This is a genomic window from Ruegeria sp. AB9, assembly GCF_056542585.1.
In genome coordinates this window covers 223,170-266,968 of record NZ_JBQGAA010000004.1, presented here as the reverse complement: position 1 = coordinate 266,968, position 43,799 = coordinate 223,170, and the positions used below count along the sequence as shown (strand labels likewise).

The following is a 43,799-nucleotide window of genomic DNA, read 5'->3' as shown; positions in this document are numbered from 1 at the left end:
CACCAAAAGTGTCGCGGGGTGGAGCAGTCCGGTAGCTCGTCAGGCTCATAACCTGAAGGTCAGAGGTTCAAATCCTCTCCCCGCAACCAAAAATACCTACATAATTACAACGCACTAACGCACCAATGGACGTTTCTTGTGTTCAGGACTGTCGCGCCCGGTGCTACAGCGGTGCTACGCTACACAGCAAAGAACAGCGCCTTACGTCCAGCGAAGCTGACACATCCCCAAGTCCGATTCTCTCTAATTTGAAACGCGACGTGGCTTCACCGTCAGTGCTGTCAGCACCGTCAGCCAAAACGGAAGCGAGCAGTTGGATCTTCTTGAACTGATCCATCCCGTGTGTGTTGGCGTCAAAGCCCGGATGGCACCATAAAAACAGGGACTACGCTAGAACGTGGCCCCTGTCGTCGCTAACGTCTGGTAGTGTTAACCTGTAACGCCGACTTGTGGGCAGTTCTTCGCCTGCATAGCTTTCGTGATGGCTTCGTAGTTCCCCTTGGCCGCCGCCAATTGGTTGGCATGATCTTGGGTGGCAGCCATTGCTAACGCGGCAGGCCAAAACAGAACCAGTGTCACGCCCGTAATGACCGCGTCATCCGTAGCTGATTTCTTCTGGTCTGCGGTCAGTTTGTTTACGTTGCTTGCGATCTGGTTGCGCTCCGCGTGCAATTGTTGGCACGAACGACCATCGAAGATCGCCGGGCTAACATACGTGGCACCGACCTTATCTGGGGACTGCGCGCAAGCAGCGACAAAAGGCAACAAGGAAGCGGCATAAAAAAACTTGCGCATGAAATACTCCTTAAATACATGCGATTACGGTGCGGATTGAACACTGGAATGAGGCTTCACTATGGCAACCTCATTCCTTGTTTATAAAAATGTCGGATTCGCCAGCGGGCGGTATGCACCCTCTTCACATCCTCAATTCAATCACCCGCATTCCTGCTTTTCCTTCCCGACTGAACACGATGTTCACACCCTGACGCCGCAACACCGGCTGAACCCTGCGCAGCGCTGCACCAAACCGCGCCTCGGATCGGGGAAAGCTCTGGCTGTCCTCTGTCAGCGCAGGAAAGCGGTCCCGCAAGGTTTGCTTAAGCTCGGTTGCCGTCCCGTTCCACTGCTGCCGCCCATTCATCAGTGACAGAATTGCCAGTGCGACCGGGTTGGCCTCGACAGCGGCTTGATCGCTTCGGGCACGATTTGCCGCGTAGGAGTCCAGAAATGCGCCCTGAGTCCACCCAAGCGAGTCTTCGGCTGCAACGACCCATTTTGCGAAGTCGGCCATCCTAGGGGCCTCTGAGAGGCTCACAGAGTCAATCCGCCCCAATGCGCAGGAGACCGCATCCAACAGCGCACCCAAGATGAAGGGTTTGGCCTTGGCAAAGTCGCGATTGAACGCGCCCAAGGTTTTGCGCTTGCCGGGTGGAATGACCGGCAGGTGAATGCCTATGGACCGATCCGCCAGATCAGGCCGCGCCGCCAGATCGGGAATACCGTTCAGCAGGCAGGGCCGCGTCGCGTTGAACAGTACCTCGTCGCTATCGGTGTGCAGCTTTCGGGTGCCAAAGCCGCCACCCGTAGCTATCCGGCAGAAGGCGTCCGCCATCATTGGGCGGATGGTCGAGAGATTGTCAAAGCTCAGAACATGATTGTGCATCGCGGCAATGACCAAATCCTGCTCGGAATTGGGTGTGCTTCGGGTGCTTGGACTGGATGGGTCAATTAGATCACGTAGGGTTTGCGCAGTGGTGCTTTTGGCGCTGCCCTGTTCGCCCGACAGGATCAGGATAGGGTAGGGGCCCTTGGGGTGGAAACATCCCAGAACCCATGCCACCAGCATGCGGAAATCATCTTCGCTTTCCACATTCAGAAAATCGCGCAGCAACTCGATGCCATTCTCATGCCGTTCCGGCACTGGCAGCGCCTGCATGGCTGGCGAGCGCCGAAACCGCGCGGGCGGGTGGCTGACCACCTGCCAGCCCTCGGACGTGATCGCTACAGCCTGCCAGTCCTTGTCACCAAGGTCGAGATAGACCGTGCGCCCGATGGAGGCGATGCGGCTGGACACGGGGTAGGTCTCGCCTTCGAACCGCGCCACCCCTTCCAGCATCCGGCGTTTGTCATCCAGCGCGGCATTGGAGGGCGCTTTGCCTTCGGCCTTGTAATGGGCATAGGCCAGATAGTTGCGGAAGGTCGATGATCCGACAGGCCAATGCTCAAAGTGACCCTTGGCCCGTAACGTTACATAGGGCTCACCCTGCGGCGTGTTCCAAAGCTCAAGCCCATCCACCAGTGCCGCACTGCTATCGTTACGTATAGGTGCAGGTTCATCCCTATGTATAGGTAACGTACACGGGTCGGGGTTTTCCTTATGATACATAGGGGGATGCGGGTCATTGGCGGCAGGCTGAACCTTACTTGTAAGGTAGGCGGCAGTTGCATCCGGCAAATCACACGCAACGCTGTTTATCAGGGCGTCAATCTCGCCTAGCCCCCAACCTGCGGCAATGGCGTCGGCCACGTCCCAGCCCCTATGTATTGGTTTAGGGATCCGACTCGATGAATCATGCGCTTGAATCAGTGCGTCACTGATCGGCAGGATCAGAGGTGTCGCCCTATGTAATGTAACGAGCTCTTCGGCCAACTTAGCGGCATAGCTCTGTCCCGGCTCATCATGATCAGGCCAAATAATGACAGTACGGCCTGCCAGCGGTGACAGGTCAGTTTTTGCCAGCGCCTTGCTGCCTCCAAAACTGGTAGAGGCCAGATACCCCAAGCCCGTCAGAACATCGGCACACTTCTCCCCTTCAACCCAGATCACCGGCTGATCCGGGTTCGCCTGGGCGATCCGGTCTAGATGATAGACCGGGCGCAACTGGGGTGCTTTCCATGCGTCCTTGGTCACGTCGTAGGGCAGAAAGAACTTGCCCCTGCCGTTGCCCTCATAGCGATTGGCGACGAGCACAGGCGCACCCGTTCTGCTGCGATAAACATGCTGGGTATCAGCGACACCGGCTGTCGGGTGGCGAAGGTCGGGCAGCGCGCTCATGCCTGCACCCCCAGACGTTGCGCCAGTGCACGCGCGGCCTGTCCTTGCTGGACCCCGTTTAGATAGGCAAAAAGGCTGATGGCATCGCCGCCTTTGTCATCCGTGGCGAAGTCGGCCCACAGGCCGCTGTCGAGATTGATCCGAAACGATCCGCGCGACCGATCTGCGCGGGTTGGGTTCAGCGCCACCCATTCGCTCCCGATGATCCGGCCATCCGGCAACCATTCGGCCAGTAGAGTTTGCAGATTGATCCGGGCCAGTTCAGCAATGGCCGCGAATTCGATAGGCTTCCAATTACCAGTCATTTGCAACCACCTCCTGAAGACGCGCGATCTCGAACGCTTCTACATCTCCCATGCGATAGCGGACCAAGCGGCCAACTTTGACATAAGCCAGCGGATAGCGCTTGGTGCAGCGCCATGTGGCAAGGGTGGTTGTGGACACGCCGAGGCGTTCCGCGACTTGCTCGGGTTTAAGCAGGGTATCTGCCTGTTTTGCGATCATGATAACCTCCATCAATTTAGATCGATGAAGAGAAACCTAGAGAGCGATTGGACACGCCTGAACGCGTGAAGCAGGAAACAAAAAACACTTCCTACATAGGAAAACATGCCGGTTAACTGCCACATAATGTGGCGAAAAAATGTCTATATCACCCGCATTACCGTGACCACACGCGCACGCGTCAGGTCCGGATCAAGTTTTTGGCCGATCAAATGAATCGCATCTACAGCGGTTGCTTTGTTTTGCTTTGTGGCCGGATCGTAGCGGCCCGCATTAAAGGGGCGCATGGCGTTGCGCTCCCAATAGGGGCGAAAGGCGCGGGCTAACGCCGCAATCGGCTGGCTTTCGGTTTTCTTTGGCCTGCGAGACCAACGATCCAGATCGGCCTCATGATAGCTGCTTGGGGTGTCATGCTCGCCCAGAGTAACCGTTTCTGCGGTGGCCTTATGCAACAGTTCGAGAAACGCCGCGATATGGCCGATAGGATCGCCGGGACCAAATGCACCTTCGATCAGGTTTGCAATTCCGGCAGCACTTGGATCAGCCGATTGGGCCCATGTTTCCAGCGCGTCGGCCAGTTTCCCGGAACAGTCCGGCGAGCCTTGAAGCCGGGCGAGTTCAACAGAGACCGCATCCAGTTTATCCGACAATGCGGACAGGCGACGATATTCCTTTGCACCCGGCTTGCGTCGGCGCATGTTGCGGCGTTCGCGGATGTAGGCCCGCGCCGCTGCCTCTACCCCTGTCCGCAGGTCTTCAATGTCGGGATTGGGGGCGGCCATCAGCATCTCAAGTTCATACATGAACCGGGTATCATAGAGGCGGTGAAGTTCCGTCAAGAAACCGTGGCCCGCCATGAGGCGCAGCCAAGGCACGTTCGGCGTCGCATCGGTGTCGGTGGGAGTGTTGTCAGCCTGTTCCATGACGCAGCTTGTTCAGGAAAAGCCAGCAAAAAGCCAGAGGCTGACAGTGCAGACGGTGAAACTCGGTTTGGTTCATGCGATCCGGATTACGGGCATAGGGGGAATCGAGTGATCTGCCCTGCCTTGGTTGGTTCTAGCGGGAACGCCACCAAGCGGCCATTCGCTGCAGGTGCAAAGTCAACTGCGTAAGCTCAGGCTGTCAATGAAGCCCGAAGTCAATGAGTTCACTTAGCGAGCACCAACGCAGACATTCAGAAATGCCAACAGGTCCTTATTGTTGAACTTTAGTGACGCGAACTTCTATTCATGGCTTCAGATGTTTTTCGTTCGTTGTCACCCCTCAAATGCATATCGCAGAATTCAATTGTGACACCTGCGGCTGGCTGCAGAACCATGTCGAAGGGTTTAATCATATCCAACAGTTTGCCACCTCGATCCCGATAAACCTTGGTCTCAAAGTAAGGCGAAACGTTCTCACGGTAGATCGCAACCATTTCGCAATACCGCGAAAGAAGTAACAGATACTCCTGCAAACATTCCTTCAGTTTCGACGCGTTCGCTTCCTCGCTTTCTGGCCCGCCTAACAGAACGAGCCTAAGCGAAATAAGGCGCTCGTTTAACTTCAGTTGAGGTCTATCAAGGTGCTCATCAATTTCCCGAAGCCATCCATCCAAAGCCCTCAATTGCCTGTCTTGCGACCTTTGTTCACGTTCGTTTTTAAGTGCTTCAGCCTGTAGCCTCAGACCATGTGCCACGGCTCCAAGCGCTACAAAGCTCAAAAGAGGAGCAGAAACTCCTCCAAAATACGTCCAGAACTTGACCCATTCACCCGGTTTTTCGGGGTACCCAACACTCAAAAGATAGGCGGCGGCTGCGATGACTATCATCATCAAACCAGCAAAGAGGTAAGCTAAAATCCTCATCTGAATCCTTTTCAATTCTTATCTTGTTAAGGTTCTTCTGGGTCGGTACCTACAAATTCGCTAGATATTCTCGACGCCTCCCCATAGTGAAATTATTAAGTCTTAACTTTTCCGACGCGAGTACGCTGGTCTTTGTCATGTGGAAGAACCACATCAATTGAAAAGGTGAGGCGAGATACACTTTCGTTTTTCGTCTCAGCCTTGCCCCCTAGTGAGGCGTCTACCACCCAGATTTTAGCCTTCGCCTCTCCGCCGCCAGACCTCTCATTGGTAGCCGAAACCGCAATATCGAACTCAAGTTTGGTACGGGGGGCAACAAATACCGTTTTTCGTTTCCCGCCGACTGTTTCCTTGGTGTGAGTTCCAGGGTTTACCAACCCGCCGGAATCCTTGATTTCCCCATCCGCCTCAGCAACGGCCGATGAGATGTCGGAAATTGCCCCAACAATAAATTCTTTTAAATCCATAGCTTCAATATGCCCCCTATTGCCGATTGTTGAATTCCCACTAAAAACCAGCTTTTCGAAAGCTGGCACTGGAGGGACTAAGTAACGCCGGGCATCCCATTCTATTAAGAACATGCCTCATAGTGTTTTGCGGAATTGGGTTTCTTGGGCCCATCGTGATCGAAGAAATGGCAAGTAAATCTATGTCCAACTCTACTTTTGGAGAAATTATCCCATTGCTTTCTCTCAGACTCACCTCTCCCAAGTCTTCGGGTCGGCTAACTAAAAATAGCCGATACTCGTTCTCTTCTTCAAAGGCCGGGTTCTTCGCCAAATACATACTTTGGACCGCTTCTTGTGTTTTCTCCGGCCTGACCCGGCCCGAGAAACCAGCACCCGCTTTCGTTTCCTCGTATTCGGAGATGTAGTCATCAAAAGCCTGAGACATTTTCTCTTTGCAATCAGAACTCAGTGTACTGTTGTAGGACATCTTTTCGAACCGAAGGCTCGGGAGTTTTTTGTTTTCCCGCAGTACAAGATCTCGAATTGAAGACTCGAAAAAACTTACGCAAAATCCGGCACCTTCGTCCGCGTAGCCTCGCCACTGGCTAAGTAGGTCTTCTTTGCCGGAGAAACACATTCCTAGAGCGAAATGGTCAAGTAAGGACATTCTCGCTACGAAACGAGCTGCTCGTTTTTTGACGCTGTCTCGCTCCAAGACACCAAAATCGATGCTCTCGACAAACCGTTCCAATGCCCACTTTCCCTCTAGCGAGTCGTTTGAGAGACTAAGATCCGTCAGCCACAATTTTTTGTTTTCAAGAATGTTCTTCAGTACGTTCGCCGAACAATAGTAGTGAATTTCTGCGGCTTTTGATCGTTGATCGTTTGTCATAGACGCCCACCTGCAGTAGCCGGCCCGCTCGATCTGTGACCGCGCAGCCCATTTTTCCAAATGCCGGTAACGTCCTCTAGAATATCTTGCACAGTCAAGGGCATAGCCTGCGGCATTTACGGCAGCCCCGAGGTCCTTGCCCTCGAACTGACACACCCTGACCCAACGATCATAGGTGCGCTCGCCGTTCAGATCGCAGTGAACGTTCTTACCGTCGGGATAAGCCACCATCCAGTACTTTGCCGCTTGCCCTGACTCGGTGTTCAACTCGGGCACAACGACGCCATTCAAGCGTACAGCCGTGCCGTCGAGAATAATGGTGTTGGCGCCTCTGAGGTAGGTTTTCTATGGTTTTCAAGTTTCCTACACTTTCTGTTTTTTCCAGTAGAAAACTTTAAGGAATGATTGTGTCAGAGGAGCTTCTACCCGAAGTCGTTTGAATGTCCGCTTTTTGGTAAATGACAAGCAAGAATAGACCCCATGTTCCACACAGGTTTGTATCTTAATTGCCTGATTTGAGGAAAATGACCAACGGCAGGTAAGGGCTCTTTCCGCCCTAAGTTGCTTTCGAAAACATCAACTCGGTCGCTTTGTCTACGCTCTCCCGGACCGGATCAAGGTTCAGTCGTGCATAGATTGCGGTAGATTGCTGCGACCGATGCCCAAGTGACTTCCCAATGATGTAACCATTGGCCCCGGTTGCCGCCTGATAGCTGCCCAAGGTGCGGCGCAAGTCATGAATGCGCAGGTTGTCGATTCCAGCTTCTTCTAGAATCCGGCTCCACGCCTTCTTGGGGTCCGCAAGATGGCCGCTCTTGCCCGAACCTTCGAACACATAGGGGCTGTCCGACTTTAGTTTTCGTTCGATTAGCAGTTCAATTGCCTGCTGGGGAAGGTGAACAATCAGCGGGTCAGCGTTCTTGGTTTCCTCAATCCGCCATGTCGCCGATTGAAAATTGATATCCTTCCACATCATCGCCAGAGTGTTTGACTTTCGCGCACCTGTGAGAAGGGAAATCATGAAGAAATCCCGCGCGGCTTCGTTGGGTTCATTTGCCAGCGCCTCGAAGAACCGGGGCAGTTCGTCAGGCTGCAAGAATCTGTCGCGGCTTTGTTCCCGAAACTTTTTGATGCCGACAGCGGGGTTCACACCCTTCCACCCCCATTCAATGGCCTTGTTGAATATGGAGCGAATACGTTCAAGCAAACGATTGGCCTGATACAAGCCGTTGTCCTTGCCGATCTTTGCATGAAGCCTTTCTACCTCAGACCGATCAATGCTGGATATCTTTCGGCGGAACCAATGCGACAGATATTTGTTTACTTCCCGCTCGTCGTATTTCCACGACTTCTTATGCAACTTGGAATACTTGTCCATGTATTCGGCAAAAAGCGCCCCAAAAGTCATTTCATCCCGTATGGCCTTTTTCTCTTTCTGAGGGTTCGCCCCAGACGCGATGCCGCCTTTGGCCTTTGCTGCCGCCTTGCGGGCCTGTTCCACGGTCATGTCAGGAAATTTGCCAAGCAACAGGCGTTCGGGTCGCCCTTCGATCCGTTTGTATAGATAAAAGCTCTTTGATCCTGCTGCCGTCACCGCCAGTATCAACCCCGCTTCCCGTTCGTCATAGTAATAGTCCCGCGATCCTATCTTGGCGGCGGGGGCTTTCGAAAGGGCTGCTTTGGTGAAGTTCAAACGGTGACTGGCCACGGTATATCCTTTAGGTGTTTTGGTGCTACCGAAAGTTGATGGTGCTACATTGGTGCTACACCGGAGAGCAATTTTGGACAATGTGGAGAATGCTTACAACAAGCCAAGTCATAGGTAACATATTGATAAATAATACAAGAAATAACTTTAGCAAATAACAGCAAACATACGACAATGAGGCTCATAACCTGAAGGTCAGAGGTTCAAATCCTCTCCCCGCAACCAAACTCCAACACAAAAACAACACGTTACGCGCCGACTCACGGCGGTGTTGCTATTTACGACACCCCCACCGGAAGCACTCTGGAAACAAGCGGATGAGGTGACCGCCATAACGATGTCACCATTCTCTTTTCTTATATTGTTGGTTTCACCGAGATGTCGACCAAGCTGTCTCCGGCGGATGGTCGTGGACGCAAAGTGAGCCATTGTTTGTTTGCATTGCCAAGTGCTACCTCCACTGCCCGGAGGAGAGGGGTTCGGCCTGGGACAACAGAAATTCACCGTTTGAAGATAATGGTCTCTCAATCGGCGCGGTGATGCAGAACAGGGATTCGATGCGTTGTGGTGTTTCGAACCTGACGGTTGGGTTGTTTGGCTCTGGGAAATGCCTTAGAAAAAATGTCCAAATCTTGCCAAAAATCCACGTAATTCGGTGTGTTTTACCGTGATTTCAACGGGTTCAGCAATTTTGTCGGAGTGAGGCACAAAATGGAAATTTCGCCTTGTATTCCCGTCGCTTGCAAGGATATACCCGTCGGCGGAGACGTGGCCGAGTGGTCGAAGGCGCTCCCCTGCTAAGGGAGTAGGCCCGGAAGGGTCTCGAGGGTTCGAATCCCTTCGTCTCCGCCATCTATCTTCTTCGATGTTTCTGTCCGATACCACACGGACCCAAATCGGGTTTCCTTTGATGGCTTGTCCGAATTCGGGATCGCTTTTCTCCAAGAGATCCGAACGCTACACCCGCGCCTTGTGTCTCACGCATATGGGTACCCTTCATCTTTAGGGCAGCCTCGATATACTGCAGAACAAGAGTAATACCTATCTGAAAAACCGGTCACGATCCGGTAACGCCCTCATGCGAATCGTTGTTCTGTCGAATAGGAGAACAACATGCCGCAACATACTGTTCCGTCTGATCCGTGGCAGGACCTTGAGAAACGCTTTCATGGCGTCGTCCGGGATCGGCACCGTTCTAACGCGCAGATTGGCACCCAAGAGAGGATCGTCAAGGACCACAATGGTGAATCAGACTTGTTTGCCGGAACTTGGCCCACGAATTTTTCGAAGGGGTTGCGGCATGACGAAAACGGTATTGTTAATGCGCAGGTTTACACTGAATTTCTGGAAGAGGTGGCTGACCCAACCTGCACCGACAATTATGGAAACAGGCTGGCTCTGTTTGATACACCAGCCTATTCCGGGCCCTTCCGCACCACGCCGTCAGAGGGTGGTGAATTTAGATGGCGTGCGTGGGAAGGGCCAATCCTGGGTCACCGGTTGGGTCTGAATAGTTCGGATGCAGGTGGATTAGGTATCGCTCCGGCACCCAGACTTGGGTCAGATGAACTGGCGGCGGAGATGGCCGAAGTCTATGCAATGGCCTACTTACGAGATGTGTCGTTTGAAACCATTCGAGACGGTGCAGAAGAATCTGACAAAGTTGTTGGTGCCCTCGGCCAGTTGGAATGGTTTCGCGGCGACGGTTGTCCAAAGGATGCCAATGGCACCGAGATCGGAAAAGTACCTTCGGCACGTCGGGTTCGGGACGGCGAGGGTCTGTCTCCTCAGACTTTGTTTCGCGGCTCCAGCCAAGGCTGTGCGCAGGGGCCTTACCTGTCGCAGTTCCTTGTACAGGGACATGACCCGCTGACGTCAGACGGTGCGCACGAGCAAAGACGGCGTTTGGCACAGACAACACCAACCGTGGTAATGCCGTTCGATGCGCTGCGGCTGGACCAGAGGATCGCGCCTCAGGCTGTTGGTGTGGATTATCTGCGGGACTGGGCTGAGTGGCTGGATGTTCAAAACGGCGCCGACACAACCGGTGAACAGGCCTTTGAGACGTGTGGTCCGAAATTCATTGAAACGCCACGCGATCTGGCGACCTATGTCCATTTCGACACGATTTATCAGGCTTTTTTCAACGCCTGCCTGTTGATGCTCGCTCGAGGTATTGAAACAGATGAGGGCCTGCCTGAAGCCAGGCGTACCTGTGCGTACGATGCGGGGGCCTCTTGGGGTGGTTCTCATGTGCTGTCAATGCTGGCGGAAACCGCGACCCGGGCATTGCGGGCTGTGAAACATCAGACTTTTCAGGTGCACAACCGGGCCCGCCCTGAAAAGCTGGGCAGTATTGCAACTCTGGTGGCGAATGGTCATGGCGCGGTGCTTGGGGCAGCTGAACCGTTTGCAGCCGCCCATCTTGAGAAATTGGAAAGCGCTGATTGCGAAGGCTTCAGTCTGTTGAATGCCATTGCTGCCGCGCCGTCCATTAGACGGTTCGCGCACAGCACAGTTTCCCATAAAGGACTGCCTCAGAACGACCGCAACTTGCTGTTGCCAATTGCGTATCCCGAGGGCTCGCCGATGCACCCGTCTTACGGGGCGGGGCACGGGGCTGTTGCCGGGGCGTGCGCCACCCTGCTCAAGGCGTTTTTCAGGACCCATGCCCGGGACGGTTCCCGGGTGTCTTTGGCGGATGCGGGTATGCCGCGCGTTTTTGTACCGGCTTCGGGTGGCAAAACACTGATTGATTCCGTGCGGCCAGATGACAGCGCGGCAAAGCTGACGCTGAACGGCGAATTGAACAAGTTGGCTGCGAATATCGCAATCGGACGCAATCTGGCAGGGGTTCATTTCTACAGCGACTATTTCGACAGTGTCCGGATGGGTGAACGCGTCGCAGTCGGCATGCTGGCCGAGCATATGGCGAAATTCCCGGACTCTGCGAAAGTGTCGCTCGAAACGTTTGATGGAGATCGCCTCAGCGTTGTTGGTAATCGCTCTTCCGGAAGTGAAATCCACATTGTGAACAGTACACCTGAACTGTGGTGGACCCGCCATTTGCCTGAACAGGCGGGCTGGAAAGGATGACGGTGTCGGTCACTGTGGAAGGTCGTCCTTCATGATGTTGTCATGTTCGTCACCAAAGCCGATGCCTCAATTGGAAACAAAGCCACGTTGGCATCAATCTCCGACTATCCATCCTTGTGTTTCTGAAGCCCAACGGTGTTCGCTGATGTCTGTTTTCCAATCGCCGGGACTTGCCGATCAAGGCGCGAACAAGGCTGCCCTTTCAGCGTGGAACTCGAACATTCATGACATCTTTGACAGGCATGGTGTCAGCCCGTTTCTGGTCATGGATCCGCGTGACATAGAGTCGGGGAAGCCTTCGAATGGGTTCAGATGGCTCGCCAATCCGCGTGAGCCGCAGGATTGTCTGGGAGAAGAGCTGGCGGCCCGCCTGTCTGACCATGGCTGGTCCAGTAGGGTTGAACTGCATAACGAATACCTGGAATACGCGCTGGTGACGCGGCCCGATGCCAGCGGCAGAATGCGTCCGAAGCGTTTTGTGGCCACAACCGAGTTGATGGAATGGTGGCGAACCATGGCGATGTTCGACCTCGACCACTTCCTGTCGGTGGTCGCATCCGTTTCCGGGTGTGTGTATTCCTGCGAGGACCTGTTCGAGGTTTCGCGATCGGGGTGGAAATCGATGGATGTTTCCGAGCGCGCGGCCCGTTTCCACAAAAGGCTGGTTGGTGAGGATTACGCAAATCCGCCGGAACACCCATTGAATATCCGACATGTCCTGTTTTTGGCCAAAGATACAAACAGCCTGGTCGATCTGATCCAGACTATGCACTTTTCCTCGTTCCCGTACTTCGTGAATGACGGCGAAAGCAGGCGGCGTGCGCGACTTGAAGAAATGCTCGATTTCGCGAACCGGCAGGATCTGTATTGCCGGCATGCCGGGGCTCGCTTGGCGAGAGAAACATTCGAACTGGCCGTCGGGAAAGGCGGTACGTCACCAACAGGCCAGGCAATGGCATTCTCTGATCCGTTGGGGCTCTATATTCAGGCATTCCATGTTTCAGAACTATTTTTGGGTGAGGACAACGTGCCTTCGGATTGGGTGCGATATGAGCGCGGTGAGCTGGGAATGCCCATGCGGCTCGAATTCGGGCCTGCCGACGATGATCCCCGGTTTTTGGACGATATCACGCTGGGAACAGGCGCATCGGCGCGACCTGTCTCGGGCTATGCACTCGCCAGCCTGATCGAGGTTGGCCCCCTGATTACAGTTGCCGCCAAGTCACGTGCAATCACCCGTGTCGAGTTTGTCGAAATCCCGGATGTTGATCCGGGGCCGTTTGTCTGCGGTTTACCCGAGACCCAACGTTGCAAGCAGATCTCGGAGTTTGCGGACCGTTGCGAAGCAGAGGCTTGTGTCGACATCACGGTTATTCGCGAAAACAAGAGCTGACGAGCGCTCAAACCGGTACGGCTTTGACCACTGGCAGAGGGATTTCTGGCGCGGTCATGTCAAAAATCGCGATCGGACGACCGGCGACTTTGCTTGCCGCTGTCAAAACCGAAGCCAGCGTAGGGTCGGGCTTGTCCATACCCGCCTCGTTGAACGGTGTTGTCGGCGCTACGGGCCGGTCATTCTGCGCGCCGCGATACAATCGGAACAATAGTGCCTGATCAGCATCCATGCCGTCATCCGTTACGCCGTTATGATCAAGCATCACCATGTTGCGCCAGGACACCACCGCCTCGGATGCCGCGTGCCAGACGCCCTGTGCCAGATCGGCGGAAAAGGCCGTGCCGTAGGTTGGCCTGCCACCATCCCAATCTGTGCAAACCGCGCGCAGCAAAAGGCCGATTTCCGGAACTATGTGGATGTGAATGCTCAGTTGCCGCAAGTGGGTGTTCAGCCAGTGCGTCAAATCTCTGGGCAGCGCTATTCTCGGCAAAAGATAGTCAAACCTTTGTGAACCAAGAGTGTGCTCCAGACACTCCAACGCTGCCCACAGGGCAGCGGCCTCGTGCGTTGGACCGGCAGCGGCACCTTTTGAAGTGACCTTTCCGTCACTGCCCGGCGCACCCAGTGCAAGCGCGTCGTTTGGCATCACATGGGATGCGCCGTCTGATGCGATCAGGCTTGCGCGGGATTTGGGCGCCTCTGCGCTGTATTGCAAAGCATAGCGTTCTATCGCTTCAAACCCGGCCATCCGCGCTGCCTCTTCCTTCGTGCGGGCGGTACCGAAAGACACCCGGTGGCTCATCCCGCCTTTGGGTGGCTGAGTCCCGTTGCGCAATTCGATCATGCGAAAGGCCGCATGGATTGGCGCGTCTTTGGGGAAATCGGCAAACGAGGGTTTGGAAATTAGCCGAGCAGATTCAGCACTTTCAATCAACGCATCGGTCATTTTCGTTTCCGGATAATCATGTAACCGGTTATACAAATGAGCACTGTTGTTTGAGAAGGAGATTTTACATGGCTCGTTTGACATTAGATCCACAGTTTTCGCTCAAAGATCTGGGATGCGAAGTTCTCAGGGCGGCACGGGGTCGTGCGCTTGACCGAAAGGAAATGGAGGATGAAGCGGAAGCTAAGATCCGCGAGATGATTGCCGACAAAGAGGGGCGCGATGTTCAATTTGTCTACGACGATGAAAAATTGATTAACATCATAATCCCGGATTTGAAGGGTAAAGTCACTGAAGAAAATTCCGACTATGAATCCTGGTGTGATGATTTCGCGTACGAAGCGATGGGTAGTATTGTTATTTTTGGTTGCGGATCCTGACCGCGACATCCAAGCTTGCCTGAGGGCTTTTTGTGACTAAGGCAAAAGACAAGATTTTCCTGACCGGCCCGTTTCAGGTGATATGCAATGACGGTCAGGATGCCACACCACGCGGCACCAAGGCGAAGGCGCTTCTTGCCTTGGTGTTATTGTCTAAAAATACTGTTCGCAGCAGGACATGGTTGCAGGACAAGCTGTGGAGCAAAAGCTCTCCGGCTCAGGGGGCAGCCTCACTTCGAAAAGAATTGAGTGTCCTGAGTAAACACCTGGCAAAATTTGATCTCGATTTCTTAGAGGTTGATCGAGAGAAGGTATCAATCGATCTGAAGGCGCTAGAGGTCGACCTGTTCGACGAACCGCTTCAACCGGATCGCGCCGAACTTCTGGAAGGGTTGGATGTTGCTGACCCCGAGTTCGAGGATTGGCTTGCTGTGGAACGGCAGGCCTATTGGGACATCGGGTTCGATGAGAGCACCGCTGCCCCGATAGGTGGACGAGGGCCATCCCATTGGGGGCGTCAACGGCCGGCCATTGTCGTAGAGCCGATGGAGGTGGTTGGTGAAAACCACAATGTTGCCGTGGCGGCAGCCTCAATAAGGGATGAGTTGCTTTTCTTGCTGGGGACATTGTCCGATGTCATCGAACTGCGCGATGCGCGCAGGCAGGAAGGGACCATAGATGGTTATGTTCTGAGTGGCAGTGTCGTTGGAGCCGAAGGTTTACGGGTGGCCGCCCAGTTGACGTCAACCGTGGATCAGGTGTGCCTTTGGACCGAACGGTTCCGGTTTCGTGAACAGGATACATTTGACGCCGTTGAAGAGATTGCGATGAAGGTCGTTGAGGCGTTACAATTGCGCTTGCGCGATGGCCATTGGTCCGACATTTGGTCCGCGCGGGGCACATCCACTGAAGTTTGGACGGCGTTTCAGAACGGGCGGATTCAGGAAAGCCTCACAACACAAGATGGCCTGTTTCGTGCCATCCGACAATACGAAGTCTGTTTGCAGCGCGATCCGGATTACCTACCGGCGCGCATTGCAATCGGCTTCTGTCGGTTAGATTTAATTCGTTTGGGCATGGACGATACGCCGGTTCAAACGCTGGCCATTGTCGAAGCCGATTGCGTCGCCTTACGGGAGACGCATCCGACAGATCCCTATTGTGCGGCACTGGAAGCCTTTACCCACAATGTCGCAAACCGAACCGCTGAGGCGTGTGAATTGATGCGCAAGGTGCTTGAGCGGTTTCACAGCAGCCCCGAATTACTGGGATATTATGGCGTGTTGTTGATGTATGATGACCGGTTGGAAGAAGGAATATCAGTGTATCGGCAAGCGCTTGCCCTGACGCCGCACCCGCCGATTTGGATAGAGGCAAACCTATCCATGACCTTGGCTTTGTCCGAAGACAAAGCAGCTTGGCAACACGCGCACAATGTACTGCGCGTTGACCCCGGTAGTGTGCGTGCGCGGGTCGTGCTCTGTATGTTGTCCGCTGCTGCCGGAAATCACTCTCTGGCGCGCCGACATGCCCGGCAGATTCTGGAATTGCAGCCGGGCTTTACCGCCGAGCGCTGGGCGTGGCCGGGCTGTTTCAAAAACAAAAAACACTATGAAGAAGGCGTGCGGCTTTTGTCAGCGGCTGGATTGTGACGAGGTTTTAAGCTCCTTCCAGAACCTTTCGGGCAACACGAAAACACTCCAGTGCCTGCGGAACGCCGCAATAAATCCCGACCACGTGGATAATGGCGCGGATTTCCTCCTTAGTCACACCGTTGTTAATGGCACCCCGGCAATGGATTTCCCATTCATGCATTTTCCCCAGCGCGCCGATCATGGACAGGTTCATCATCGACCGGGTCTTGGCGTCGATCACATCGTCGCCCCAGCCAAAACCCCAGCACCATGCCGTCATCGCCTCCTGAAACGGGCGGGTGAAGTCATCGGCGGCGGCGAGGTTCTTTTCCACATACTCCGCACCCAGCGTGTTTTTCCTTTGTTCCAACCCTTTCAGGAACAGGTCTTCGTCAAAAATGTCGGCCATTGCGGGTCTCCGGTGTGTCAGCGTGTCAGGCGGTAATTGTAAAGGTGATCGTAATGCGGTTTCATCCGGCGGTGCACCTGTTTCACCCGGTCCGGCGCGTCCGTGATGTCGATATGCTTGCGCGGTTGCGGGGCTAGACCGGTTGATTTCGCAAGGTTGCCATGGAACGATCCACCATCCCACCAACTGTGCGCGGACGGATCCCCGCCCGGTTCCCAGGTCAGCGCTTCTTCGATGAAAGGAATTTCCACTGCTTCGCAAATCGCACGGGTCATGCCATGTGGGTCTTCCAGAAGGTCATCGCTGTCGATCACCGGAGGCGCTGTACCGTTCAGCGCTGTCAACAGATCGAACAGGGCACGCTGTTCGGGAAAGCCAACCTCGCCTTCGGCAAAGTCAGGCCATTGCTTGTACATTGAAGTGATGGTTTTGGCCGGGTCCCGGATCAGGAAGGCATGGGAGAAATGCGACAGGAACTCGGCGTCCCACATGTGGTTGATGTAGTGCGGGAAATCCTTGAGGAAGACCGGCCCCCTTTTTGCGCGCTGCTGAATATCCTGCCACACGCTGTCCAATGTCAGGCCCGGCGTCGTCACATCTCCCGGTTGGAACCGATGCCACAGCGGATCTTCGCCCTGATACCACGCCTCGCCAAAGGGTTCGTGCAGACAGTCCAGATCGCCCCGTTGCCGCATCATCCATTCAAACGCTGTCGAAGTGGATCGCGGAACAGCCCAAAGCGCGAGGATTTTGTGCATGGTCATGGCCTTTCGAAAAATTAAAGACGTCTCAGCAATTGTCCGTGCGGTGTGTCGGGTGCGATACCGAGGGATTTGAAGATGCGCCAGTAAAGCGCAATGTCGTGGCCGATCACCGGTTTACCCAATGCGGCCTCCAGCATTTCGACCAGATGCAGCGGGCGCTGCGGCAGGCCATCAGGCCCCGTGCGGAAGTTGCACATTCCATTGATCAGGATCGCATCGGCCTGCGGGGCCTTGTCGGCGACGTATTCAAAGCTCTTTAGCGCCAGATCTCCATCAAAGACCCAACGGCAGGAGTTGACCTCTTCCTGACTGTCGAACCAACCCTGGTCGTGGAAATTTCCGGCCCAGACCACATCAAACCCAGCCTCTTTCAGGAAGCCGACCGTGCCCTGCCACCATTCGGGCCAGTGATAGGCTGCGTTCAGGGCGACTTTCTCGACATTCATCTCGCGCAGGGCCTCGACCATGGCGTAGCCTGCCATGTGAAAGTGGATGCCATGCTTGTCGGACAGGTCTTCGCAGTGCTGCCTCACGCCCTTGACACCTAAACCACAGGCATGCACCCAGTTCGAGCCGACCTGACCGCAGACATCGACGCCGTTGCGGGACATGCAGTGCACGAAATCCTCGAGCATGCCGAAGTTCCGTTTCCGCTGATCCAACCCGTGCACATAGTCGGGCACATGCAGCATCCAGCCATGCACGCCGACGGTTTCGGGGCACATGCGCAGAAAGTCTGATGGCGCAGCATCGAAATCGAACGGGGGAGAGGTGAAGCCAACCTGATGGGGGAACAGTTTGTGCTCGGGGCGCCAGTCTTCGGGCATCAGCATGAGATCACGATTCCTTTCACTGATCCACCGCCTCGCGCATCCATTGTTGCAGCCTTGCGATCGAGTGTTCGGACATCACACCGCAGCCGGGGTCCAGCACCAGCGGGCCGGGGCGATAGCCCCGCGATTTCAGGCCGCGGTGGACGGATTCTACAAGGCGAATGTCTTCCTCGACCGTTGTTTCCCGGTCCTGCACCGCCAGTTGCCGGATCACCGCACTTTCCGAACCGCCCTCGGTGTACCAGCCGCGCCAGACGGTGCAGTGATCGGCATCGTTTGCGCGCCAGTGATAAGTGTTCAGCACATTGCCCGGATAGCACTGGAACGAGAACATCGGCCACAGGAACCAAGATTGGTACTCACCCGCACGAGGGACTGACAGGTCGATGGGATAGGTCATCTTGTCGAGGCTCTGGCACTCGGTCATGTGCCGCAGCACGTACCCGCCACCTGCGTCGGGCTGAATGTCGTAGGTCTCGGGCTTGACCACGCCTTCGGCAAAGGTCGGGTGATTGGTCGGGCAGTGGTAGCATTCCGAGTAGTTCTCGATGCTGACCTTCCAGTTGCAGTTTTCCGGGATCTCGACCCATTCCAGCGGTTCCAGATCGTCGATATGCGGAACAAAAGCGCGGATTTCCTCGCGCACGCCAGGGTACCATTCGTCCATCGGGGCGGCGTCATCGTCGAGGTTGACGAAGATGAAGCCGTTGAACACTTCGGTCCGGACCGAAGTCAGGCAGATCGCGCTGCGGTCGAAACCGGGGACGGATTTGATATTCGGACCTGCGCGCAATTGGCCGGACAGTTCATAGGTCCAGGCGTGATAGGGGCAGACCACGACGCGGGTGTTGCCTGCGCCGGTGACCATCTCATGCGCGCGGTGCTGGCAGACGTTGTAGAAGGTGCGGATTTCTTCGTCGCGGCCGCGAATGCAGAACAGGTTTTGCCCGGCGATTTCGAAGGCGAAGTAATCCCCTGTCTCCCGAACTTGCGCTACGTGGCCCGCGAATTGCCATGTACGTGCCAGTAGTCCCTGCATCTCCTGCTCGAATATAGCAGGATCGGTATAAAAGCGTGCATCCAGTGAGTGGGTCAGGGGTGCGTTCATTCTGGCTCCTCCGCATAGATGCCAAGTTGGTGGCGGCGACGATGGAAACGTTCGACCCGTTCGACGATCTCGTCGCTGGACACCGCGATCACGAAGGACAGCAACGTTTCCAGCAATGCGATGGTCGAAACGGATGACGGGAAAAACTGCGGCGTGTCGGCTGCAACGACAAAGCCGTGATGGGCGTTCAGAATTACCGGGCTTGCCGGGCTGTCCGAAATGCCCACGACGGTCAAACCCTGTTGTCTGGCCAGCTTGATCGCCTCGATCACTTCAGTCCTGTACGGGTGGCACGTAATTGCGATCAACACGTCCTGTTTGTCGGCCCACGCCAGATCATCCACTGGGGTCGAGCCGGGCCGGGGGATGGCGTGGAACTGTTTCATTCCTGTGGACGCCAGATAGGTGAAGTTGCGCGCGTTCGAGTTGTTGACGCCCACGCCCAGCGTGAAAATCTGGCGGCAGTTCCAGATATCTTCGGCAGCGGATTGCAGGCGTGCGGTATCAATCCCGGCAAAGGTCTCTTCGATATTGCGGATCGCGGCGCCGATCATGTCGGCGTAAAGGCCACCCAGTTCACCGGATTTCGCGGTATCGCGGAGCCAGCGCGCGCGGTCCGGAAACGACACGCCGCTCTGGCGAATCGCTTCGCGGAATGGGGCGCGAAAATCCTCGTACCCTTCGAACCCAACTTGCCGGGCCATGCGGACGAACGTGTTGGGTTTGACCTTCGCCGCTTCGGCAATCTCGCGCACGGTTGAAACCCCAACGTCTGTTGGGTGTTCCAGCACATACCGTGCGGCTTTTTGCGCCTCGGGGGTGAGGGCGTCCCACTCCTGGCTCAGGCGGTCGAGAACGGATGATGATACATTTGTGTCATTCATGATTGACGATGGTACAAATGTGGAATTAGCCTGTCGAGCAGAAACGCGACTCGGGAAGAGGAAAAATCATGTCCGGGAACGAACTGCCGTCACATGCCCGCGTGGTCATCGTCGGAGGCGGCGTCATGGGGGTCGGTCTGGCCTATCATCTGGCGCATGAAGGGTGGGGCGATGATACCGTCCTGCTGGAGAAGGCCGAGCTGACCAGTGGCAGCACCTGGCACGCGGCGGGGCAGATCACGCATTCGACCTCCAGTTTTGGGCTGGGCAAATGCGTGGACTACAATATCGGGCTCTATTCCGGGCAGTTGGAGGCCGAAACTGGTCAGCCAGTGACATGGCACGGCTGTGGCTCGTTTCGTCTGGCCTATACCGAGGATGAGATGGACTGGCTGCGGCATACGTTGTCGGTGGGTCGGTCGCTTGGGTTTAACATCGAACTGGTCGGGCCGGAGAAAATTGCTGAGCTGCATCCATTTTATAATCTCGAAGGCGTTTTGGGCGCGCTCTATACGCCGGATGATGGCCACGTAGACCCGACCAACGTGACCATGGCGATGGCAACCGGCGCGCGCCAGAAGGGCGTGCGTATCTTCCGCAATTGCCGCGCGACCAACATTACGCAGGCCGAGAACGGCGAGTGGGTGGTTGAGTCTGAAATGGGCACCATCACCTGTGAGCATGTGGTGAATGCGGGCGGCACCTATGCCCGTCAGATGGGCGAATGGTCGGGACTACAACTGCCCATGACCTCGATGACTCACCATTACTTCGTGACCGAGCCGGTGCCCGAATTCCAGAACCTGGACAAAGAGCTGCCGGTGATCCGCGACGATCGCAAGGTCTCGGGCTATATCCGCATGGAGCAGCAGCGTGGGCTGATCGGGATTTATGAGAAAGAGAACCCGAACTCGGTCTGGCATGATCATTGCCCATGGGAATATGAGAACTGGTTGTTCGACGCGGATTACGACCGGGTGATGCCATGGCTTGAGGAAAGCCTGAACCGTATGCCGATCTTTGCAGAGCTGGGCATTCAGCGCGACGTGCATGGGGCAATTTCGCACCCGCCGGACGGCAACCCGCTGATCGGGCCGGCGCCGGGTGTGCGGAACTACTGGTGCTGCTGCGGGACGCAGATCGGCATCGGTTGGGGGCCAGGTTTGACCCGTGAACTGGCGCGCTGGATGGTTCATGGCGCCGCCGATATCTCTATGCGCGAATACGATCCGCGCCGGTTTGGCTGCTATGCCACCAAGGACTGGCAGGTGATCAAGGCAGAGGAAGACTATTGCCTGCGCCACGAAATCCCTTTCCCGCATTTCAACCGTCTTGAAGGGCGTCCGATCAAGCCCTCGCCGCTGTATGAGCTGTTGAAATCCAAGGGCGCTGTGCATGAAGAGGTCTATGGGTTTGAACGCCCTCGCTGGTTTGCCCGCGATGGGGTTGAGCAGCGCGACTACTATTCCTTCCGCCGCACCCCCGCTGACGACATGGTTGCGGCTGAGGTCAAAGCTGTGCGCGAGAGCGTTGGCATCATGGACGTCACCGCCTTCACGAAGGTCGAGGTTTCCGGGCCGGACGCCTATGCCCTGCTGGACCGGCTGACCGCCAACCGGATGCCGCAGAAAGTCGGCTCGATCACGTTGACCCATATGCTGAACCGCCGTGGCCGGATCGAGCTGGAGACGACCATCGTCCGTATGGCCGAGGACCGTTTCTATCTGGTCTGTGCCGCGTTCTTCGAACAGCGCCTTCTGGATCATTTGGCAAATCAGCGCGCGGATGAGGGTGTGAAGATCACCGCCCTGTCCGCCGACTGGTCGGCCCTGTCGCTAAACGGCCCTCGGTCGCGGGACGTTCTGGCGCGTTGTACTGAGGCCGATCTGACCAATGCCGGGTTCCGTTGGCTGTCTGCGCAAGAGATCACCATCGCAGGCCACAAAACCTGGGCGTTCCGCATGTCCTATGCCGGTGAGCTGGGATGGGAGCTGCACATGCCCAATGCCGCCTGCCTTGATGTATATAATGCGCTTTGGAAAGCAGGCGAGCCACACGGCATCACCGATTATGGCAGCTTCGCAATGAACGTGATGCGGATGGAGAAGGGCTTCAAAGGCGCGGGCGAGTTGACCAACGAGGTCACTCTGGCCGAGGCTGACGTGCTGCGCTTTGCCCGCACTGACAAGGACTATCTGGGCAAGGATAAAACGCTGAACACCGACCTGCCGTGGATCTGCGCATATCTGGAGATCGAACCGGATGGTGAGATTGATGGGCACGGTGGCGAGGCCGTCATGCTGGGCGGGCGCGTTGTGGGGTCCACCGCGTCGGTGGCCTATGGCCATACGGTCGGCAAGATTCTGGCCTTTGCCTATATCAAGCCTGCGGCAGCTGAACCGGGGACCCAGTTGATGGTCGTGATCCACGGCAAACCCCGCGCGGCGCGCGTACTGGGCGAACCGGCTTACGATCCGCAAAGCCTGCTGCCCCGCACCGACGCCTTACTGGAGACCGCATAATGACTCTGCCCGATACAATGAAAGCCATGGTCACGATGGGCCACGGTGGTCTGGATCAGATGGTGCTGCACGAAAATTGGCCTCGCCCCGAACCTGCGGCCGGAGAGGTTCTGATCAGGGTCGCAGCCTGCGGCCTGAACAATACCGACGTCAATACGCGATCCGGCTGGTATTCCAAGACTGTCACGGACCGCACGACCGGAGGTGCATTCGAAGAGGTCGGACAGGACGATCCCACATGGGGGGGTGCTCCGATTACCTTCCCGCGCATTCAGGGGGCAGATGTCTGCGGGCACATCGTCGCCGTTGGCGAGGGAGTGGACAGCGCACGTATCGGTGAGCGCGTCATCACCGACGGTTGGCTGCGCGATCCGGGTGACCCCGGCAACATGGACAAGACAGGTTACTTCGGCTCGGAACGGGATGGCGGTTTCGCCGAATACGCGACGACTTTGGCCGTGAATGCGGTGCCGATCACCTCGGACCTGTCGGACGCGGAACTGGCAACCTTCTCGTGTTCCTACTCCACCGCCGAAGGCATGCTGACCTGCGCCAACGTCACTGACAAGGATACGGTTCTGGTGCCCGGCGCCTCGGGCGGTGTCGGCGGTGCACTGGTACAACTGGCCAAGCGCCGCGGCGCACGGGTGTTCGCCATGGCATCCGAGGCTAAACATTCCGACGTTGCGGAGCTGGGGCCGGACATTATCCTGCCGCGTGCACCCGAAAACCTGCGTGCCGCGCTGGGCAACGAAAAGATCACCGTGGTCGCGGATGTGGTCGGTGGCCCCTATTGGCCGAACCTGATCGACTGTCTGGAACGGGGTGGGCGGTATACCTGTTCCGGTGCCATTGCCGGGCCGATGGTCGAGTTTGACCTGCGGACTTTCTATTTGCGTGATCTGACCTTCACCGGCTCGACCGTGATCGACCCGCAGGTCATGCAGAACCTCGTCAAATATATCGAGGCAGGTGAGATTAAACCCGCTCTGGCCGCAACCTATCCTCTGGATGAGTTGCGCGAGGCGCAAGCGGCTTTCATCGCCAAGCAGCACGCTGGCAATATTGTGGTGATCCCATGACGCTGGATGATGTATTGGAAGCGGCTCAGCGGTTGCATCAAGCGCATCCTGACCTTGCGGCGTTCGCGTCATGGCCGGACGATCTGACGCCGATGGGTTTGCAACCAACATCGATACCGGCAACCGATCTGGTGCACGACTTTGAACTCGACGGCGGGAAACCGGCTCAAGATCTAATCGCGGCGATCAGGGCGACTGCGCATCTGGCGCACTGGAAGCATACCTATACCGAAGAGGAAGTCGGTGCGGATTTCCTGAACCGGTATGGATATTACGAGTTGTTCGGTCCTACCGGTCACTTCCACTCTACCCAATTACGCGGCTACGTGGGGTACTGGGGCGCTGGTTTGGACTATGACTGGCATAGCCATCAGGCGGAAGAGTTGTATCTGACCTTGGCGGGGGGTGCTATTTTTCGGAGCGACGAAGATGAAACATTCGTTGGCCCGAACCAGACACGGCAGCACAAAAGCTGGCAAAGCCACGCCATGACCACGACGGATCAGCCGATTCTGACCTTTGTCCTGTGGCGCGGCGAAGGGATGGGTGGCCTGCCCAGAATGGACGTAGCATGAAAATCTCCCGCATCCGAATCTATCAGACCAGGCTTCCCTATGTTGGCGGTGCTTATGTCTGGGGTGCGGGCAATGCGATTGAAACGGCCATCGCTTCTGTGGTTGTGATCGACACCGATGCGGGCCTTCAGGGCTGTGGTGAGTTTACCCCCTGTGGTGAGAACTACATGGTGGCCCATTCCGAAGGTGTTGCCGCGCTGGCGCGTTTGATTGCTCATGAACTGCTGGGCGAAGACCCGCGTCAGGTGGGGCGGATCGAGCAACTGATGGATCAACTGGTGCAGGGGCACGGTTATGCCAAAGCCCCGTTCGATGCGGCTTGTTGGGATGTTCTGGGCAAGGCTTGCGATCAGCCGGTCTGGATGTTGCTGGGCGGCAAGTTGACCGACGGTGCGCCGATGTACCGGGTCGCGCCGCAAAAACCGGTCGAGGAAACAGTGGCTGAAATGAATCGCTATCGTGATCAGGGCTACTGCCAGTTTCAGATCAAAGTGGGCGGCGACTGGGCCAGCGATATTGACCGGATACGCACCACAGTGCCTTTGTTGAAACCGGGCGAAAAAGCCATGGCCGATGCCAATCAGGGCTGGCGCGTGGACAATGCGATCCGCGTTGCGCGCGCGACACGCGATCTGGATTTCATTCTGGAACAACCCTGCCGCACCTATGAAGAATGCCAGCAAGTGCGCCGGGTTGCCGAGCAGCCATTGAAGCTGGATGAATGTGTGACTGGTATCCACATGGCCCAGCGTATCGTCGCAGACCGGGGGGCTGAGATCTGTTGTCTGAAAATCTCGAATCTCGGCGGTATTAGCAAGGCGCGACGGGTACGCGATTATCTCGTCGATAACCGCATTCCAGTGGTTAGCGAAGATACCTGGGGCGGAGAGATCACGTCTTCGGTCGTGGCCCATTTCGCGGCCTCGACCCCGCCGGAGTATCTTCAAAACACCACGGATCTGATGAACTACAATACGCGGTCAACCGGGATCGGTGGCCCCGTAGCGCGGGACGGAAAGCTTTATGCGAGCGACACGCCGGGATTGGGTGTAACCCCTGATTTCGCAAGCCTCGGCGTACCTGTGGCGGAGTACACCCTATGAAAATCAATGCCATCACGGTGTTTCAGGTCGATTTGCCGCTGGAGTATCCCTATTGGCTCTCTGCCGGTCGATTGAAGTTCGAAACGCTGGACGCAACACTGGTCAAAGTCGAAACCGATACCGGCCTTGTCGGCTGGGGAGAGGGCACGCCCTGGGGTCACACCTATGTCCCTGCGCACGGCCCGGGCATTCGGGCCGGGATCGAAACGATGGCACCCTTCATTTTTGGCCTCGATCCGCGTCGGGTTCTGGATGTGGAACGGGCGATGGATCTTGCCTTGCCCGGGCATCTCTATGCCAAAAGCCCTGTCGATATGGCTTGCTGGGATATTGCTGGTCAGGCGGCGGGCATGCCGATTGCCGACCTGATGGGCGGCGGATCGCGGACACCGCGCCCGATTGCGTCATCGGTCGGGGCGAAAACGGTCGAGGAAACGCGCGAAGTCATGGAGCGTTATCGTAACCGCGGCTACATCGCTCATTCGGTGAAAATCGGTGGCAATGTTGAGCGGGACATTGCCCGTGTACGGGATGTGGAAAGCACTCGGCTACCCGGAGAAATTGTTCTCTATGACGTTAATCGCGGCTGGACGCGTCAGCAGGCGTTGCGTGTAATGAGCGCCTGCGAAGACCTGAACGTTATGTTCGAACAGCCCTGCGAAACACTGGATGATATCGCGGCGATCTCAAGGCTTCATGCATCCCCTGTGTCTGTGGACGAGTCCCTTGTGACCTTGCGGGATGCCACCCGGATTGCCCGCGATGGTCTTGCTCAGATATTCGGGATCAAACTGAACCGTGTGGGCGGTCTGACCAAAGCCGCTCGGATGCGGGATATCGCGCTGGCCCATGGGATCGACATGTTCGTGATGGCCACCGGTGGAACGGTTCTGGCCGATACCGAAGCATTGCATCTGGCTGCGACCATCCCGGATGACAATTGCCACTCCGTTTGGGCCTGTCAGGACATGATCACCGTCGACATCGCGGGCGGGCGAGGGCCTCGCAATATAAATGGCCATCTGCATCTGCCCGAAGCACCGGGGCTTGGTGTGCACCCGGATGAAAACACATTGGGCGACCCTGTGGGAGAATATGCTTGAAGATTAAAAAGATAACGCTTTGGTCTGTCGATCTGACCAGCCACGAAACCTATCACATGGCCGAAGGCAAGACATGCGCGACTGTGAAATCGCATATCCTGTGTCTTGAGACCGATACTGGCCTTAAAGGCTGGGGCGAGGTCTGCCCGATCCCGCATTACCTGCCGGCCTATGCGGACGGCGTGCCGGGGGCCATCGCTGAAATGGGTCCTGAGATTCTTGGGATTTCCCCATTCGGAATTGACGCGCCTATGCGTAAGCTGGACGGTTTTCTGCAAGGACACCGATACGCGAAATCGATCGTTGATATTGCGCTGTGGGATCTATTCGGTCACACGGCAGGGATGCCGGTTTATGCGTTGCTGGGAGGGCGAACGCGGGCGGATATGCCGCTGTATCATTCGATCACCTGCATCGCGCCAGATGAGATGGCACGCATCGCCAAAACGGTATTCCAGACCGGTATTCGGCAATTCCAGGTCAAGCTGGGTGTTGAAGGCGATTGGCAGGCGGATGCCGAGCGGCTGACCAAAGTGCGTGAGGCTGTTGGAACGGGGCCGCTGGTTTATGGCGACTGGAACTGTGGGGCTTCGCGCTTACAGGCAACTCGGACCGGGCGTGCGGTGGCACATCTGGATGTGATGCTGGAGCAACCCTGCAAAACGCTGGAAGATTGTGCCGCTGTCCGTCAGGCTACAGGCTTGCCGATGAAGATCGACGAAAACGCCTTTGATTTTGCGTCACTCATACGGGCGCATGAACTGGGGTGCATGGATTCGGTCGCATTGAAGCTGTCGAAATTCGGTGGCTTGTCAGCAATGCGCCGTGCGCGCGATCTGACCGTGCAACTGGGCGCCGAGATTTGCGCGGAATGCACCTGGGGATCGGATATCGTAACGGCGGCCTCGCTGCATTTCGCGGCTTCAACCCCGCATGGATCGCTGATGAACACCTGTGATCTTTCGTCTTACGTTGCCCCGCGAGTATGTCCTGATGCACCAAGTCGTGAAAATGGCCGGATTGCACCGCCCGAAGGTCCGGGTTTAGGTGTTACACCTGACCTCGAAATTCTTGGCTCCCCAATTTTGGAGATTGATTGAGATGCTGAAGATCCAAACGCAGTCCGAGTGGATAGCACGCGCAAACGAAGTTCTGCCTGCCGGCGGTTTTGGCAATTTCGATCCGGGCATCATCATCGCCCGAGGCGAGGGCAGCCGTGTTTGGGACGAAGACGGGAACGAATATATCGACTACCTGATCGGGTCCGGTCCGATGCTGCTGGGCCATGGCCACCCCGAAGTGATGGAAGCGGTTCTGGAACAATTGCCCAAGGGCATGACGTTCTTTGCAAACAACAGCAAAGGTATCGAACTGGCCGAAGCCATAATCGATGCCGTTCCCTGCTGCGAACAGGTACGTTTTGTCGCCTCGGGCGGTGAAGCAGACATGTACGCCCTTCGACTGGCCCGCGCTTATACAGGGCGCAACAAGATCCTCAAGTTCGAGGGCGGCTATCATGGAATGAGCGCCGAGGCGCAAATGAGCCTGGCCCCCAGTCGTCGGGTCAACTTCCCTCAGGCCGTTCCCGACAGCGCCGGTATCCCCGAAAGTGTGGCCGAGCAAATGCTGATCGCGCCGTTCAACGATCTTGAGGCCGTGGCAGCGCTGTTGGATGAACACGATGATGTCGCAGCAATCATGGTCGAACCATTGCAGCGGATTATCCCGCCCGAGCCGGGATACCTGCAGGGTTTGCGGGACTTGTGTGACAAACATGGTGTTCTGCTGATCTTTGATGAGATCGTAACCGGGTTCCGCCTGGCCTATGGCGGGGCACAAGAGCGATATGGTGTCACCCCGGATATCAGCACCATGGGCAAGATCACCGGCGGTGGCTTCCCTCTGGCAGCATTGGGTGCCAGCGCCGAGATCATGAAGCATTTCGACAAATCGGAAGTCGGCGAAGAGGGCTGGTTGATGCAGTTGGGCACTTTGTCGGGCAATCCCGTCGCCTCAGTCGCCGGGTTGAAAACGATGGAGATTCTGCGGCGCGAAGGCACCTATGAACATCTGCGTGCGATCGGGAAGCAGTTGCAGCAGATACAATCGGACGCTTTGAATGACGCAGGTATTGCCCATCGCATCTGCGGCGATGAGACCTTGTTCGACATTTATTTTACCGAGGCCGAATGTCGGGATTATCGCAGCGCGAACCATGATGATCCGAAGCGCAACGCCACGTACAATGCAGCGTTGCGCGCGCATGGGATATTCAAGGCTCCGGGCAAACTGTACCCGTCGCTGGCAGTAACCGACGCGGATCTGGAGCAGACCAGAGAGGCCGTTCGTCACGCCGTTGCCGCGATTTCCTGAGTGCAGGTTAATTGAATGGTAAACGGGTCGCTGTTGTACCCAACAGCGACCCGCTACCTTTGGAAGTCGGGGGTCAGCCTCGCCCCCTCGAATACTGATTAAAACACCGGCAATCTGAAAACTTTTCGATACTTTCGTGACTGACCCGACTTCCTCTTCGGTATGTCCCTTTAATGCCCGACCGGAGCGCTTTCTACAGTGATCAAGTTCACACTAAGCAAATTTATTTTGAATTTTTCCAATCGAATAGGTCGGGACCTGCTTGTTCCAGTAGTTCCGTAGCCATCGCACGAGCCATTTCGGGTCCGTCTTCGACCGCGCCTGTCATATCTCGGTTCGCAGTTTCAGTTCCGTCAGGGCGCAGTACTTCTCCACGCAGCCTGAGGGTTCCTCCATTCAGTTCTGCCAGGCCAGCAATCGGGGTTTCGCATGATCCGTCCAGCGCAGCCAGCAGCGTGCGTTCCGTGGCCAGGCGCTGACCGGTTTCCATGTGGTGGATCGCTTCAAGCATTTCCGCTGCGCGCATGTCATCGCCGCGCCGTTCGATGCCGATGGTGCCCTGCGCGATTGCAGGCAGCATGTCGTCGGGCGAGATGGCACTGGCCGGAACGTCATCCATACCGAGACGGCGAATTCCGGCCATCGCCAGAAAGGTGCAATCCGCAACCCCGTCGTCCAGCTTTTTCAGCCGTGTCTGCACGTTTCCGCGAAACTCGACCACTTTCAGATCAGGCCGTCGATGCAACAATTGCGCCCGCCGCCGCAAGGAGGAGGTGCCCACCACGGCCCCTTCGGGCAGATCGTGGATCGAACCCAGCCGCGGGGATATAAAGGCGTCGCGCACATCCTCACGCGGCAGGAACGTGTCCAGAACCAGCCCCTCGGGTTGTTCAACGGGCATGTCCTTTGTTGAATGCACGGCGATGTCGATCTCGGCGCTCAGCATCGCTTCTTCGATTTCTTTGGTGAACAGGCCCTTGTTGCCAATTTCCTTCAGCGGACGATCCGCATCGATCATGGCGCGATTGTCGCCGGTCGTCTTGATCACTACGATCTCGAACGCGTCCTGCGGCAGATCAAAAGCATCGCTCAGGCGCTGGCGCGTTTCATAGGCCTGAGCCAGAGCAAGTGGCGAACCACGGGTGCCGATTTTGAGGGGCGATGCGGGGGTGGGCAGGTTCAAAGTCATGTGCACAGCTTTAGTCGCGTCACATTGCCCTGACAATGGGGGCTGAGCTTGACAAATTGCCGCCGAAGGACGACCCGTTGCCAAAACCGGAATGCTGGGGACGAATATGGCCGAGACAAAGAAACTGCTGCGGGCGCTGGCGGGCGAAGTACAGGATGTGCCGCCGATCTGGATGATGCGTCAGGCGGGCCGGTATCTGCCGGAATACCGGGCCACCCGTGCTCAGGCAGGGGATTTCCTGTCGCTGTGCTATAATCCGGAACTGGCGGCAGAAGTCACGTTGCAGCCGATCCGGCGTTATGGGTTCGATGCGGCGATCCTGTTTGCCGATATCCTGCTGGTGCCTCAGGCGCTGGGGGCAGATCTTTGGTTCGTGACCGGCGAAGGACCGCGTTTGTCCACCATCACGCAGCAATCCGGGTTCGATGCGTTGAAACCGGTTGATGCGATTCATGAGACGTTGTCGCCCGTCTACGAAACGGTGCGAATTCTGTCGCGGGAATTGCCCTCGGAGACCACTTTGATCGGATTCGCAGGCGCGCCGTGGACAGTGGCCACCTACATGATCGCTGGGCGTGGCACACCGGATCAGGGTCCTGCTCATGCATTACGCGAAGGCAATACTGCTTTGTTCGAGGCGCTTCTGGACCGCATCACTGCGGCAACGATTGAGTATCTGTCCGCGCAAATCGACGCCGGGGCCGAGGTGGTCAAGATTTTTGACAGTTGGGCGGGGTCATTGAAAGGCGAGGCGTTCCGCAAATACGCGGTTGAGCCATGCCGGGTGATCACGCAAGCCATCAAGGAACGCCATCCCGGTATCCCGGTGATTGGATTCCCCCGTGAAGCAGGCGACGGGTACATTGGGTTCGCGAAATCGACCGGCGTGGATTGTGTGGCGCTGGACAATTCAGTGTCGCCTGAATGGGCCGCCGAGAAAGTGCAAGTTGATGGCTGTGTGCAAGGCAACCTGGCTTCATCGCATATGGTAACGGGTGGTCAGGCGCTGGTAGATGAAACGCGGCGGATCGTTGAGGCGTTTTCCAGGGGGCCGCATATCTTCAACCTTGGGCACGGGATCACGCCGGATGCAGATCCTGAGAATGTTCAGTTAATGATCGATACCGTGCGTAGGCGCTAAACAAGCAAAAAGGGGTCAGCCCCTTTCCTGGCCTGCGGTCAATTCAATCCCTGAGAAATTTCGGGCCAGATGAAGAGCTGATCAGCGTCGGCTGTCGAGTTCGGCGAGGATGTCTTCGGTGTGCTGTCCGCGTGTCGGGCTGGGTTTCGGGCACCAGTCACGGTTTGAAAACCGGGGGGCGGCGGCGGACTGGAGGGTGCCGTCGACATACTGCCAGCTGTTTCGATGTGTGTTCATTGGGTGGGATTGCGCCTCTTCCGGGCTGAGAACAGGAGCGACGCAGGCATCGGATCCGCGAAACAGTGAGTCCCAGTGATCGCGGGATTCGCTTCCGAAAATATCGGTCAGGCGGCGCGTGAGGGTAGGCCAGAGAATACGGTCGTATTGCTTCTGGAAGTCCGTATCGTCTGCGAGGCCCAATAAGTTCAGAAACTTCTCGTAGAACTTGGGCTCGAGGCATTGAACCGTGATGAAACCGCCATCGGCGCAGGCATAGGTGCGGCTCCAATGTGGGCCGTCCAGCAGGCTTTGACCGCGGGTTTCGGACAGGTTGCCCGTTTGCCGCATAGTCATCAGAAGGCTCATCATATGGGCCGAGCCGTCATAGATTGCTGCGTCAACCACAGTGCCTTGTCCGGTTCTTTGCGCGTTAATCAACCCAGCCAGGATACCGGTGACGAGATACATGGCTCCGCCGCCGATATCCCCCACCAGCGATGCCGGGGTTTGAGGCGGTTGGTCAGGGTGAGAGGCGTACCAGAGCGCACCAGACAGGGCGATATAGTTCAGGTCGTGCCCTGCTGTGTCAGCTAAAGGCCCGTCCTGCCCCCAGCCTGTCATGCGCCCATAGATCAGTTTTGGGTTGCGGGCCAGGCAAAGATCCGGGCCAAGACCCAGTTTCTCCATCACGCCGGGACGGAAACCTTCGATCAGCGCATCGGCTGTGTCGATCAGGCGGCGGGCGGTCTCCAGATCGCCGGCATCCTTCAGATCAAGCGCGATCGATCGTTTGCCGCGGTCCAGAAGTGAGCGGTCCGGCATACCCGGTGTTACGGCGCCGCCTTTTCGATGGATCGTTATTACATCTGCGCCCAGGTCAGCTAGTTGCATGGCGGCAAATGGGCCGGGGCCCAGCCCTTCGATTTCGACTACTCGTATTCCGTTCAGCATCAGCGCCCTCCGTTGCGACAAAGTTTGCGGGCGGGTTGAAGGATTGCAAGACGGAATTGGGCCTTGTACTGGCAGCCTTTCAAATATGCGCAGCAGGCTGTGCGAAATTGATCTGTTACACGCCGGTTCTGCGCGATAGGGTCTCGGTCGGAACGGGGAACAGATATGACGACCATTTTGTCCATCAAAGATCTTCGCAAATCATACGCCGATGGGTTCGAGGCGCTGAAAGGCGTGTCTCTGGATATTGAAGAGGGCGAAATACTTGCGCTTCTGGGACCGAATGGTGCTGGAAAGACAACCCTGATTTCGACGATTTGCGGGATAACGACCCCGACCTCAGGGGTGGTCACAGTTGGTGGACATGATACTCAGTCCGACTATCGCGCGGCGCGCAGGATGATCGGGCTGGTGCCGCAAGAGATCGCGCTGGAACCATTTGAAAAAGTCTGGAACACGGTACGGTTGTCCCGGGGGTTGTTCGGGCTTGGCAAGGACAACGCGCGGATAGATGAGATTCTGCGCAAGTTGTCCTTATGGGACAAGCGCAAAAACGCGATCAAGGAATTGTCCGGAGGCATGAAGCGGAGGGTGCTGATCGCCAAAGCCCTGGCCCATGAGCCGCGGGTGCTTTTTCTGGACGAACCGACAGCCGGAGTGGATGTAGAATTGCGCAAAGACATGTGGGAGATCGTGGCCGAACTGAAACGGGACGGTGTCACCATCATTCTGACCACCCATTATATTGAAGAAGCAGAAGCCATTGCGGACCGTGTTGGTGTTATCGACAAGGGCGAGCTTCTGCTGGTGCAGGACAAAAACACGCTTATGGCGCAGATGGGTAAAAAGCAGATCGAGGTTATGTTGACGGAGCCTATCGCTCGAATTCCCGACAGTCTCGCCGCTCACAATCTGGCCCTCAATGGCGCGGGTGATTGCCTGATCTATACCTACGATACCCATGCGGATCGCACGGGTATAACAACTCTGCTGAATGATGTATCGCAGGCCGGGTTGGTGTTGCGTGACGTGCAAACAAGGCAATCGAGTCTGGAAGAGATTTTCGTCAATCTGGTATCCGGAGAGGCCGCATGAACTGGACCGCAATCGCTGCCATCTACCGGTTTGAAATGGCCCGTTTCTTCCGCACTCTGGCGCAAAGCTTTCTGTCGCCGGTTCTGTCTACGTCGCTCTACTTCGTGGTGTTTGGCACCGCTATCGGAAGCCGTATTCAAGAAGTAGAGGGCGTTTCTTATGGTGCATTCATCGTGCCTGGGCTGATCATGTTGTCGGTGGTGATGCTGTCGATTTCGAACGCGTCTTTCGGAATTTATTTTCCCAAGTTTCTGGGAACCATCTACGAACTGCTGTCCGCACCGGTCAATTTCATCGAAATTGTGATTGGATATGTTGGTGCGGCAGCTACCAAGGCCCTTTTTGTGGGATTGGTGATATTGGCCACCGCGACATTCTTTGTCGACATTCGGATCGAGCATCCCTTTGCCATGGCTGCGTTTCTGATCCTGTCCTGCCTCAGCTTTTCGTTGCTGGGCTTCATCATCGGCATCTGGGCCAGCAACTTCGAGCAAATGTCGCTGGTGCCGCAATTAGTCGTGACGCCGCTGATCTTTCTTGGGGGGACGTTTTATTCGATCTCGATGCTGCCGCCGATTTGGCAGACCATCACGCTGTTCAATCCCGTGGTCTATCTGATTTCGGGCTTCCGCTGGTCCTTCTATGGGCTTGCCGATGTGCCCATCGTTTTCAGCTTGTTGGCCATCGTCGCATTTACAGGGCTATGCTTGGCGGTCATCGGCTGGATCTTCAAAACCGGCTGGCGCATTCGCAGTTAACCCTTGCCAAGGCGTTGCATTTTTGCCCACCGGGTGTGTGAATTTGGTTCACGTCGCGTTTAAGGTCCGCAGAGTCCCTTGTTTACGAGTTGGCGGCACTCTACATCGGCACCCATGAAGTTCAGCCTGCCGTTTGTTAAAAAGCACCCTTGTGTGGCCGTTGTTCGTTTGTCCGGCGCCATTGGTATGGCCGGGCGCGGGTCCTTGAACGATACCGCCCTGGCCCCGATTCTTGAGAAGGCCTTTCGTAAGGGAAAACCTGTGGCTGTTGCGCTCGAGATCAATTCTCCGGGTGGGTCGCCTGTCCAAAGCTCTCTGATCGGTGCCCGAATCCGGCGCTTGTCGGAAGAGCTGGACGTGCCCGTGATCGGGTTTGTCGAAGATGTTGCGGCGTCCGGTGGGTATTGGCTAGCTGCCGCTGCGGATGAGATCTGGGCAGATGACAGTTCGGTTCTCGGGTCGATCGGCGTTATCTCGGCCGGGTTCGGCGCGCATGTCTTTCTGGCGCGGCAAGGGTTTGAACGGCGTGTACACACTGCAGGCAAGTCGAAATCCATGCTGGACCCGTTCTCACCTGAGAAGAAAGAGGATGTAGCGCGCTTGCAGGGGCTGCTGGGCGACATCCATGAAAATTTCATCGCGCATGTCAAAGCCCGCCGGGAGGGCAAGCTGGATCACGGTGCAGATCTGTTTACGGGTGAGGTCTGGGTGGCGCGTCGTGCACAAGAGCTGGGTTTGATCGATGGTATCGCCCATCTGAAGCCCAAGATGCAGGAGCGTTTTGGGGAAAAGGTCAAGTTCCGCCGCTATGGCTTGCGCAAACCGATCTGGTCGCGCTTTGGGGCCAGCATGGCTCAGGATGCCATCGCCGGATTAGAGGAGCGGGCGGCCTACGCGCGTTTCGGTTTGTAACGTGATCATCAAGGCTGTCACCCTTTTCCTGATTGGCATGGGCGTCTTGGCGATGTTCGGCAAGCTGCGCTTTCCAGGGCAGAAGAAACTGAGTTCGGCCAAGTGTCCGCGCTGCGGACGGTTTCGCATCGGCAAAGGCCCCTGTGCCTGCGAAAAAGGAGGCCGGACTTGATTACCACGTGGCTGCTGTCCGGTCTGGGCTTGTTGATTCTGTTACTGGCAGGCGATGCTCTGGTGCGCGGAGCGGTGAACCTAAGTTTGCGTTTGGGCGTTCCGGCTTTGATCGTCAGCCTGACGATTGTGGCCTTCGGCACGTCCGCACCCGAGTTGCTGATTGCGATCAGCGCATTGAAAGAGAACGCTCCCGGCATCGCGCTGGGTAATGTTGTTGGATCGAACACGGCAAATATCCTGTTGGTTTTGGGCCTGCCCGCACTGCTGGCTACGATCCACACCAGTGAATGTGACAGTCGCAGGAACTACGTCTTCATGTTGATGGCGACAGTTCTGTTCATTGGGCTGGCCTTTTGCGGAACGTTTACCTTCTTCAGTGGCCTGATCCTGCTGGCGGCATTGGGCCTAGTTCTTATGAATGCCTTTCGTGAGGCAAAGGCGCACCGAAAAGCCTGTGGAGAGGCGTGTGCGGATGATGACGAACTGGACGGTCTGGAAGAAGCTGACCCTGACATGCCCTACTGGAAGGTATCGATTTACCTGATCCTGGGGCTGGTGGGACTTCCGATGGGTGCCCATCTGTTGGTGGACAACGCGACCATCATCGCAAGAACCTATGGAGTCAGCGAAACGGTTATCGGCCTGACCCTGATTGCGGTTGGAACGTCTTTGCCCGAATTGGCCACGACTGTGATGGCCGCTCTGCGCAGGCAGGCAGATGTCGCGCTTGGCAACGTAATCGGCTCGAACATGTTCAACCTTCTGGCCATCATCGGGATCGCGACGTGGTTCGGTCGTATTCCGGTTGACCCCGAGTTCCTTCGTTTCGATCTGTGGGTCATGCTGGGCGCATCGCTGCTGCTGGTACCGTTTGTGTTCTTCAAACAGGATATCTCGCGCATCTGGGGGTTGGTGTTGACTTTCCTTTATGTGCTTTATGTCACCGTATTGCTGGTGTGATCTGACAAAACGAGGTGGAGCATGACCCGAGCTTTAGTGACCGGTGCCGGTATTCGTCTGGGCCGGGCCATGGCGCTGTATCTGGCGGGTCGTGGTTACGATGTGGCCGTGCACTACGCCTCCTCCGAAGGCCCTGCTCAGGAAACTGCGGCAGAGGTTCAGGCGCTTGGCCGTCAATCTGTGGCCTTGCAGGCCGATCTGCTGGACGAGGCTCAGGTCAAGGCTCTGCTGCCCAGGGCTGCAGAGGCGCTGGGCGGGCCGATCACCTGTCTGGTGAACAACGCATCGATCTTTGAGTACGATAATGTTCAAACGGCAACCCGGCGAAGCTGGGACCGTCATCTGGATAGCAACCTGCGCGCGCCCTTTGTCCTGACACAGGCTATGACGGATCAGGGGCTGACCGCAGGCACTGATGAAAACGGAGAGCCGCTGGCCGCTGGCCTTATCATCAACATGGTGGACATGCGTGTGCGCAAGCTGACGCCCGAGTTCATGTCATACACCATCGCCAAAATGGGCCTGTGGACGCTGACCCGAACAGCGGCGCAGGCATTGTCTCCGACGATTCGGGTCAACGCGATCGGGCCCGGCCCAACAATTCAAGGGCACCGCCAAAGCGAAGAACATTTTCAGGCGCAGCGTTCAAATACCGTTTTGGAGCGGGGTTCCAATCCGTCCGATATCACTGCTGCGCTTGGGTATTTTCTGGATGCGCATGCGGTTACCGGGCAGCTTTTGTGCGTGGATGGCGGTCAGCATCTGGGGTGGAAAACACCGGATGTTCTGGGCGTAGAATAAGTAATTTTGCTGCAAGTTTTGCACCGCTCTCAATCGTGTTACCTGCGCGTTACAAAAATGTCTTTTTTTTCATACACTTGCTAAGTATGTGAAAAAATATTATTTAAAAACAATCTGTTAGCATAGTGCCTATTTTTTGTGCAAGTAAAGGAAAAGGCAAGGAAACAAGGGGATTTCTGATCTTCCGAAAACTTATCTTCACACTTATCCACAGAATCCGTGGATTTGTTTTCTCTTGATCTGAAAGGCGTGAGATTGCAGCCATTGTCAGAGAATCATATCTCAGGGCCATGACCACCGACAGCGAATCATCCCCAACCGGCTATGCCTGCATTCAGCGCTATGTGAAAACGCTGGACAGCTCGCCCGGTGTTTACCGTATGCTGGATGCTGACAGCCGGGTATTGTACGTGGGTAAAGCGCGGAACCTAAAGGCGCGGGTGTCGAATTACACAAGACCGGGTCACTCGGGGCGGATCGAAAAGATGATCGCCGCGACAGCCTCGATGATGTTTCTGACCACACGAACCGAGACCGAGGCGTTGTTGCTTGAGCAAAACCTGATCAAGCAGCTCAAACCCAAATTCAACGTGTTGCTGCGGGATGACAAAAGCTTTCCGAACATTTTGGTCGCAAAGGATCATGACTTTCCGCAGATCAAGAAACACCGCGGGGCGAAGAAAGAAAAAGGCGCCTATTTCGGTCCCTTCGCCAGTGCCGGTGCGGTGAACCGGACGCTGAACCAACTGCAAAAAGCCTTCCTGCTACGCAACTGTTCGGATTCGATGTTCGACAGCCGAACACGGCCTTGCTTGCTCTATCAGATCAAGCGGTGTTCCGGTCCCTGTGTCGACCTGATCTCGGAAGAGGATTACCGCGAAAGCGTAAAGGACGCCGAACGCTTCCTGTCCGGCCGCTCGACCAAGGTGCAGGAGGAACTGGCCGAGCAGATGATGGCTGCGTCCGAGGCGATGGAATTCGAGCGCGCCGCCGGTCTGCGAGACCGTATCCGGGCACTGACTCAGGTGCAGACTTCGCAAGGCATTAACCCGCGTGGCGTGACCGAGGCAGACGTGATCGGTCTTTATATGGACAGCGGGCAGGCCTGCGTCCAGGTGTTCTTCATTCGTGCCAACCAGAACTGGGGCAACAAGGATTTCTACCCGCGCGTCGGGCCGGATGTCTCACCTGCCGAAGTGATGGAAGCCTTTCTGGGCCAGTTCTACGACAACAAGGAACCGCCGCGGCAGTTGATCCTGTCGGACGGGATCGAAAACGCCGATCTGATGCAGGAAGCTCTGGCTGAAAAAGCCGGGCGTAAGGTGGAAATCCTTGTTCCGCAACGCGGCGAAAAACAAGAACTGGTTGCAGGTGCATTGCGCAATGCACGGGAGTCTCTGGCGCGACGCATGTCGGAAAGCGCCACTCAGGCCAAGCTGTTGCGCGGGGTGGCCGAGGCGTTCGAACTAGACGGCCCGCCGGGTCGGATCGAGGTCTACGACAACTCTCACATTCAGGGCACCAACGCGGTGGGCGGCATGATCGTGGCGGGCCCGGAAGGCTTCATGAAAAACGCCTATCGCAAGTTCAACATTCGTGGCGATGACCTGACACCGGGTGACGATTTCGGCATGATGAAAGAGGTGTTGAACCGCCGCTTCACCCGTCTGCAAAAGGAAGATCCGGATCGGGATAAAGGGCTCTGGCCTGATCTGCTGCTGATTGATGGCGGTGCCGGACAGGTAAGCGCTGTAAATGAGATCATGCAGGCCCATGGCGTTGAAGACATTCCGATGGTCGGCGTCGCGAAAGGGGTCGACCGCGATCATGGCAAGGAAGAGTTTCACCGGATCGGCCAGCGCCCCTTTGCCCTGAAACGCAACGACCCGGTGCTGTACTTCATCCAGCGCTTAAGGGATGAAGCGCACCGGTTCGCTATCGGTACCCATCGAGCGAAACGCGCCAAGGCTGTCGGAGCAACGCCGCTGGACGAGATCCCGGGCGTTGGGGCGGCGCGCAAGCGTGCTCTGCTGACTCATTTCGGCAGCGCCAAGGCTGTTAGCCGGGCCAATCTGGCCGATCTGAAGGCGGTCGAAGGGATTTCGGCGGGGTTGGCGCAGAAGGTTTATGACTTCTTCCACGACAAGGGCTAGGCACGCCGACCCCGCCACAGGATATAGAGGCCCGAGGCAACAATCAGCGCGCTGCCGATCCACATGGTAGGGTCCAGGCTCTCACCGAACATGGCCACGCCCAACCCGATGCCGAACAAAAGCCGGGTGTATCGGAATGGGGTCACGGCGGACACTTCGCCCGTGCGCATCGCCTTCATCAGCGACGCATAGGCTATGACCCCCATCAGCACCGCGCCGGTCAGGTGCAGGCTGGTGTGCACGCTGAGTGAGACCATCGGCGCTCCTTCCCAAAACCAATAGGCAACACCTGCAACGATGATGCTGAGGAAGCCGTAAAAACCCAGAACTTCAGTTCCAAGCGTGGCAGGGGCTGCGCGACTGGCCAGATCACGGCCGGCAAATCCCAGCATTCCCAGCACGGCCAATATCGACAGCAGAGAAAAACTGTCTCCGGTTGGTTTCAGAATGACGACAACGCCGATCATGCCGACAATAATGGCGCTCCATCGCCGCCAACCAACTGTTTCGCCAAAGAACAGCGCCGCACCGGCAACCACGACCAGAGGCGTGGCTTGCAGGATCACCGTGGCAGAAGACAAAGGGGTCAGCGCGATGGCCAAAACGTAGAACAACCGACCAAAGACTTCGAACAGCACCCGGACTTTCATTGGGCGGGACAAAACGTCAGGTTGCAGCAAGCGTTGCCCGCGGGCCAATGCCACCGCAGCAAAGATCACCGACCCACCCGCGCCGAACAGAACCAGCACCTGCCAGATCGGAAGCACGGCTGACGCGGCTTTCAGCAACGCATCCTCGAGCGCAAAGCCCGCCATCGCGGCGATCATCCACAGGCTGCCGATCATGTTCGCTCGGGCGTCGGTTTGAATATGCGCTGTCATCTGGCACTTTCGGGTTTGCGTTGAACCGGCAATCTGACCGCAAAGCCGGAAAAGGCCAAGAGGTACTGATCTGAGACGTCCGGCCTGCGGCGCTTTGACCAAGCGTTTGTGCACGATGCAGTTTTTTGCCTGTTTGGCTTTTCTGTCCCGGACCGGCGATATAGGGTCCAAGCCATGAAGTGGAACTTGCCCAATATACTGACCGTCCTGCGCCTGCTGGCAGCGCCCGGTCTGGCCGTCATGTTTTTGTATTTCACGCGACCTTACGCGGACTGGTTCGCTTTGATCCTGTTCCTGTCTGCGGCCATCACGGATTGGTTCGACGGCTATCTGGCCCGCGCGTGGAAGCAGGAGACCAAGATCGGTGCGATGCTGGACCCGATTGCCGACAAGGCGATGGTGGTGATCGCGCTGATGATTCTGGTTGGCTACTCGACCGAACACTGGACGCCGTGGCTGGTACTGCCCGCGACCGTGATCCTGTTTCGCGAGGTGTTCGTTTCAGGCCTGCGCGAATATCTGGGTGATGTGGCCGGAACACTGAAAGTCACAAAGCTGGCCAAGTGGAAGACCACGGCACAGATGATCGCCATCGCGGTTCTGTTTTCGCAGGGTATCTTTGAACACTATGCAGTGATGGCGAGTTTCGGCATGGATGCTAAGCTGGTCGAGCAGATCATTTCCGGTCAGGTTGAAGACGTGAACCACTTGCGCTGGAATGTCGATGGAATGTACTGGGCTGGCCAGGTCGGGCTGTGGTTGCTTTGGATCGCCGCGACACTGACATTGATCACGGGCTATGACTACCTACGTAAAGCCATGCCACATCTGAAGGAGGGCTAACCGATGGACGTTCTGTATTTCGCATGGGTGCGCGAACGCATCGGCTTGCCGAAAGAAAGAGTTGAGACGCAAGCAACCACAGTCAGTGAACTGGTGGCCGAACTGAGTGCTCGGGAAGACCGCTATGCTGCGGCTTTTGCCGATTTGTCCGCCCTTCGCGTCGCACTGGATCAGGAACTGTCGGATTTTGATGCTTCTCTGACCGGTGTTCGGGAAGTGGCGTTCTTCCCACCAATGACAGGCGGCTAAGCGATGCGGGTCGCAGTTCAGGAAGAGGCATTCGACTTGGGGGCTGAGGCCAACGCCTTTGCTGCGGGTGATGATGCCAACGGTGCCATCGTCACTTTCACCGGCGTAGTGCGTGACCTTGCAAGCAGTGATTTGAATGTGATGGAGATCGAGCACTATCCGGGTATGACCGAACGTGCCCTGACCAAGATCGCCCAAGAGGCCATGGATCGCTGGTCATTGGGCGATGTGCTGGTGATTCATCGCCATGGCCGTCTGGCCCCGGGTGACAGGATCATGATGGTGGCCACAGCTGCGCCGCACCGTAAGGATGCGTTCGAGGCGGCGGAATACCTGATGGATTACCTGAAATCCCGCGCGCCCTTCTGGAAGAAGGAAATTACAAAAACCGGAGCAGAATGGGTTGCGGCCAAAGACGAAGATGAAGACGCGCTGACCCGTTGGTAGTGCGACGGAACCGCCCTGGTCGTTTTTGGACCCGAGCGGGTTCAATTCTCCTCTAGACGCTTGTTCACGAGCCTGCACTTAATCCGGACAAACGGATCAAAAGGACAGCGCCATGCACAACGGACTGAAAAATAAGGGCCTTGCGACCCAGGCAATCCATGCAGGCGAAGCCCCGGACCCGACCAGCGGCGCGTCTGCTCCGGCTTTGCATATGTCTTCGACATTTGTCACGGATCAGGTGGCCGGGTTCTCGGCCCATGATCTGGAAGACGAGGCGCCTTATCTTTATGGGCGCTGGGCCAATCCCAACGTCAGGATGCTTGAAGCCAAGATAAGTATGTTGGAAGGCACTGAGGATTGCATCTGTCTGGCATCCGGGATGGCCGCAGCGACCGCAATTTTCCTGACTTTCCTGTCTGCCGGGGATCACGTGATTGTCTCCGACGTCTCTTACGCGGGTGTTGCAGAGTTGACCCGGGACACGCTTCCGCGTTTGGGGATCGAGGTCAGCACCGTCAACATGTCCGATTTTTCCGCGGTGTCGGCAGCGATCAGGCCGAACACGCGGCTGATCCATACAGAGACACCGGTAAACCCGATCGGACGGCTGACCGATCTGGCTGCGGTTTCAGCAATTGCCAAAAGCGCAGGGGCGCTGCTGTCCTGTGATGCGACCTTTGCCTCTCCGCTCGGACAGCCAAGCAGAGAGCTGGGCGTTGATCTGATCATGCATTCCGTGACCAAGTATATTGGGGGGCACGGCGATGCCATCGGCGGCGCGGTGGCGGGGCGCAAGGATTTGATCGAAAAGATCCGCAACGAATCTGCCATTCATCACGGCAGCATCATGTCACCCTTCAATGCCTGGATGATCGCCCGGGGTATGGCCACTCTGCCGCTGCGAATGAAGGCGCATCAGACGGGGGCTACCGCAGTTGCCGAATGGCTTGAGACGCGAGGAGCTGTGACCAAAGTGATTTATCCGGGGCTGAAGTCACACCCTCAACACGAGTTGGCCAAACGGCAGATGCGAAACTCATCCGGCATGATCACCTTTCAGGTAGGTGACAATGCAACCGGAGAGGCGCTGGCCCAGCAGATGATCGATAGATTGCAGATCGTCCACTATGCCGTGTCGCTTGGCCATCATCGCAGTCTGATTTTCTGGATGGGAACCGATGCTTTGATGGAAACTTCCTTCCGGCTGGAAGGGGCGCAGTTGGCAAGCTATCGGGACTATGCAGGGGACGGGGTGTTTCGGTTGTCAATCGGTTTGGAAGACCCCGAGGATCTGATTTCTGATCTGGCACAGGTTTTTTGAGCCACCGGGTCGGTCAGTCGGCGTTGTTGATCCGTCCGCGCAATTCCTCGGCCTCCTGTCGGGCGGCCCGCAACCCGTCCATGGCGGCGGCCAGCTCTGCCTCTGTCTGGGTAAGCTGGTTGGTCAACTCGGCTTCGCGCTGCTGCAGGTAGGTAATTGCCTGATCGCGTGTTTCCTCCGCTTCGTGCAATTCCTGACTCATACGATCCAGATCAGCAACATCGCTTTGACGCACGCGGGACAGGCGATGGGCCAGCCAGTTGGCAAACCAGCCCATGCAAAACGCTGCGAACAGGATGATCGCCGTGGCAATGATGAATTCGGTTCTGTTCAACTTACTGGTCCCCTGCATCCGCATCAGGTGCGGTCGTGTCGGATTTATCAGCCTCAGGATCGGTGGCTTCGGCCTCAAGCGCCTCCAACCCGGTTTCGGTGTTGGTAACAGGCTCGGGGCGGATCAGCCGGAACTCGATCCGCCGATTTTCCTCGCGGCCTTCTTCGGTGTCATTGTCCGCAATGGGCTGTGTTTCACCATATCCCACTGCAGTGTAACTGCTGGTGGGAATGCGCCGCCCGCGCAACTCGTTCAGAATGGACTGTGCCCGCGCCTGGCTGAGCCGTTGGTTCATCTCTTCGCGGCCCTGACTGTCCGTGTGGCCCTGAATCTCCATACGGATCGGCCCGCAGTCGCGCAGGATATCTGCGATCTGGTTCACGGTATCGCGAGAGTCGGACGCAATCGTGGCCGATCCGGGTTCGAAAGCAATTTTGCTGACGGTCTGAATTTCAGCGATCTGTTCTTCGCAGACTTCCGGGTCGGGCGGAGCATCCTGAGGTTCCGGCGGGGGTTGGTAGGTGATCATCAGTGAGAATTCCTGCCCCTCACCCAGCTTGTCCGACAACTGACCCGCAATACGGGCTTTGGCATCTTCTTCGTGGCTGACGCCAGTCAGTTCGACTGCGCCCGGTGTCACGGTCAAGGCCCCGTTGTGAAGCTGGGCCAAAGACTCCAGACCGGCCAGAACACGCACCGGCCAATC

Annotated in this window: 42 protein-coding genes and 2 tRNA genes (1 of these 44 only partly in view); 24 read left to right on the top strand and 20 right to left on the bottom strand. The window is 56.7% G+C overall.

Going from position 1 to position 43,799, the window contains the following annotated elements; translation table 11 throughout:
• Positions 1 to 12: 12 nt before the first annotated feature.
• Positions 13 to 89, top strand: a tRNA-Met gene (locus ACR0K5_RS12930).
• Positions 90 to 429: 340 nt separating this feature from the next.
• Here ACR0K5_RS12930 and ACR0K5_RS12925 read toward each other — a convergent pair.
• The 9 genes from ACR0K5_RS12925 to ACR0K5_RS12885 form a co-directional block, all read right to left on the bottom strand.
• Positions 430 to 795, bottom strand: a complete 366-nt coding sequence (locus tag ACR0K5_RS12925; RefSeq protein WP_480630053.1) for a hypothetical protein — start codon at positions 793 to 795, stop codon at positions 430 to 432.
• A gap of 124 nt (positions 796 to 919) precedes the next feature.
• On the bottom strand, positions 920 to 3,058 hold the full coding sequence (locus tag ACR0K5_RS12920) for a hypothetical protein (RefSeq protein WP_480630052.1): 2,139 nt from the start codon (positions 3,056 to 3,058) through the stop codon (positions 920 to 922).
• The gene (locus ACR0K5_RS12915; RefSeq protein ID WP_480630051.1) at positions 3,055 to 3,363 is read right to left on the bottom strand and encodes a hypothetical protein; all 309 of its coding nucleotides are present in this window, start codon (positions 3,361 to 3,363) and stop codon (positions 3,055 to 3,057) included. The genes ACR0K5_RS12920 and ACR0K5_RS12915 overlap by 4 nt, the downstream gene beginning before the upstream one ends.
• Positions 3,353 to 3,562 (bottom strand): helix-turn-helix transcriptional regulator, encoded by a 210-nt coding sequence (locus ACR0K5_RS12910; RefSeq protein WP_257600069.1) that lies wholly within the window; start codon positions 3,560 to 3,562, stop codon positions 3,353 to 3,355. The genes ACR0K5_RS12915 and ACR0K5_RS12910 overlap by 11 nt, the downstream gene beginning before the upstream one ends.
• A 143-nt stretch (positions 3,563 to 3,705) precedes the next feature.
• The gene (locus ACR0K5_RS12905) at positions 3,706 to 4,485 is read right to left on the bottom strand and encodes a hypothetical protein (protein WP_480630050.1); all 780 of its coding nucleotides are present in this window, start codon (positions 4,483 to 4,485) and stop codon (positions 3,706 to 3,708) included.
• A gap of 284 nt (positions 4,486 to 4,769) precedes the next feature.
• The gene (locus ACR0K5_RS12900; RefSeq protein ID WP_480630049.1) at positions 4,770 to 5,408 is read right to left on the bottom strand and encodes a hypothetical protein; all 639 of its coding nucleotides are present in this window, start codon (positions 5,406 to 5,408) and stop codon (positions 4,770 to 4,772) included.
• Between the two features lie 95 nt (positions 5,409 to 5,503).
• Positions 5,504 to 5,944 carry a trypco2 family protein gene (locus ACR0K5_RS12895; RefSeq protein WP_480630048.1) on the bottom strand — a complete coding sequence of 147 codons (441 nt, stop codon included), beginning with the start codon at positions 5,942 to 5,944 and terminating at the stop codon, positions 5,504 to 5,506.
• Positions 5,916 to 6,980: a DUF2971 domain-containing protein gene (locus tag ACR0K5_RS12890; RefSeq protein ID WP_480630047.1), complete on the bottom strand. Its 1,065-nt coding sequence runs from the start codon at positions 6,978 to 6,980 to the stop codon at positions 5,916 to 5,918. The genes ACR0K5_RS12895 and ACR0K5_RS12890 overlap by 29 nt, the downstream gene beginning before the upstream one ends.
• A gap of 325 nt (positions 6,981 to 7,305) precedes the next feature.
• Positions 7,306 to 8,457 (bottom strand): tyrosine-type recombinase/integrase, encoded by a 1,152-nt coding sequence (locus ACR0K5_RS12885; protein WP_480630046.1) that lies wholly within the window; start codon positions 8,455 to 8,457, stop codon positions 7,306 to 7,308.
• A 762-nt stretch (positions 8,458 to 9,219) separates the two neighbouring features.
• Here ACR0K5_RS12885 and ACR0K5_RS12880 point away from each other — a divergent pair.
• From ACR0K5_RS12880 to ACR0K5_RS12870, 3 genes are all read left to right on the top strand, one after another.
• Positions 9,220 to 9,309: transfer RNA gene (locus ACR0K5_RS12880), tRNA-Ser, on the top strand.
• A gap of 261 nt (positions 9,310 to 9,570) precedes the next feature.
• Positions 9,571 to 11,553, top strand: a complete 1,983-nt coding sequence (locus tag ACR0K5_RS12875; RefSeq protein WP_480630045.1) for a phosphatase PAP2 family protein — start codon at positions 9,571 to 9,573, stop codon at positions 11,551 to 11,553.
• A gap of 145 nt (positions 11,554 to 11,698) precedes the next feature.
• Positions 11,699 to 12,946, top strand: a complete 1,248-nt coding sequence (locus tag ACR0K5_RS12870) for a hypothetical protein (RefSeq protein WP_480630044.1) — start codon at positions 11,699 to 11,701, stop codon at positions 12,944 to 12,946.
• A gap of 7 nt (positions 12,947 to 12,953) precedes the next feature.
• Here the strand turns inward: ACR0K5_RS12870 and ACR0K5_RS12865 are convergent, their stop codons facing one another.
• Positions 12,954 to 13,895 (bottom strand): YcaO-like family protein, encoded by a 942-nt coding sequence (locus ACR0K5_RS12865; protein ID WP_480630043.1) that lies wholly within the window; start codon positions 13,893 to 13,895, stop codon positions 12,954 to 12,956.
• A gap of 68 nt (positions 13,896 to 13,963) precedes the next feature.
• On the opposite strand from ACR0K5_RS12865, the gene ACR0K5_RS12860 reads away from it, so the two are divergent.
• Complete coding sequence (locus tag ACR0K5_RS12860; RefSeq protein WP_480630042.1) at positions 13,964 to 14,275, top strand: hypothetical protein; 312 nt, start codon at positions 13,964 to 13,966, stop codon at positions 14,273 to 14,275.
• Between the two features lie 32 nt (positions 14,276 to 14,307).
• Positions 14,308 to 15,927: a hypothetical protein gene (locus ACR0K5_RS12855; protein ID WP_480630041.1), complete on the top strand. Its 1,620-nt coding sequence runs from the start codon at positions 14,308 to 14,310 to the stop codon at positions 15,925 to 15,927.
• A 7-nt stretch (positions 15,928 to 15,934) separates the two neighbouring features.
• On the opposite strand, the gene ACR0K5_RS12850 is transcribed toward ACR0K5_RS12855, so the two are convergent.
• From ACR0K5_RS12850 to ACR0K5_RS12830, 5 genes are read right to left on the bottom strand one after another with little or no spacing between them, the layout of a single operon-like run.
• Positions 15,935 to 16,318, bottom strand: coding sequence for a carboxymuconolactone decarboxylase family protein (locus ACR0K5_RS12850; RefSeq protein WP_480630040.1), 384 nt, complete (start codon positions 16,316 to 16,318; stop codon positions 15,935 to 15,937).
• A gap of 17 nt (positions 16,319 to 16,335) precedes the next feature.
• Positions 16,336 to 17,082, bottom strand: a complete 747-nt coding sequence (locus tag ACR0K5_RS12845; RefSeq protein WP_480630039.1) for a sulfotransferase-like domain-containing protein — start codon at positions 17,080 to 17,082, stop codon at positions 16,336 to 16,338.
• 14 nt (positions 17,083 to 17,096) lie between these two features.
• Positions 17,097 to 17,915 (bottom strand): aspartate racemase/maleate isomerase family protein, encoded by an 819-nt coding sequence (locus tag ACR0K5_RS12840; protein ID WP_480630038.1) that lies wholly within the window; start codon positions 17,913 to 17,915, stop codon positions 17,097 to 17,099.
• A gap of 16 nt (positions 17,916 to 17,931) precedes the next feature.
• Complete coding sequence (locus ACR0K5_RS12835) at positions 17,932 to 19,023, bottom strand: aromatic ring-hydroxylating oxygenase subunit alpha (RefSeq protein ID WP_480630037.1); 1,092 nt, start codon at positions 19,021 to 19,023, stop codon at positions 17,932 to 17,934.
• Positions 19,020 to 19,907 carry a MurR/RpiR family transcriptional regulator gene (locus ACR0K5_RS12830; protein WP_480630036.1) on the bottom strand — a complete coding sequence of 296 codons (888 nt, stop codon included), beginning with the start codon at positions 19,905 to 19,907 and terminating at the stop codon, positions 19,020 to 19,022. Before ACR0K5_RS12830 ends, ACR0K5_RS12835 begins: the two co-directional genes overlap by 4 nt.
• Positions 19,908 to 19,975: 68 nt before the next feature.
• On the opposite strand from ACR0K5_RS12830, the gene ACR0K5_RS12825 reads away from it, so the two are divergent.
• Genes ACR0K5_RS12825 through ACR0K5_RS12795 form a run of 7 tightly spaced genes read left to right on the top strand, consistent with a single transcriptional unit; the run spans position 19,976 to position 28,665 of the window.
• On the top strand, positions 19,976 to 22,429 hold the full coding sequence (locus ACR0K5_RS12825; RefSeq protein WP_480630035.1) for an FAD-dependent oxidoreductase: 2,454 nt from the start codon (positions 19,976 to 19,978) through the stop codon (positions 22,427 to 22,429).
• Positions 22,429 to 23,511: an alcohol dehydrogenase family protein gene (locus ACR0K5_RS12820; protein ID WP_480630034.1), complete on the top strand. Its 1,083-nt coding sequence runs from the start codon at positions 22,429 to 22,431 to the stop codon at positions 23,509 to 23,511. Before ACR0K5_RS12825 ends, ACR0K5_RS12820 begins: the two co-directional genes overlap by 1 nt.
• A complete protein-coding gene (locus ACR0K5_RS12815) occupies positions 23,508 to 24,086 on the top strand; it encodes a dimethylsulfonioproprionate lyase family protein (protein WP_480630033.1) in 579 nt (192 codons plus the stop codon). The genes ACR0K5_RS12820 and ACR0K5_RS12815 overlap by 4 nt, the downstream gene beginning before the upstream one ends.
• Positions 24,083 to 25,189, top strand: coding sequence for a mandelate racemase/muconate lactonizing enzyme family protein (locus ACR0K5_RS12810; RefSeq protein ID WP_480630032.1), 1,107 nt, complete (start codon positions 24,083 to 24,085; stop codon positions 25,187 to 25,189). The genes ACR0K5_RS12815 and ACR0K5_RS12810 overlap by 4 nt, the downstream gene beginning before the upstream one ends.
• Complete coding sequence (locus ACR0K5_RS12805; protein WP_480630031.1) at positions 25,186 to 26,292, top strand: mandelate racemase/muconate lactonizing enzyme family protein; 1,107 nt, start codon at positions 25,186 to 25,188, stop codon at positions 26,290 to 26,292. The genes ACR0K5_RS12810 and ACR0K5_RS12805 overlap by 4 nt, the downstream gene beginning before the upstream one ends.
• Positions 26,289 to 27,392: a mandelate racemase/muconate lactonizing enzyme family protein gene (locus tag ACR0K5_RS12800; protein WP_480630030.1), complete on the top strand. Its 1,104-nt coding sequence runs from the start codon at positions 26,289 to 26,291 to the stop codon at positions 27,390 to 27,392. The genes ACR0K5_RS12805 and ACR0K5_RS12800 overlap by 4 nt, the downstream gene beginning before the upstream one ends.
• A 1-nt stretch (position 27,393) precedes the next feature.
• Positions 27,394 to 28,665 (top strand): aspartate aminotransferase family protein, encoded by a 1,272-nt coding sequence (locus ACR0K5_RS12795; protein ID WP_480630029.1) that lies wholly within the window; start codon positions 27,394 to 27,396, stop codon positions 28,663 to 28,665.
• Between the two features lie 223 nt (positions 28,666 to 28,888).
• Here ACR0K5_RS12795 and hemC read toward each other — a convergent pair whose 3' ends face one another.
• On the bottom strand, positions 28,889 to 29,854 hold the full coding sequence (gene hemC, locus ACR0K5_RS12790) for a hydroxymethylbilane synthase (protein WP_480630028.1): 966 nt from the start codon (positions 29,852 to 29,854) through the stop codon (positions 28,889 to 28,891).
• A gap of 106 nt (positions 29,855 to 29,960) precedes the next feature.
• Here hemC and hemE point away from each other — a divergent pair, with 106 nt between their 5' ends.
• Positions 29,961 to 30,995 (top strand): uroporphyrinogen decarboxylase, encoded by a 1,035-nt coding sequence (gene hemE, locus ACR0K5_RS12785; protein ID WP_480630062.1) that lies wholly within the window; start codon positions 29,961 to 29,963, stop codon positions 30,993 to 30,995.
• A gap of 81 nt (positions 30,996 to 31,076) precedes the next feature.
• Here hemE and ACR0K5_RS12780 read toward each other — a convergent pair whose 3' ends face one another.
• Positions 31,077 to 32,165: a CaiB/BaiF CoA transferase family protein gene (locus ACR0K5_RS12780; RefSeq protein ID WP_480630027.1), complete on the bottom strand. Its 1,089-nt coding sequence runs from the start codon at positions 32,163 to 32,165 to the stop codon at positions 31,077 to 31,079.
• 165 nt (positions 32,166 to 32,330) lie between these two features.
• On the opposite strand from ACR0K5_RS12780, the gene ACR0K5_RS12775 reads away from it, so the two are divergent.
• From ACR0K5_RS12775 to uvrC, 6 genes are all read left to right on the top strand, one after another.
• Positions 32,331 to 33,260 (top strand): ABC transporter ATP-binding protein, encoded by a 930-nt coding sequence (locus ACR0K5_RS12775; RefSeq protein WP_480630026.1) that lies wholly within the window; start codon positions 32,331 to 32,333, stop codon positions 33,258 to 33,260.
• The gene (locus ACR0K5_RS12770) at positions 33,257 to 34,018 is read left to right on the top strand and encodes an ABC transporter permease (RefSeq protein ID WP_480630025.1); all 762 of its coding nucleotides are present in this window, start codon (positions 33,257 to 33,259) and stop codon (positions 34,016 to 34,018) included. Before ACR0K5_RS12775 ends, ACR0K5_RS12770 begins: the two co-directional genes overlap by 4 nt.
• A 114-nt stretch (positions 34,019 to 34,132) precedes the next feature.
• On the top strand, positions 34,133 to 34,930 hold the full coding sequence (locus tag ACR0K5_RS12765; protein ID WP_480630024.1) for a S49 family peptidase: 798 nt from the start codon (positions 34,133 to 34,135) through the stop codon (positions 34,928 to 34,930).
• Between the two features lie 171 nt (positions 34,931 to 35,101).
• On the top strand, positions 35,102 to 36,064 hold the full coding sequence (locus ACR0K5_RS12760; protein ID WP_480630061.1) for a calcium/sodium antiporter: 963 nt from the start codon (positions 35,102 to 35,104) through the stop codon (positions 36,062 to 36,064).
• A 21-nt stretch (positions 36,065 to 36,085) separates the two neighbouring features.
• Positions 36,086 to 36,865, top strand: a complete 780-nt coding sequence (locus tag ACR0K5_RS12755) for an SDR family oxidoreductase (protein ID WP_480630023.1) — start codon at positions 36,086 to 36,088, stop codon at positions 36,863 to 36,865.
• 290 nt (positions 36,866 to 37,155) lie between these two features.
• Complete coding sequence (uvrC, locus tag ACR0K5_RS12750) at positions 37,156 to 39,018, top strand: excinuclease ABC subunit UvrC (protein WP_480630022.1); 1,863 nt, start codon at positions 37,156 to 37,158, stop codon at positions 39,016 to 39,018.
• Here the strand turns inward: uvrC and ACR0K5_RS12745 are convergent.
• Positions 39,015 to 39,899: a DMT family transporter gene (locus tag ACR0K5_RS12745; protein ID WP_480630021.1), complete on the bottom strand. Its 885-nt coding sequence runs from the start codon at positions 39,897 to 39,899 to the stop codon at positions 39,015 to 39,017. The genes uvrC and ACR0K5_RS12745 overlap by 4 nt on opposite strands.
• A 174-nt stretch (positions 39,900 to 40,073) precedes the next feature.
• Here ACR0K5_RS12745 and pgsA point away from each other — a divergent pair, with 174 nt between their 5' ends.
• The 4 genes from pgsA to ACR0K5_RS12725 all read left to right on the top strand — a co-directional run bounded on the left by pgsA (position 40,074) and on the right by ACR0K5_RS12725 (position 42,759).
• Entirely contained in the window at positions 40,074 to 40,742 is a 669-nt protein-coding gene (gene pgsA, locus ACR0K5_RS12740) for a CDP-diacylglycerol--glycerol-3-phosphate 3-phosphatidyltransferase (protein WP_480630020.1), read from the top strand.
• 3 nt (positions 40,743 to 40,745) lie between these two features.
• Complete coding sequence (gene moaD, locus ACR0K5_RS12735) at positions 40,746 to 40,991, top strand: molybdopterin converting factor subunit 1 (protein ID WP_480630019.1); 246 nt, start codon at positions 40,746 to 40,748, stop codon at positions 40,989 to 40,991.
• A 3-nt stretch (positions 40,992 to 40,994) separates the two neighbouring features.
• Positions 40,995 to 41,438, top strand: coding sequence for a molybdenum cofactor biosynthesis protein MoaE (locus ACR0K5_RS12730; protein WP_480630018.1), 444 nt, complete (start codon positions 40,995 to 40,997; stop codon positions 41,436 to 41,438).
• A gap of 112 nt (positions 41,439 to 41,550) precedes the next feature.
• Positions 41,551 to 42,759 carry a trans-sulfuration enzyme family protein gene (locus tag ACR0K5_RS12725; protein ID WP_480630017.1) on the top strand — a complete coding sequence of 403 codons (1,209 nt, stop codon included), beginning with the start codon at positions 41,551 to 41,553 and terminating at the stop codon, positions 42,757 to 42,759.
• Between the two features lie 13 nt (positions 42,760 to 42,772).
• On the opposite strand, the gene ACR0K5_RS12720 is transcribed toward ACR0K5_RS12725, so the two are convergent.
• Both ACR0K5_RS12720 and ACR0K5_RS12715 read right to left on the bottom strand, forming a co-directional pair.
• Positions 42,773 to 43,093: a hypothetical protein gene (locus ACR0K5_RS12720; protein ID WP_050603973.1), complete on the bottom strand. Its 321-nt coding sequence runs from the start codon at positions 43,091 to 43,093 to the stop codon at positions 42,773 to 42,775.
• Between the two features lies 1 nt (position 43,094).
• Positions 43,095 to 43,799, bottom strand: partial view of an OmpA family protein gene (locus ACR0K5_RS12715; RefSeq protein WP_480630016.1) — the 3' portion only. It continues 1,215 nt past the right edge of the window; only the last 705 of its 1,920 coding nucleotides appear in the window; its start codon lies beyond the right edge, outside the window; it ends in the stop codon at positions 43,095 to 43,097.

Bases quoted from the DNA above. Each gene is read 5' to 3' on its own strand.
- ACR0K5_RS12925 (WP_480630053.1), bottom strand. From the start codon at position 795: ATGCGCAAGTTTTTTTATGCCGCTTCCTTGTTGCCTTTTGTCGCTGCT.
- ACR0K5_RS12920 (WP_480630052.1), bottom strand. From the start codon at position 3,058: ATGAGCGCGCTGCCCGACCTTCGCCACCCGACAGCCGGTGTCGCTGAT.
- ACR0K5_RS12915 (WP_480630051.1), bottom strand. From the start codon at position 3,363: ATGACTGGTAATTGGAAGCCTATCGAATTCGCGGCCATTGCTGAACTG.
- ACR0K5_RS12910 (WP_257600069.1), bottom strand. From the start codon at position 3,562: ATGATCGCAAAACAGGCAGATACCCTGCTTAAACCCGAGCAAGTCGCG.
- ACR0K5_RS12905 (WP_480630050.1), bottom strand. From the start codon at position 4,485: ATGGAACAGGCTGACAACACTCCCACCGACACCGATGCGACGCCGAAC.
- ACR0K5_RS12900 (WP_480630049.1), bottom strand. From the start codon at position 5,408: ATGAGGATTTTAGCTTACCTCTTTGCTGGTTTGATGATGATAGTCATC.
- ACR0K5_RS12890 (WP_480630047.1), bottom strand. From the start codon at position 6,980: ATGGTGGCTTATCCCGACGGTAAGAACGTTCACTGCGATCTGAACGGC.
- ACR0K5_RS12875 (WP_480630045.1), top strand. From the start codon at position 9,571: ATGCCGCAACATACTGTTCCGTCTGATCCGTGGCAGGACCTTGAGAAA.
- ACR0K5_RS12870 (WP_480630044.1), top strand. From the start codon at position 11,699: ATGTCTGTTTTCCAATCGCCGGGACTTGCCGATCAAGGCGCGAACAAG.
- ACR0K5_RS12865 (WP_480630043.1), bottom strand. From the start codon at position 13,895: ATGACCGATGCGTTGATTGAAAGTGCTGAATCTGCTCGGCTAATTTCC.
- ACR0K5_RS12860 (WP_480630042.1), top strand. From the start codon at position 13,964: ATGGCTCGTTTGACATTAGATCCACAGTTTTCGCTCAAAGATCTGGGA.
- ACR0K5_RS12850 (WP_480630040.1), bottom strand. From the start codon at position 16,318: ATGGCCGACATTTTTGACGAAGACCTGTTCCTGAAAGGGTTGGAACAA.
- ACR0K5_RS12845 (WP_480630039.1), bottom strand. From the start codon at position 17,082: ATGACCATGCACAAAATCCTCGCGCTTTGGGCTGTTCCGCGATCCACT.
- ACR0K5_RS12840 (WP_480630038.1), bottom strand. From the start codon at position 17,915: ATGCTGATGCCCGAAGACTGGCGCCCCGAGCACAAACTGTTCCCCCAT.
- ACR0K5_RS12835 (WP_480630037.1), bottom strand. From the start codon at position 19,023: ATGAACGCACCCCTGACCCACTCACTGGATGCACGCTTTTATACCGAT.
- ACR0K5_RS12830 (WP_480630036.1), bottom strand. From the start codon at position 19,907: ATGAATGACACAAATGTATCATCATCCGTTCTCGACCGCCTGAGCCAG.
- ACR0K5_RS12825 (WP_480630035.1), top strand. From the start codon at position 19,976: ATGTCCGGGAACGAACTGCCGTCACATGCCCGCGTGGTCATCGTCGGA.
- ACR0K5_RS12820 (WP_480630034.1), top strand. From the start codon at position 22,429: ATGACTCTGCCCGATACAATGAAAGCCATGGTCACGATGGGCCACGGT.
- ACR0K5_RS12815 (WP_480630033.1), top strand. From the start codon at position 23,508: ATGACGCTGGATGATGTATTGGAAGCGGCTCAGCGGTTGCATCAAGCG.
- ACR0K5_RS12810 (WP_480630032.1), top strand. From the start codon at position 24,083: ATGAAAATCTCCCGCATCCGAATCTATCAGACCAGGCTTCCCTATGTT.
- ACR0K5_RS12805 (WP_480630031.1), top strand. From the start codon at position 25,186: ATGAAAATCAATGCCATCACGGTGTTTCAGGTCGATTTGCCGCTGGAG.
- ACR0K5_RS12795 (WP_480630029.1), top strand. From the start codon at position 27,394: ATGCTGAAGATCCAAACGCAGTCCGAGTGGATAGCACGCGCAAACGAA.
- hemC (WP_480630028.1), bottom strand. From the start codon at position 29,854: ATGACTTTGAACCTGCCCACCCCCGCATCGCCCCTCAAAATCGGCACC.
- hemE (WP_480630062.1), top strand. From the start codon at position 29,961: ATGGCCGAGACAAAGAAACTGCTGCGGGCGCTGGCGGGCGAAGTACAG.
- ACR0K5_RS12780 (WP_480630027.1), bottom strand. From the start codon at position 32,165: ATGCTGAACGGAATACGAGTAGTCGAAATCGAAGGGCTGGGCCCCGGC.
- ACR0K5_RS12775 (WP_480630026.1), top strand. From the start codon at position 32,331: ATGACGACCATTTTGTCCATCAAAGATCTTCGCAAATCATACGCCGAT.
- ACR0K5_RS12770 (WP_480630025.1), top strand. From the start codon at position 33,257: ATGAACTGGACCGCAATCGCTGCCATCTACCGGTTTGAAATGGCCCGT.
- ACR0K5_RS12765 (WP_480630024.1), top strand. From the start codon at position 34,133: ATGAAGTTCAGCCTGCCGTTTGTTAAAAAGCACCCTTGTGTGGCCGTT.
- ACR0K5_RS12755 (WP_480630023.1), top strand. From the start codon at position 36,086: ATGACCCGAGCTTTAGTGACCGGTGCCGGTATTCGTCTGGGCCGGGCC.
- uvrC (WP_480630022.1), top strand. From the start codon at position 37,156: ATGACCACCGACAGCGAATCATCCCCAACCGGCTATGCCTGCATTCAG.
- ACR0K5_RS12745 (WP_480630021.1), bottom strand. From the start codon at position 39,899: ATGACAGCGCATATTCAAACCGACGCCCGAGCGAACATGATCGGCAGC.
- pgsA (WP_480630020.1), top strand. From the start codon at position 40,074: ATGAAGTGGAACTTGCCCAATATACTGACCGTCCTGCGCCTGCTGGCA.
- moaD (WP_480630019.1), top strand. From the start codon at position 40,746: ATGGACGTTCTGTATTTCGCATGGGTGCGCGAACGCATCGGCTTGCCG.
- ACR0K5_RS12730 (WP_480630018.1), top strand. From the start codon at position 40,995: ATGCGGGTCGCAGTTCAGGAAGAGGCATTCGACTTGGGGGCTGAGGCC.
- ACR0K5_RS12725 (WP_480630017.1), top strand. From the start codon at position 41,551: ATGCACAACGGACTGAAAAATAAGGGCCTTGCGACCCAGGCAATCCAT.